The sequence below is a fragment of the Desulfopila sp. IMCC35006 genome, from assembly GCF_005116645.1.
GTDB lineage: Bacteria > Desulfobacterota > Desulfobulbia > Desulfobulbales > Desulfocapsaceae > Desulforhopalus_A.
In genome coordinates this window covers 115,343-173,013 of record NZ_SWCM01000010.1, presented here as the reverse complement: position 1 = coordinate 173,013, position 57,671 = coordinate 115,343, and the positions used below count along the sequence as shown (strand labels likewise).

Genomic DNA, 57,671 nt, shown 5'->3' with positions numbered 1-57,671 from the left:
GTAAGAAAAGCGCCTCACCTTGAGCGAATTCTCCAATAGTGCAAGATAGGTAAAAAGCTTGCGGGAGGTAATGCCGTCGACAACCAGAGCCCGAAGGAACAGCTTGATACAACGGACGATATTATAAAAAGTGGCTTGAGTAATGATGGACAGATTAACGGTTTCCGGCAGCTTCTCGAGATAAAGATTGGCCAGATTCTCAAGACGAAAGGTAAGACTGAGAGCGTCGAATTTACGCTCTTTATATCTGCCGTACACGGACGGAATATCGACGGCGATATGTCGCTTATAATAGATATCCTCTTGTGCTTCAAAGGTTTTTTCCGACAGGATAATCTCCTGCAACCCCTCGAGAGCAGTCAATAAAGCGTCCAGGCAATGCTCCGTATCAGAATGGTTAAGGCCCGCCAGCAGCCCCTCCATCTCCGGAAAACCATCGTTTACTGCCCTGGTGATTTCCGAATGGAGCTGGAGAAAACCAAGCTTGTATTTTTTATGGAGGAGCTTGTACATCCGAAGCAGCAGTTCAAAGCGGCGCACCTCATGGGAGTTCAGATCTATCTGGCGGCCGAGAAAGGCGGCAATCTGCTCATCGTCCTGCAACAGGATATCCTCGACCCGATCAATTCCCATCTCTTTCCAGAGCCTGTCGCTCAGAATGCACTGATCATCAATATATTCGCCTTTGGTCTTTACCTGGACATACACTTCCTCGGGAATAAATGGAAAAAGGAGGGTCTTATCCCGAGTCTTCCAGAAAAGCACAATGGCCTGAATGAAATCAACGATGAGGTTCGAGCTTTCGACATGCCCCTGTTTGCGTAAAAAGTGAATCAGGATATCTTTTCGTTTATGGATTTCGTCAAGTTCTGTGGAGACATCGCGCAATTCACCTTCTGATCCAATTTCATTGAAGAAAACCGGCATCAGTTTGGCAAATTGCTTCGACAGATTGTAAATCGGTTCAATGGGATGATTGAGCAGCTGGGTAATGTCGCGCTGGAACAGATCGGTGTCTTTTATGCAGGTTCCCGACAATTTCAGGTTAATGATAAGGGCGGAAAAGAGCGTTGAACACCACTTGGGTTCTCGCATAATCAGATAGAGCCACACCCTGATATTGGCCAGATGGGCTGGATTGGTCAAAGGCTGCCAGTTTTCATCAACGCCGACGACACTTGCATGTTGAAAACCAAAACGCACCACGCCCCATAAAAAGGCCTCCACCATCTGGCTGTTGCTGCGATCGAATACCTCGGCGCCAAGGACCTGAATGCATTGCAGGGAGGTATGCGGATATTTGCGGACATTGGCCTTGAGCAGTTTAAAGGTGGTCAGCAGAAACTCTTCAATTTCCTCAAACGTCTGCTCTCTGATGAGTTGAACCAGGCTGCGGTTGATTTCCCGCAGCGTTTCCTCATGAATCAGATACAAGCCCTGGGTATCCATGATCTTGAACAGGAAAAGCAGTTTCCTGTTCTCGTTAAAATAATGAACAAAAGCCCTGCCCTTCTGCTCCAACTCCCTGAAGACCTCTTCGGCCTCCACCAGCTTGTTGGGCATGTCGCGGTAATACTTGACAATATCGATATGGTCGGGCAACTCAAGCATTGCCTGCAGGCCGGATCTGGGATTTTTTTCCAGATTCAGCCCCTTGAGCACCGCCAAATGCTCTTGCATCATCTCATGTGAGATGACCTGAAATAACTGGGAGGAGTGGAAATCTGCGGCCGGAATGGAACAGCGATCGAGAAACCAGGCGAGGGGGTCATCCTCCTGCAACCAATATCCATAGCAGCGGTGCAGTATAGCCTGCACGAGTCTGGCGAGGGGAAGAAAATCAAAATGACTCTGGTTTTCATCGGTTATCTCCAGCAATTTCGCGGCTATCTTATTGAGCGGATGCTGGCCGTGAACAATCTGAACCATGATTGGTCGATCTGTCCTGTCGAGTGCGGCAATGTTGTCAAAAACAACATTTAATTCCAACTCGTATCGTTGCAGATCCGCCGCGGTCAAGTTGCTAACCACCTTATCAAGCCATATCGTCAGCGCCCCGACGGCCTGGGACAGGAGTGCGGCATCCCGTTGCGTTTCTTGCAGGGCTTCCATAAAAAGAGCGGCAAACAATCGAAAAGCAGCCGGCCCTTTTTCATGCATTCTATAGTGATTGATGTTTTTTAAAACGAAGCTGCGCAACTGCGGCAGGACGATTTTCCAATTACGGAACGGATGGCAGACCTCGTAGAGCAGTTTTTCAAGAGTGGAGTGCAATCCTTTGAAATTTTCGACGACCTCCAGCAGGACATGGAGCTCCGGGTCGATTATCACATGCCCCGCCGTCTCCAGCAGATTGGCTTTCAGTGCATCCGACTCAATTGCTGCATCGCTCTTTATGTTTGTCATATCCGTTTATTAACCCTTCACAAAGTTGATCGCCCCATGGAAATCGATACCTGACTATAATGAATACCCCCCTCCATTCGCAAGAGATAAAAAAAAGCGCCTTTGAAGTGACCCCCCAATGACGCTTTTTTCTGCATGCTTATTTGCTGCACGTTATCAGAGTGCCTTATTGGCCTCCATGTGCAGGATGAGATCAAGCATTCTGTTTGAGTATCCCCATTCGTTATCGTACCAGCTCATCACCTTGACCGAAGTTCCGATAACTTTGGTTGACTGGGCATCAATGATTGAAGAGCGGGGATCTCCCTGAAAATCAATGGAGACAAGCGGCAGATCGGTATAGCCGAGATATCTGTTCGCTGACGCTTTGAGGGCCTGGTTCACCTCGTCTACGGTTGTTTCCCTTTCAACTTCCATTACCGCATCGACAAGGGACACGGTTGGCGTCGGCACCCTGACGGCCAGACCATCGAATTTGTTTTTCAGCTCGGGGATAACAAGTGACACCGCTGCCGCGGCACCTGTTTTGGTTGGAATCATCGATAAAGCTGCGGCCCTTGCCCGGCGTGGATCGGAATGGGGAAAATCGAGCAGGCGCTGGTCACCCGTATAGGCATGAATGGTCGTCATCAGGCCCCGTTTTATACCAAACTTGTCGAGGATCACCTTGGCAAAAGGGGCCAGACAGTTGGTCGTGCACGACGCATTGGAAACCACATGATGGATGGTCGCATCATATTCATCCTCATTGACACCCATCACAAAGGTTTTGACATTGCCTTTGGCGGGTGCAGAAATGATAACTTTACTGGCACCGCCGTCTATGTGGCCATGGGCGGATTCCCCATCACGGAAAATTCCTGTACATTCTGCAACATATTCAACACCCAGATCCCCCCAGGGAATATCGGCAGGGTTCCGGTGGCTGGAGACGGCAATTTCCCGACCATCGACGATGATACCTTTTTCATTGCTCTGGACATCTTTTGGAAAAATACCCATAACCGAATCGTATTTCAGAAGGTGGGCCAGGGTTGCATTGTCGGTCAGATCGTTGATGGCTACGACTTCAATATCGGCAAAAGCCGGATCTTTATCGATCGCCCTGAACATATTTCTGCCGATCCGGCCAAAACCGTTAATAGCTATTCTTACTGTCATATCCTTCTCCTCTTAGCTGTCCTGTCGAACCGCCCACGCGGATCATTTGTTATCTCCGGCCAGAATACTGCACACTTACTGACCCAGTTCTCCATTTCTTTGGAGAAGCCACACAATCGCCACTTCACCTGCAGATCTGCCTCCTTCTCGCCTCTCGGTACAGTTCCAGATATTTTTGCATAACATTCGTCCAGGTGTATTTCTGTTCGATCTCCTGTATTGCCTGAAGCTGCATGGTACGCTTTGCCGCCAGGTCATCGTACAGGATCAGGGCCCTTTCAAGAGCCTCAAGCAGATCATCCGGGGCATCTCCCCGATAGGCGATGCCGGTGACCTTATCCCGCACCTTTACCAGTCCGCCGACATGGTGCACCACCGGAATATTGCCGAACAGCTGGGCAATAAAGTCCGTCAACCCGCAGGGTTCGTATTTTGAGGGAATAACAAAAAAATCACCGGCAGCGAATACTCTATTGGCCAGGTGCGGACTAAAACCTTGCAGAAAACACATTCTGCCCTGCAGTCGCCCACTTTCGGTCAGCGCAATCAGCCGGGATTCAAAGCTGCTGTCGCCATTGCCAAGAACCAGCAACTGGCAGTGTGCATTTTTTTCCAGAAAGACCTCCATCACCTCCAGCAGGACATCGATCCCTTTTTGCTCACTGAGACGGCCGATAAACGTAAAAAGAGGATACTCCACACTGTTCTGCAGGGTGCCGTAGCGGTGTATTCCGGGTATTGCGCCACCGCCGGCGATTTCAGCCAGCAGTGCAGCTTTGCAGCACAATTTACCAGAGAGTGTATCGTGCGGAGCACCGGGATCAAAGAGCATCTCCCTATTATCCCCGGCAATGACAGCAGAGGAAAAGGCGGCCGGGTCAATTCCATTGGTCACCCCCTCTAATATGATATTGCGTCTTTTTAATTCATGCCCCAACCAGCCCGTCAGCCTGTCATTGGCGGTTTCCTGCAGCTCCCTCGCATAGTTTTCACTGACCGTATTGAGAACCGCGTATCCTCCAGCCACCAGAAAAGGATCAAATTTACCATCAAGCAGGTTGGCATTAATGATCTGATTCGGCAAATCAGTAATGGAAGTGGCGTAGGGAATATCCGCCACTTCCTGATGATAGCCAATACCCGCATTGTGTATGGTTACCAGAAAACCCGTTGCTCTGAAATAACTGTGATAGCCTGATTTTTCACGGATAAGTGCCGGCAATATTGCGGTATGTCCATCATGGCAGTGGATGATATCCGGTTTTGCATCAAGACATACCATGAGCTCCAGTGCCGCCTTCTGGTGCAGAAGATTCATGGCAAAATAGTCATGGTGGCCCATGGCCTTTTGTTGCCAGGACGCAACCTTTTCATCATCTTCGGTATAGGTATAGACCGCTGATTTCTGGCGAAAACGCTCAGCATCGACCAGGTAGACATGCACTCGGTTGATCTTTTGATAATAATAGCCGACTTCCTCCAGGACGTAGGCATCAGGCAGATGCATGGCGATCTGCAGACGAAAAAGTCGGTCCGGGCATAAAGGATCTGTTACCGGCTGAAAGCCCAGGGCTGGAGGATCGAGAAAACCATAAGAGGGCAGCACGACATTGACGGATCGTCCAGTCCAGCGAGCAAGACTTTCCGCCAACTGACAGGCAACATCCTTGACACCGCCTGCCCCGGCAAGATTTCCATATTCCCTGCTGAGCATCCAGATATGTTTTATCTGTTGTTCCTGCTTCGCCATTGTAGTTCGAATCCCTCACTTTTCTTGCATTTTCCCATCTTTCAGAATGTCATTTTCACTACATACAAGTAAGTATAGTATTCGTAAAAAGACCGATGTCAAGCGTGCGAAATGACCAATCCCCCCCTTTCGTTTGCGGTTGTTGCCCGTGATTGACCGACCAGTAAATAGATCCTATAGTTGACTTGATATGTATTAGATGACTATTCAGTGGACTATTATCTTGGATTTTCAGGAAGTAATGGCGTATTCTAGTGCTGGCCGGATAGAGCTGAGGCTCAGTTCCGGTCTCTATTGTGCCTTGAGGAGAGAAATAAATGGTTACTGGCACCTTGAAAATCACGACATCAGCGCAAATGGAAATGATCAGTATCACTGCAGAAATTGATAATATTATCCGTAATCTTTCAGTTTTTTCAGGGATACTCTATCTTTTCAATCCGCATACCACCGCCGGTTTGACCATCAATGAAGGTGCGGACCCCGATGTCTGTCGTGATATTATTATGGGTCTTCAGCATATTGTCCCCAATAATCTGCCGTACAGACATGGAGAGGGCAATTCGCCGGCGCACCTGATGACCCTGCTCACCGGCAGTGCGCTGACCCTGCATATTGACAAAGGCAGGCTCCAGCTCGGCACCTGGCAGAAGATCTTTTTTTGTGAATACGACGGACCACGGACCCGTTCAGTACACTGGAAAATTATCCCGGACCCGGTACAACCCACATCCTGATCCCGTAATAAACGGGAGTAACGCCTATTTGAATACTCATGACAAAGCCCGATCCAGCAAAAATATGTTTTGGCCTGACCGAGGAAATTGATCGCCAATCGCTTGCCGATTTTCTCAGGCTTGGCGGACAGGAGGAATTTTCCAGGATATTTGCCGCACGACTCTCCCGCGAAGAGATCATCGGTTTTGTTGATCATTTTATGGACCTGTTAAGAAAACATCTGAACGAGAATGAGTATCATCGTTTGTTTCTTGGCGACGACCACCACCACGAGCACAAGGAGTAAGCCGTGCCAATGACCAAACTCTACGACCTTCGCAGTTACCTCGAAGTACTTAAAAAAGAGCGTCAGTTGCTCGTCATCGATGACGAAGTCGATCCTTACCTGGAAATCGCCGAAATCCATCGCCGCATTATCGCCATTGGTGGGCCGGCCCTGCTGTTCACCAACGTTAAAGGCTCAGATTTTCCGGTTACCACAAATCTCTTTGGTACTCACAAAAGATTAGAGCTGGCATTTGGCAGCAAGCCACAGCAATTTGTCCGTGACGTAGTCCGGCTCACTGAATCGATCATGCCACTTTCGCTCAGCAAAATCTGGGACAGCCGGAGCCTTTTTCTCGATGGGCTGAAAATAGGCATGAAGACTGATAAAAAAGGCCCTGTTCTAGAAAACTGCCAGATGCCTGCCAAACTGAGCGCTCTCCCCATGCTCACCTCCTGGCACAGCGACGGCGGGCCGTTTGTCACCCTGCCCCTCGTCTACACCGAGCATCCCGACGGCAAAGGCCATAATCTCGGCATGTACCGAATCCACAAATATGACGACGTGACAACCGGCATACACTGGCAGATCCATAAGGGAGGTGGCTACCACTACTTTGCCGCGGAAAAACAGAATCGCCCTCTGCCGCTGACTCTTTTTATCGGCGGGCCTCCAGCACTCATGCTTGCGGCCATTGCCCCGCTGCCCGAGGATTTGCCGGAGCTGATACTCACCTCTCTGCTGATCGGCGACAAACTGCGGATGACCGATGATCCTTTAGGCGGGCACCGACTGGTCGCCCATGCCGAATTTGCTATCAAAGGCCAGGTACCACCGCATGTACGTCATCCCGAGGGTCCATTCGGCGATCACTATGGCTACAATTCTCTCCAGCACGATTATCCGGTTTTCCAGGTGAGTCATCTTTATCACCGCAACAAGGCGATCTATCCCGCCACGGTGGTTGGCCGGCCCAGGCAGGAGGACTTCTTTATCGGTGATTTTCTCCAGGATCTGCTCTCGCCGCTCTTCCCTCTGGTGATGAAAGGAGTCAAACAGCTGAAGACCTTTGGCGAAACCGGTTTTCACTGTCTGGCCGCAGCCAGGGTTGCCAATCGATACCCCCGAGAAGCTTTTGCCTGCGGCTTACGGGTGCTTGGCGAAGGACAGCTGTCCCTGACGAAATTTCTCATTGTCACCGATGGTGACATAGACATCACCGATTTTGCCAAATTATGGGTCCACGTCCTCGAACGGATACAATGGCAGCAGGACCTGTTCGTTTTCGCCAACGTTTCCCAGGACACCCTTGACTATACGGGGCCTTCGGTCAACAAGGGATCCAAAGCCATGCTCCTTGGCCTGGGCAAAGAAAAAAAGCGGGATTTACCAAAAACATTTTCCGGCTCCCTTCCCGCCGGCTGTATAAAACCAACCGTGTTTTTGCCCGGCACACTGGTAGTCCAGGGATGTCCATACGGCGAAAATCCAAACCTGGCACAGCAACTCTCGGAAAGCAACGAATTACAGGAGTGGCCAGTGGTTATGCTGGTGGATAATTGTGACGAAACGACAGTTTCGATCCAGGAATTTCTCTGGTCTATTTTCACCCGCTTTGAGCCGGCAGCGGATATTTATGGCAAAACCACCTCGGTCAACCGATTTCATGTGGGCTTGCAGGCCCCAGTTACCATAGATTGCCGAATGAAACCATGGTACACGGAAATTCTCGAAGTAGACACAGCCACGAAAGAGCTGGTAGACAATAAATTTTCCAAAATAATACCTGCTGAATGGCGATGAACAATTCAATACGGCTCCAAAAGTATATCGCCCAGTGCGGCATTGCGTCCAGACGCAAGGCTGAAGAATTCATCAGTGCCGGCCGAGTTGCCATAGATGGTGTGATAACAAGAGAAATGGGCATCCGGGTCATTCCCGGCGAACACACCATAACTTTTGACGGCAAAAAGGTTGAGGCGGAGGAGGAGCTTGTTTATTACCTGCTGAATAAACCGAAGGGCTATGTCACAACCCTGGCCGACCCTCAGGGCCGGCCGATAGTCACCACCCTTATCAAAACGAGCAAAGCCCGCCTTTTTCCCGTCGGCAGATTAGATCTGGACACGGAAGGGGCCTTAATTCTCACCAACGATGGAGATTTTGCCCAGAAACTTCAGCATCCGAGCCATGAAATCAATAAAACCTATGAGGCACTGGTGAAAGGATGTCCGCCACGGGACAAAATCACAATGCTGGAACGCGGCATTTTCCTGGAAGGTAAAATGACCGCGCCGGCCTCAGTCTTGGTCAAGGCCAAAATCGGCGGGAACTGCCTTATGCAGATTACCATTCACGAAGGGAGAAAACGGCAGGTCAAAAAAATGTTCGCCTTCATCGGCAATCCTGTCCTTCAGCTTAAGCGAACAGCTTATGGCAAACTGACTCTTGGACGGATTGCTCTTGGTGACTACAGACAACTTAACCCTTCAGAATTAAATAAAATATTTTTATAGAATTTTCTTTACAAATCTCCAAATAGCTGATTAAATCTAAATAGTTAGCTTGGCGGGTCCGACTTAAAATAATTCTCCCTACACATAACATATTGATTTTTATGTTTTTTTAGCCACTGAGCCATCTGACAAAGACACAAGCTTCACGACTACTCACCAATATTATTGTACAAATGCAGATCAATGAAGTCCCTTAATTTGATTTCCGGAAACAGGAGCAATGTATGAATAAATCAGAACTCATCGAAGCATTGGCACAGGACATTAATGTACCGCATCGTGAAGCCGCTGCAATAACCAACACTGTCATCGAAACTATGACCGAGGCCCTCGCCAGAGGCGAGAGTATCGAGATCCGCGGCTTTGGCAGCTTTGTGATAAAGACATATGATTCATACGAGGGCAGGAATCCTAAAACAGGAAAGAAGATTCAAGTTAAACCCAAGAGACTGCCCTTCTTCAAGGTCGGCAAAGAACTGCGGGAGAAAGTTAACAGCGGGAAATAGCCTGCCCGCAAATACCGGATCCGTTCATCAAGCCCCGGTGACAAAAAGCCGTTACTTTTTTAATACCCTTCAAGGCTAAGAAATAATATAACAGGCTATACGTACTCACAATGCCCGGAATCTTGCCCTGCAAGCTGGGCGTTGTTTGTGCACAGGGGGGCGTCTTTTGTCGTTATATAGGTGGCCTGCTGTTTCAATACGCCGGGCGCCGCGCTTCCTTCCTTTTTTACCTTGCGACAATCCCGCCGACCAGATCATATATCTGCGTTTCGGTTATCCGTACCTGAACTATATCACCAGGATTGGCAACCCCATCGTTGATATAGACACAACCATCAACTTCGGGAGCCTGGTATCTTGTTCTTCCCTCCAGCAATAGATCGGTTTCCCTGCTCAACCCTTCGACCAGGACCGGCTCAATCCTGCCTATGTACTTCTTCTGGATTAATGCGGATAAGTCGGACTGAATATCAAGGAGATAGTCGCGCCGCTCCAGTTTCACTTCCTCCGGCAGCTGGCCGGCAAAGTTCTCCGAGGGACAGCCTTCTTCATTGGCATATGGAAATACACCGACATGATCAATGTTGGTATTTTTTAAAAACGTTTCAATCTCAAGAAAATCGGATTCGGTTTCCCCGGGAAACCCAACAAGAAAAGTGGTTCTCAGGGCTATATCGGGAAGAATATTCCTGATTGTACTGACTGTTGCGTACAGCTGCTCTGAAGTGTAGCGCCGGTTCATAGAACGGAGAACCCTGTCGCTGACATGTTGCATCGGGATATCAAGATATGGCACGATACGGGAATTGTTCGCCATCAGCTGCAGCAATTCCTCACTGATACCAGTTGGGTAGAGATAGAGAAGACGCAGCCATGGGATTGACGTTTGAGTTAGCAGCTGGTCCATAAGCCTGACAATATTCTGTCCCCTGCCTAAATCATTGCCGTAAGCGGTACTATCCTGGGCAATGATCGAGAGCTCCTTCACCCCATAGTGCTGAAGCTTCTGCGCTTCAATCACCAGATCATCAATGGTCCGACTGCGCAACGGGCCACGGATTGCCGGAATCATACAATAGGAACATCTATTGTCACAGCCTTCGGTTATTTTCATCCATGCGCGAAATACCGGGGTGGAGATGATACGGGGTGTGGTGCTGGACATAAGGATACGGTCTGGCAGCACAACCCTGCTCTGCAGATCACCGTGGTCCAGTAGCGCCACATACTCCGCAATATCGGCGGCCGCCTCCGTACCGAGAAACAGGTCAACTTCCGGGAGATCCTCTGTCAACTTCTCCTGGTACCGTTGCACCAGACAGCCGACGACCACGATTTTTTTTTCAGGAGCGTCTTCTTTAATCCTGACAAGTTCAAAGATTTCGGTTATGGCCTCTTCCACGGCGGGCTGAATAAAACCGCAGGTGTTAAGAAGCAGGAGGTCCGCGTCATGTGGGTCATCCACCAGATCCCAACCGCCGGCAGCCATTGAACCTAGCATAACCTCCGAATCAACCAGATTTTTGGCGCAACCAAGACTGATGAGATGAAAACGGGCCATTATTTGTCTCCAATATGTCCAAGATGAGCAAGCAGCAACTTGAGGGCGGCTTGTTTCTGTTCCATAAATAATTTTTTAGAAAAACCAGGCCGCCAGGAATCGCCCCAGAGTTCGTCTGAAACGGTAAGAATGGCGGTAAATTCAATCCCCCTGAATGCAGCCACGGTGCAGAGAGCTGAAAATTCCATATCCACTGCCCCCACCCCTTGATCCCGCCGCAGCCCATGCAACATCCTCCTGTCCTCGCGGTACACCGCATCCGTTGACCAGACACAGTCCCGATGAACGGCGATGCTATTATCAGACAAGATTTTAACTATCTGGCTGCTCAGGTGCAAATCAGGTCCTGGCGTTGCGTCCGTTATATAATATCGAGAGGTCCCCTCACCGGAGAGAGCCCTGGCAGGGACAATGATATCACCGACTTGTAAATTGGGGGCAATTGCCCCGCACCAACCAAAAAGAATAACCTTCTTTGCCCCGAGAGCAATCAATTTCTCCAGGGTGAGTACCGCCATGGGTGCCCCGATTGCAGGTCCTGCGGCAAAATATGGCGGATCGTTCGCAACAACTAAACCAGAATTAAACAGGAACCGACTCGCCCCACCGCTTTGCTTCATCCGGCCAAGACACTCAGACGCCTCCGATGGATTGACCAGCAAGAGGCCATTTTCCGGGAGTAACTGCTCTTTTTTATTTCTACGTGGATGAATGACGATATGCTGATCAGAATCGCTGGTCACAGGGAGTCTCCGTACTTTTTCATCACATTCAAAGGTCATGAAAATAGAAACGGGCGGCAGAATTTTCTGCAGCCCGTTTCTACGATCATCCAACAATCGTTATGTTCTCGTCAGTCTTATCCCAACAATGGATTGGCATACAGAAGAATCAGAGAAATAACCAGTCCGTAAATAGCTACAGACTCAGCAAGTGCCATACCGAGAATCATGAAAACCATCAGTTTGGGCTGTACTTCAGGATTTCTGGCAAGACCCTGACATGCGCCGTTACCAACAGAACCAATACCTATACCAGCGCCCAGTCCGGCAAGACCGATTGACAGTGCAGCTCCTACGCAAATCAAAGCTAATTGAAGATTTCCTTCCATTGTTTTCTCCTTAAAAAGTTGAGTTGTTTGGCCTTCTTCTTTATTTTTTACTTCTTAAATATTTGAAATATTTTTTTGGTTTGTTTTACAATCTAACTCAGTTGCTCAAGATTTCAGTTTTTAACCAGGCGTTTCGCACTAATCCCGCCCAAAAGCGCGGCACAAGTTCCTTCACCTCATTCCCTTCTTGTTGAAAGCCAGGAAAGGAATGCGTAAGTCACTAATCCCGCCCAAAAGCTCTGCGGGATAAGTTCCTTCACGAAATTCTTTCTCAAAAAGCCGAGAAAGAATTTCTAAGTCACTAATGAGCGTGCTCTTTGGCCTGCGCAAAATAGACCACGGTAAGAAGTACAAAAACCATCGCCTGCACCACAGAAACAAGAACACCGAGGATCATAATCGGCAGGGGTGCAAAAAAACCACCGGCCAGCATGAACAGAATCGCCAGCAGCGTTTCCTTGGCCATGATGTTTCCGAAAAGACGGATGGAGAGAGAGAGCAGTCGCGCCAGGTTACTGATAATCTCGATCGGCAGCAACAGGGGAACGAGCCACCAGACTGGCCCCATGAAATGCTTGTAATAGCTGAGTCCATGCTCCCGAAATCCGATCAGGTGATGACTGAACCAGACAATCAAGGTCAGGGCCAGAGTAGTATTGAGACTTGACGTTGGCGACATAAATCCGGGGATAAGTCCGATGAGATTGGCAACCGCAATATAAAGCGCGAAAGTTGCGATCATCGGGAAAAATTTATCGGCCATCTCTCTGCCCATGTTATCGGCGAAGAAGTCATCCATACCGCCGATTACCAGTTCCCAGAAGTTTTGGCCCTTTCCTGGAATCATTTCCAGATTGCCAAGGGTGAGTCGTGCGACCAGGAAAAGAAAGGCCATTACCAGCCAGGTGTAGGTCATATACGGTTCACACAACTTTTCCAGAAACGTGTGCCCTACAGGACCGTGGGGGACTGGCAGTCCCAGCTTTTCAAGGATGATTGAAATAAATAGTATCGGATGTTCCATAACTCCTCTTACCTCCTCCCTCTGAAGAAATAGTGCCCGGCCATATTCAACGAGATGAACGTGATGGCAACCACTACCGTTGACAACCCTAAAATCAAGCCAAAGACATTGACCACTTTGCCCTTAATCAGGAAAAGCAAGACAATACCTATAAGTACAATGCGTATCCAGAATTTCAGCAGGTATCCTTTTTGTCCCTGCTGAGCCTGAGCTTTCCGATCATCCAGGGATGACAGCGAAGAAATCGAGCCAATCATCCGCAGCACATCCTTACTCGATACCCAGAAGCTTACTATAGACAGAACCCCCCCGGCAAAAACCGACCAGGCAAACCACCAAGAAACCAGAATCGCGGAAGCGATTGTCATTACAGCCAGCAAAATCCAGCTTATTACCTGCATCTTCTGCAGGTCCTTCCCATTTTTGGTCACTCAATCCTCTAGTCTTCGTGGTCTTTTTCGGCATCAGCCTTTTGTTGGTCTGCGGCCTTCTTATCACGCCAGATAACCTCAAACAAGGTTTTGTAGCCGGCGGCAATACCAAGAGCCAGACCGATAAAAGTAAACCACGGCGAGGTTCGCCCGTCAAAAACTTTCTGATCAAGATAAATACCGCCACCCATACCGATGACAATGGCAGCAACAAAAGTGAATCCGATATGTCCGTAATTAGCCAGCAGCTGAACAAATTCCTTCTTTACATCTCCCATTTTGTTCACCTACTTTTTATGAACTGCTACGTACAATACAATATAAACGAGTTTGGTAGCATGACTCCATCTCAAAGTCAATAAATTTTCACTTTTCGAGCAATTTTTTGAATGACCATTCAGTCATTTTCAATGTCTTTTCGAGGTCCTTTTCACTCTGCGCGGCAGAGATAAAAGCCACTTCGAATTGTGAGGGTGCAAGGTAAATCCCCCGCCCCAGCATCTGTCGATAGTGTTGTCCATATCTGGCGGCATCCGCCTGCATGGCTGAGTCAAAATCGGTTACCGGTTTTTCAGTAAAAAATCCGGTCATCATACTGCCGACACGGTTGAGTTGAACTGCAATACCGGTTGCGGAGGCAATACGTTTGAGCGCATCTGCATAAGCCGCCGCTTTTTCTTCGAGCTGTTCATAGAAACGGGGCTGCTGCAACAGCTTCAGCGTGGCGATTCCTGCAGTCATAGCCAGAGGATTACCCGACAGCGTTCCTGCCTGATACACTGGACCATCGGGGGCGACGCAGTTCATGATTTCCGCCTTGCCGCCATAGGCACCTACTGGCAGGCCACCACCGATAATCTTACCGAGACAGGTGAGATCCGGCATTATGTTATAATATTGTTGCGCCCCACCGTAACTGAGCCTGAAACCGGTAATAACCTCGTCAAAAATCAGGACGATACCCATCTCGCGGGTGAGCTCTCTCAGCTTTTCAAGAAACCCGGGTTTTGGCGGTACACACCCCATATTGCCGGCCACCGGCTCCACGATAACACAGGCGATCTGCAGATCCTCATCACGCAGGGTCCGCTCCAGAGTATCTATATCATTATAGGGGATAGAAAGGGTATTCTTGACGATTTCTTCAGGCACCCCGGGGCTTCCCGGGATACCCAGGGTAATCAGCCCGGAGCCCGCTTTTACCAGGAATGAGTCGGCATGGCCATGATAGCAGCCATCAAATTTAACGACCACTTTTTTACCGGTGTAGCCCCTGGCAAGCCGCACCGCACTCATGGTTGCCTCGGTTCCGGAATTGACGAATCTGACTTTTTCCACAGAGGGCACCGCCTCAACCACCATACGGGCCAAGTCGATCTCCGTAGGTGTCGGTGCGCCAAAGCTGGTTCCTGAGGCCGCGGCTTGCTGTACCGCATCAACAATGTGGGGATGCGCGTGCCCGACTATCATTGGTCCCCAGGAACATACAAAGTCAACATACTCATTACCATCTGCATCGGTTAGCGTTGCGCCGGTTGCCTTGGTAATAAACACAGGGTCGCATCCTACCGAGCGACAAGCCCTTACCGGACTGTTTACTCCTCCTGGAATATATTCCTTTGCCTGTTTAAACAAATCTGCCGAAGCTGTATAGTTCATGCGTTATTCCTCTTTATATTATAATGGTTCAAATTATTTATGGTTCTTATGATAGCCGTATACCGGATCAGATCCTGCACTCAACCGAAAATATTCTTCAGCTGTACAATTCGATTTTTATGGGAACGCACTATAGCACGGCGGATATTTTTCTGCCAATTTTCCGCCCCTTGATTTTTTATTATTGATGCGCAAAGTAAAAACGCATGTTATCCACCTTCTTGCTCCAAAAAGAGAGAATTGGCAGGAACTTTTTTCTACTTGTCAGCCATTGAAGCAAAAGGTAAAGTAGATGGAGGTGTGTTCCTTACCCAGGGATCCTTCTTATCTATGCATTCAGACTTAATTTAATCTCATTAGTAAAGGAGAAAATAATGGCAAGTGATAAAGTCCAAGAACTAACCGATGCGGGGTTTGATGCGGTGGTTAAATCAGAGCAACCCACCCTGGTTGACTTCTGGGCCCCGTGGTGTGGACCCTGCAAAGCTATTGGGCCGGTCATCGAGGATCTCGCTGCTGAGTATGAGGGGAAAGTGACCATTGCGAAAATGAATGTGGACGACAACCCAGCCACGCCGGGCAAATTCGGCATTCGTGCCATACCAACACTTATCCTGTTCAAAGACGGTCAAGTTGTCGACCAGATCACCGGTTCTGTAGGAAAAACACAGCTCATAGCACTGATTGACAAAGCAAAGTAACCACAGGTTTTCTGGCTGTCTTCTCTGTCAGATAGGCTTATATCTGCTGATAAGACAGTTTTTTACTATCTAGGATACCTACGGAAAAAATGAAAGATCACTATGAACTGGTCATTTTAGGAGGCGGGCCGGCTGGCCTGTCAGCCGGGCTTTATGCAGCGCGGGCAAGACTTGACCATGTGCTCATCGAAAAAGGAGCACCGGGCGGGCAGGTCCTGCTCACTGACTGGGTCGACAACTATCCTGGATTTCCCGAAGGATTAACGGGTTTTGATCTCGTCGAAAAGATGACCCAGCATGCCAGGAGATTCGACCTGAACATCGAGCTGGGAAGTGTCACAAGAGTTGACCCAAACGATGGCATGCGCAAAATCCTTCATCTCGAAAGCGGCGAAAAAATTACCTGCGATACCTTAATCCTGTGCAATGGCGCAAGCGCCAACAGTCTTGGCATACCGGGCGAAATGGCTCTGCGGGGCAAAGGTGTGTCGTATTGCGGGACCTGCGATGCACCTTTTTATCGAAACATGCATGTCGCGGTTATCGGCGGTGGCAATACGGCTATTCAGGAGGCCGAATACCTGACTAAATTCGCCAGCAAAGTGACGGTCATTCATCGTCGGGAAGAACTCCGGGCGACCAAAATCATTCAGGAAATCGCCTTTGCCAATGACAAGATCGAATTTATCTGGAATACAAGGGTGAGCTCAATCGAGGGCGAAAACGAGGTAGAACACCTCAACCTCCTGCACAACGATGGAACCACGTCAACTCTTGACGTTCAAGGGGTTTTTATCCTTATCGGAGTCACCCCCAACAATGACGGCTTGCCTCTGCAACAGCTGAACGCTGACAAGTGGGGATTTATTCCCATTGACAAAGAATCGCAAACGACTATACCTGGAGTGATGGCTGCAGGTGACATCTGCAGCAAGGAAGTCCGGCAGATTATCAACGCTGCCGGCGAAGGAGCTGTGGCGGTACTCGCTGCGGAAAGATACCTACAAAATTTGAAAAAATCCAAATAGTAATACCTATAATGACACTGCGCATACAACATCTCACTCGCAATTTTCTGCCAATTCTGCTGGCTCTGCTCCTGCTCCTTTCTTTCAGTGGCTGTGCCGATTTAAAAAAGACATTTAATTATACGTCGATAGACGAAGAAGGAAATGAGGTACAAGGCGCAGACATCAATCTACCAGCCAAGGACCTGCTGGTAAAAGGCATGGATGACTACAACGTCGGCAAATATTTCACCGCCGTAGAGTTTTTCAACGATATACTCAACCGTTTTCCGTTCAGTCCTGAAGCAACTCTTGCTGAACTCAAAGCAGCCGATTGCAGCTATTACCTGGAACGTTACGTGGAAGCATTGGCTCTGTACGAGGAGTTTGAGAATCGTCACCCCACCAATGAAAGCATCCCGTACGTCATGTACCAGAAGGCAATGTGCAATTACAAGCAGATTGACCGGGTTGATCGGGACAGTGCTGGAGCGATCAAGTCAATTGAGCAGTTCAATCAGCTACTCAAGGCGTACCCGAACTCTCCCTACACCAGCGAAGCTAAAGCACGAATACAAACAGCCACCGAGTTTTTAGCCAATCATGAGTATTTTGTTGTCGAATATTATGTACGAACTGAAAAATTCGACCAGGCCAAAGTCCGCCTGAAGTATTTACTGGCAATGTATCCAGACAGCAATATTGCCGGAAAGGCAAAACAGCTGCTGACTCGCATTGAAGCAGGAGATCCTCCAAGGTCGCGTCTGACCTCCTGGTTTCCCAAACTGAATATGCCCAACTGGACAATAATGGGTGGGGGCGACAAAGAGGACACCACGGTGACTCCCCAGTATTAAAGCCGGCTTCAGTTAGCAAATACACGGAGCCGTTTCAGACCATATATTTTTCCGATAAAATCCAGTCATCGTCGAGGGAAACTTCCATAGCCCGCACGGGGCAAATAGGTACACAAAGGCTGCATCCGGTACATTTTTCAGCATCAAAAATGATCGACATCTCCGGACGGTGTATAAACAACGCACCAGGTGAACATACACTGGTGCATGCCCCGCACTGGAAACAGTTTTCCTCGTCCCGGCGAATTCTGGCAGCCATCCGCTCAACCTTCACCCCCAGGTTCCGTAAATAGTCGAGTCCCGCCTTTACATTCGTTTTGCTGCTCCCTTTAAGTTCAATAATCATCAGCCCTTCTCGCTGCAAAAGGATATCTGCCTTGAGAATGTTAAATTCAATATCATACTCTTTCACCAACCGGTATATAAACGGCTGGTCACTGGTATCCTTTGGAAATCGCAAAATATAAATCTGAGTGTACACCTTTTGCCCTCGCTCTTAAAATTAACCTCAGGTCGTTATCTGAAAAAAATGATCATAACGCAGACCTGCGCAAAAAACAATTTTTCACATGACAGCTATTGCAGATACGCTTGAGAATTTCTCCGGCGTAAAAAAAACTGCAACCAACCGAGCTGTCCCGGAATTTGTCCCTGAACCTTGCAAGATTGATTCATTTGGGTATAATCGACGAGTTTATGTCAATATATTACGCAGCCCACCCATGAATAAGCACAACTCTACACAATATTTCAAGGATATTCATGAATACCGCACTTAAGTTAAAACTTGCCTTTCTGATATCGATCATCCTCCTGTCATTTGTCACCGTTATTCCTTCCTTTTATCAGAATACCCCCAAATGGTGGAAAACATATATGGCGCCGGAAGGACTGCGCCTGGGCCTTGATCTGCAGGGCGGGATGCATCTTATCTTGAAAGTCAACCTGCAAAAAGCGGCAGAAAACTCACTGGAACTTGCGGCCAATGATCTAAAAGACACTCTCACAGATGAGTCGATCAGTGCGGTCAGGAGTCCCTCGTCGTCGGCGGATACGATTATCTTTACTTTGCCCAACGCCAGTACTGTCGACAAGGTAAAAAACCTTATCAACGAAGATTTCCCCGATATCGATGCCCGAATCGAAACGAAAGAAAGCAGTTTTCCCCGTCTGTTCCTGAACCTGAAAACTGCTAAAATTGCCTATATCAAGACCCATGCCGTTGACCAGTCGCTTGAGATACTTCGTAACCGGATTGATCAATTCGGTGTTGCCGAGCCAGTCATCATCCGCCAGGGCGACGATGAAATCGTCATCCAGTTACCCGGAATTAAAGATTCGAAACGTGCCCTGAAACTGCTTGGCGACACCGCCCAGCTGGAGTTCAGAATTGTTGCCGACTCTGCAGGGCTGAACCTCAATGAGCTGATTGCCCAGGCCATAAGAGCCAAAGAGTGGCGAGACGGGGAGAGCATTAGCAAGCTGAACCGTGCCCTGCAGGGAAGACTGCCGGAAAACACCTCGCTCTACTTTGAAAAAGAAGTCAATAAGCAGACCAAGCAAGAAACGCTGGTGCCCCTGCTTCTTGAGAACAAGATCCTCATGACCGGCGATATGGTCAAAGACGCCCAGGTGAGAATCGGCGGTAATTTTAATGAACCGTATGTGAGTATCGACCTGACCGGCCGGGGAGGCAGGGTTTTTGCCCATATAACCGAAAAAAATGTTGGCCGGCGCATGGCCATTGTGCTGGATGGTGTCGTTCGCTCAGCGCCGGTTATACGCGAACGTATCCTTGGCGGCTCCGCCCAGATCAGCGGGAGCTTTACCCATGAGGAAGCAGCTGACCTGGCAATTGTCCTGAGAGTCGGCGCCTTGCCCGCACCGGTGGATATCATCCAGAATATGACGGTCGGCTCAACCCTCGGCCAGGATTCCATCAACAAAGGTATCACCTCCGGCGCCTTCGGTGCCATTATGGTGGTGGCCTTTATGCTCATCTATTACCGGCTTTCCGGCGTTATTGCCAATTGTGCGCTGGTCCTCAATATCCTCCTGCTGTTTTCCGGCCTGGCCATACTCAACGCCACCCTGACCCTGCCGGGTATTGCCGGTATTATCCTGTCTATCGGTATGGCGGTTGATGCCAATGTTCTGATCTTCGAAAGGATGCGCGAAGAATATGCTCTTGGTAAATCAGTCAGATCCAGTATCGATGGAGGATACAGCAATGCCTTCTCCACTATCGTCGACTCCCAGGTAACCACGCTGATCACCGCAGTGGCGCTGTTCATGTTCGGGACCGGACCGATTAAAGGATTTGCGGTCACTCTCTCTTTAGGCATTATATTCAACCTCTTTGCCTCCCTGTTCTTTTCCCGGCTGATGTTCGACACAATCAATGCCGTCCGCCCCATGCAGCGGCTTAATTTTATGCTCATCGCTAAAAAGCCAAATCTTGATTATCTGCAAATAAAGAACATCACCTACGCTCTCTCCGCTGTCATGGTGATTATTGGCTTTGTTGCCTTTATCCAGATCGCCCGGGGCCATGCCAATTTGGGTGTCGATTTTTCCGGCGGCTCGCTGCTGCAATACAAAGCCGATCAGGATTTCACCATGGCGGAAGTACGTAATGCATTCAGCAAAAACGAGATGCAGGACATCAACCTGCAAGAGGTCGAGAATGAACATCGACTGATCATCAAGGTAAAAAAATCTGAGGCGGTGGTGGCAAACCTCGGCGATAAGGTAAGCAGCATTCTATCAAGCGAATCGCCCGACAAGCATTTCTATCTGGAAAGTCAGTCGGAGATTGGTTCTTCAGTCAGCTCGGTCCTCCGCAACAAGGCTATTCAGGCGATCTTCATCTCCCTGGCCGGCGTTATTGTTTACCTGGCCGTCCGTTTCGACATTCGCTTTGGCCTTGCCGGGGCTGCGGCCACCTTCCATGACGTTATGGTCGTGCTGGGGATATGCTGGTTGATGGATATCGAAATCACCCTGCTGCTGGTGACGGCACTGCTCACCCTGGCAGGTTATTCACTCAACGATTCTGTGATTGTCTTTGATCGAATCAGGGAGAACATGCACAAATCCGACAGCCATTCCCTGACCCGGGTTATCAACGACAGCATCAACCAGACACTCAGCCGGACGATCGTCACCTCAGGGACAACAGTCATTGTGCTGATTGCCCTGTTTCTCGGCGGCGGTGCAGTCATTCACGACTTTGCCTTTGCCCTGCTCATCGGCATAATTGTTGGCACCTACTCGTCTATTTTTATCGCCAGCCCGCTTCTTACTTTATGGCAGAAAAAAACGGTTTGAGACAAAAAGACGAAAAAAAAGGACAACATATGACTCAACCACCAATACTCCCACGACATATGACCAAACTTGGCCGGTCGGAAACGTTTACGTTTTCCTGTCATAAGAACGTCAAGTGCTTTACTGAATGCTGCCGCATGCTCGAGCTCGCCCTGACGCCGTATGATGTCCTGCGGTTGCGACGGGCAACCGGGCTCACCTCGAGACAATTGCTCGATGAATATATTATTATTGAACAAGATCCAGGCGAGCCGTTTCCACGCTTCTACCTGACGATGGTCGATGATGGCAGAGCGAGCTGTGTCTTCGTTTCGGAACAGGGCTGCACGGTGTATCCCCATCGGCCGTCAGCCTGCCGCGCCTATCCGCTTGGCCGCGCGGTCGTGCGGTGCGAAAACGGCACGAAGGAAGAGCATTTCGTCCTCCTGAAAGAAGCACACTGTCAAGGTTTTGCCGAACCGGCAGCACACAATGCGGTACAATACAGTGCAGAACAGGAGCTTGTGACGTATAACCGGTTCAACGATGCCATAACAACAATTGTTCAGCACGATTCGATACGTAAGGGGCGTAAGCCCTCGCCGGAAGATATCGATCTTTATATTCTTGCGCTTTATAATATTGACACCTTCAGGGAAAAGGTGGTCGCGGATCGCCTCGATACTATCAAACGCAATGAATCGGAGAAAAATTGTTTGATCCAGGATGATGAAAAGCTGTTATTGTTTGGCATTGACTGGCTGCATCAGCAGCTCTTTGACCGCTCTTAAGGCTGTCGCTCTGCCCTCAACTTTTTTTTGAACTATTTTTGCCATGCTGAAACTTTTAGTCTTTGACTGTGACGGAGTCATGTTCGATTCCAAAAAAGCCAATTGTATGTACTACAACCACCTGCTCAGTCACTTCGGTTTACCCCCGATGAACACGAGCGAAGAAGAATTTGCCCACATGAGCAGTGTCACCGACTCGGTGCAGCATATTTTCCGTCATTATGCATCGCCGACTCTGGACGAAGTACATGCATTCCGGAGATTGTGTGCATACACACCATTTCTGCAGTACATGGAGATTGAAGCTGACCTTGTTGATTTTCTCAAGATCACCAGCAAGTCGATCCATCTGGCGATCTCAACCAATCGCACGGACACAATGATTCCACTGCTCAAGAGTTATGCGCTGGAAGAGTATTTTGGCAAGGTAGTCACTGCAGCAACCGCCCGACGCCCAAAACCTGCACCGGATGGGCTTCTGGAAATCCTGGCCCATTACCAGTGCAGCCCTGAAGAAGCTCTTTTTATTGGCGATTCGATTCTGGATGAGAAACAGGCCGCGAGTTGCCGGGTACCGCTGATCGCTTTCAAAAATCCGGAGCTTCGGGCCGACTACCACGTCACCAGTTTTATGGAGATTCTTCGACTGCCGCCTGTTCAGGCAACGATAGCCTAACGTTCCTGCCCCTCGTCAACCCTCTTGACACCCTCCATAAGGAGCATCATAAAATCACCAATCTCTGCCGCCTTCATCTCCTTGGGGGTGAGGCCGGTGGTGAATCGGTAGAAACCTTTTTTTTCGGCGAGAATCTTAAATATCGCCTCTTCATTGACCATTTCGCCATAGCCGGCATTGATAATGCAGCCTTCACGGAAAGAAACCTTCGCCCGGCCATCCGGCAGATCCAAAACCAGCACCCCGGTTTTCTGGTGCATGTGAAAAATCTGAAAAAGTTCGGCAGGAACGATCTCATCAATTCTGCCACTCATACACGATTCAAAATCACGGGCTCGCGCCGCATTGGTCTGTCTCAACCTTCCGGCAAGCAACTGCGCCATAAAGGACTGAATCTCACCATTACTGCCAAGCAGACTGCCAAAGAGATCTCCGGCTATAGCCAAAACCCTGGCCTTTTTTTTGGCTTTCACAGTTGATACAGCAACATCGGCTCCCAGGTAACTCATTTCTCCGCAAATTTCTCCCTGGCCAAGTAGAGCTAACTGCACCCCGCCGCTTTCGACAAGGAGTTCACCTTCAACAACTATATAGAGATTATGATTCTTTTCTCCTTTGCGAATAAGCGTTGTCCCCTCACTCAATTCAATCTCTTGAAAAAGACCAAGCACACTCTCCAGCTGGTCTGGTGGAAGAACTTGCAGTAATGAGCGATTGACAACGTTTCCATACGCCTTGAGAAGAGAAGAATGAATCCGGGCAACAGCATCAGCCCCGCCGCAGTCGTCCCGGCCATCTGTCGTGGCCTCCGGTTGCAGCAGAGTAAATTTTATTAACCCGGTACAGCCACTGCAGTTAAAAACTTTTCCGGCATAACGCTTCACATCAAAGGGTTGCTCTTGTAAGAATTTGAACAACAACTCAGTCAGGTCACGAACGAGGATCAGACACATCTCCTTTCCCTTCGGACAGGAAAGCGTCTTATCCGAAAGGAACAACCTTTCGTCCACTCTATACAACGGGCAATTATTTTCTTTGCCGATTGTGAAAATTACGCTAATATTTCTCATTCACATTTGCGTAGTGGACAATACCTGCCAACTACCTTCCCTCATCCCGAAGCGCACTCTTTCGAGTACAAATTATAGCCCTGTCAAAGTTTCTTTTGGTGTTGCGTAAATAAGTTGCTATACTGAAAAAAATGGTAATCAATTTAACCACTATTACAATATATATTCATGTCTGCTTCTCCCAGCCAGTTAGATGAAATCTATAGACAGATAAGGGAACATTTCGTTTCTCATCCGGTGATTTCCGTTCAACCAACAAAGGGAGACCCTCCGGATCAGTATGAAATTACCTACACGATCACTGGCATGTCCAAGAAGAATGGGGGGCAAATTGTCGAGTCAATTGATCATGTGGTGGAACTCGCAATTCCATTTGGTTTTCCACATTTCCCGCCAAGTTGCAAGCCGAAAAGTGATATTTTCCACCCGGATTTCGATCCTGCCGCCATATGTCTCGGCGATTTCTGGGAACAGACTCGCGCCCTGCCCGATCTTATCGTCCATATAGGTAAAATGATCAATGGGGAAATATATTCAACGACCAACGCCTTTAATGAAGAAGCCGCTGAGTGGTATCTGGACAATGCAGTCAAATTCCCGCTTGCCCATATCAGTTGGGGCAATGGCAGTCGTTCCTCCTCAGCACCTCATCGTCGCCACGAAGTTGACACCCTGGACGATTCTGATTTAGCCCCCGAATTTGACTTTCTGGCCTTGGAAGAAGGAAAAGATGATGAGGACATTACTCTGAATACATCTTTTCCGGAGGTCGGCATTACCCCTAAAATTGATCTTCAACCCTTCACCCAGCTGCAAAGGCAGAAAAAATATTATACCCTGCTCAATACGGCTGCAGATATCAAGACGCCATCCCATGAACTGACCACCTTATGTGAAAGGGCCAGAGAAGAGATTGAGAGGGTGGAGAAACTGCACCGTGACGGGAAAAAGTTCGAAAACAAGGGTGAAGCTCAGATCGCTCTTGAAAAATATCAACAGATTACTTCGACTGTCGCCGACTTTCCAACCATTGATTCTGATATTCACCGGGTTAAACAGACTCTTGCTCTTCTCGACGATATCAGCCCGGGTAAAACTCTCGATTTTTCTGCCCCACAACCTGCTGACAAATCATCCCCCCCTGTTAAGAATGGTAATGGAGCAGCATCAGGCAAAAAGGGCGCTTCTAAAGCAGCCAATAAGGGTGCGACAGTCAAGCCACCAACGCCCCACGATCTCTTTTTACCCAAAGATCACAAAAAGAGCAGACTGCCCTTATTCCTGCTCCTTGGTTTAATGACTCTCGTCATAGCAGCCGGTGGCTATCTCTGGTATTCCTTTACCAACAAACTCAGTAGTGCCGAGATAGCCTATGCCGCATGTTCTACAGCCATTGCCAACAACCAGTTCAAAGAGGCCAAGAATTCGTGTGATAAAGCGCTAAGACTGGTTGGAGAGGTAAGATTCATCCATCAGGACTTTGCCCGCCAGCTTGAAAAATTTATCCAGGAGATCTTAACCTCCGAGAAGCTGACCAAGGGCCTGGCCGGATATATTCTTCTTGACGGCAAATACGTTCCCATAAACGAAACCAAAGCCCTCCTGTCAATCAAACAACAGCTCAGTGAAGCCGAGTCACTCTTCAAAGCGAGCAAATGGCAGCCGGCCTTGCAGCAGTACGATACGCTTTTGGCACAGATTGAAGGAAAAGGCTATGTTGAACCGTCGATTATTGAGGGCCTGCATCGCAAACGACAGATAGCCAAGTTCAGGATGTTCTATGATCCCGCCCAGATGGCAATACAGAAGAAAGAATGGGAAACCGCCATTGAAAAGCTGTTGCAGGCCCAGAAAGTGTTAGTAGATCTTCCCGAATCGGATCGTGAACAATATTCCGTCGAGCTCCAGAATGAACTGCAGAAAAGCCAGTTTGCCAACCTTAAAGAACAAGGTGACCTTTCTTTTACCGGGACGGACTGGCTCAGCGCGATAGAATCTTATAATCTCGCGCTGGCCAGCGGCCGGAAGACGGCTCTCCCTCCCGAGTCAATCGACGCAATCAAAAACAACATAAAACGGGCGGAACTCTACAACTCCATCAACAAGGGCAACAAATCTTTCGCTGCAGCCTCCTGGGATGAGGCTATTAAAGCCTACAGCACTGCAAGATCCTTACTCATCGGGACTAAAGCTATGGCGAAAGAAGTTGACACCGACGTTAATATCCAGAAGCTCGACAGAATTATCCTCCAGGCAAAAATAATTCGCGATCGTCAAATTCTCGAGACGCAATTGAAGGATAATGCTTTAGCCAAAGCACGACGAACGTATCAGCAGATTCTAACCAATATTGCCAAGAGTTCCTTGAAGGGAGAAGAAGAGTTCAGCAACACTTCAGCCGAGACCAGCAAAGCTATGCAGGCACTCGATAAAAAGATATTTCTGCAGAGCAAGGAAGCATATCTGCAAAACAATTATCAGACACTCTTTGTCGCTAATTATCCAAATGCTACCGCTGAAAATCTTTCCAACCCGGTCATTACCTTCACCAAGGAAACAGCCTTCAAACTCGTGTTTAAGATGCAGTGTACAGAAAACGACGGGGGTCGCCCGCTTAACATGGTCATGTTTTACAGCTACGATAAAAACACGGGCCGGTGGAGTTTTTACTCGGAAAAATAAAAGTATCCCTGCCGGCGTTATTTTTTGTCCATAGCCATTACTGAGCAATCAAACCAGAAAGCGGAACTCGCCTTTGCCGAGCAGATTGTGGAGATGCAGCAAGCCAACGAGCTTTCCGGCACCATCAACAATCGGCAGAGCAGTGATCTCGTATTTTTGCATGATACTGAGAGCATCAGCCGCAAGTTGATCGCCGTTGATGCTGATTGGATTCCTGGTCATCAACTGCGCGGCGGTAAGCGTCTTGAACCCCTGTAAATTGACAACTGCCCGGCGCACATCACCATCGGTAATAATACCAAGAATTTCGTTATCCGGGCCGACGACCAGAACTGCACCGTTGTTTTTTTCGTTCAGCACCCGAATTGCATCGGTCGCGGAATCGGCCGGAAAGACAACCGGGATGTTTTCCCCCGCGATCATAACCTCTGTCACTTTCACCTTCAATCGCTGCCCCAGGCTGCCTCCTGGGTGATTTAACCGAAAATCTTCGGCCTGAAATTTTTTACGGTTCAACAGAACAACGGAGAGGGCGTCTCCCATAGCCAGGGTAGCCGTTGTGCTGGCGGTTGGCGCAAGACCCAGCGGACAGGCTTCTTTCGGTACCCTGATATCCAGCACAATATCGGCAGCAGCAGCCAGCGAGGAGTACTTCCCACCGGTCATGGCGATAACCTTATTGCCTCTTTCCTTGAGACTGACCAGCAAACCATTCAGTTCGGCGGTCTCTCCCGAATACGAAATGGCCAGAATCACATCTCCGGGCATGACCATACCGAGATCTCCGTGCATGGCTTCAACGGGGTGCAGGAAGAACGATGGTGTCCCGGTACTGTTCAATGTAGCCGATATCTTTTGCCCGACAATACCGGATTTGCCGATGCCGGTTATCACCAAACGGCCCGGACAAGACAATACTGTTTCAACGGCCCGGACAAACTCTTCACCAATACGCTCGCGCACTGCGGCCAACCCTTGTTCTTCAATTCGTAAAACTTCTTTTGCTGCTTCGATAGACATCCGTCTTTATCCCCTTTAAAAAAAACCATTCATATTTCTGATAACCCCTAATGTTCGTCTACTTAACCAGGGTGTGGGCTGTTCGTTTCCCGGGACGCCGTAAACCCATCCCTGGGAGCTTCGCTGCAGCCATCCTTGGCTGCAGAAACCCGTAAAACAAACAGCCCACACCCTTCCATTTCGACAAGCTGAGCTTGAGGGGTAATCAGATTCATCTTTATATCTAAAACCAAGAGGGCACCAACTATCTGGGCGCCAGACGAAGCATCGTAATCATTATTTGACTACCGGGCAAGAACCATCGGTCAGCCCAACCGCGTTCACTTTGAGTCTGGTAGCAGCTGCCCATCCTTTCGACGAAGCGAAGACGCAATTTTATTTGCAATTTTCCTCGATATCATGCGACTTTTTACCGCATTTTACGTCAAGACTGTGTATAGTGTCCTTTTTTTGAGCAGTGGAGTTTTTTTTTAGAAGTTGATTCAATAATAATTGGAGTTGCTATGTCAGATTATCTCTTTACCTCCGAATCTGTGTCCGAAGGTCACCCGGATAAAGTGGCCGACCAAATATCAGATGCCATTCTAGATTCAATTCTCGAGCAGGATCCCCATGCCCGAGTCGCCTGCGAAACACTGGTTACTACCGGTATGGCCGTAATTGCCGGGGAAATAACAACCACTGCCTGGGTGGATATGCCGGAAGTCGTCCGCCAAACCATCAAGGAAATAGGGTATAATTCTTCAGATATGGGGTTTGACTGGCAGTCATGTGCCGTGCTGACCTCCATTGATAAACAATCTCCGGACATAGCCCAGGGCGTCAACGAGGGTTCCGGCCTGGATCTCGACCAGGGTGCAGGGGACCAGGGGTTAATGTTTGGTTATGCCTGCCATGAAACCGATGTGCTGATGCCGATGCCTATTTATTACGCGCATCTTCTTACCAAGAAACAAGCGCAAATCCGTAAAGCCGGCATCCTGCCCTGGCTCAGGCCGGACGCTAAAAGTCAGGTAACTATACAGTACATCGATCATAAGCCGAGCAGAATCGAGGCAGTGGTCCTCTCCACGCAGCACGATACGACGATTTCTTACAATGATCTGAAAGAAGGCGTTATGGAAGAAATCATCAAACCGGTGCTTCCAGTGCATATGATCGATAAGGATACCAAGTTCTTTATCAACCCCACCGGTCGTTTTGTCATTGGTGGCCCCGTTGGTGACTGCGGGGTCACCGGACGGAAAATAATTGTCGATACCTACGGCGGCAAGGGGTCGCACGGCGGCGGTGCGTTTTCCGGCAAAGATCCATCCAAAGTAGACCGTTCAAGCTCCTATTATGGACGCTATGTTGCAAAAAATCTCGTTGCAGCGGGGATTGCCAGTGAAATGGAAGTGCAGGTAGCCTATGCCATCGGCATCTCTCAGCCGGTATCTATTAATGTTAACAGTTTTGGGACCGGGAAGATCTCCGATACCGCGATAAAAAAACTTATTAGCGAGCACTTTGATCTCCGGCCAAAGGCTATTGTTCAGCAACTCGATTTGTTGCGACCTATCTATTTAAAGACCGCGTCATATGGCCATTTTGGTCGGGAACTCCCTAATTTTACCTGGGAAAAAACCGATAAAGCCGACATCCTCCGTGAGGCCGCCGGGCTTCGCTGATTGAGACGCCGTCTAAACAGCAGCACCCGTTTTAGGAAAAATAAATCAAAACCATAATTGGAATATAGATATGACTGAAAATTTTAAAGATTACAAAGTAGCAGATATGAGCCTTGCCGACTGGGGGCGTAAAGAGGTCGCCATTGCCGAAACGGAAATGCCTGGCCTTATGGCCCTGCGCGAAGAATACCGGGACAAAGCGCCCTTGAAAGGTGCCCGAATTGCCGGTTGCCTGCATATGACCATCCAGACCGCTGTACTGATGGAGACTCTCGTGGCTCTGGGTGCGGAAGTGCGCTGGTCCAGCTGCAATATTTTCTCAACCCAGGACCATGCTGCGGCGGCTATGGCAGCCGCAGGAATACCCACCTTTGCCTGGAAAGGTGAATCAGAAAAGGACTTCTGGTGGTGCATTGATCAGACAATTTTCGGCCCGAACAACTGGCATCCGAACATGGTTCTTGACGACGGTGGAGACCTGACCCTTGTGCTCCATGAAAAATACCATAAAGAACTGGCCAACATTCGTGGCATCAGCGAAGAAACCACGACTGGAGTGCACAGACTCAGTGAAATGGCCAAAGCCGGCACCCTTGCCTGTCCCGCCTTCAACGTCAACGACTCGGTTACCAAATCCAAGTTCGACAACCTGTACGGCTGTCGGGAATCCCTGATCGACGGCATAAAAAGGGCCACCGATGTGATGATCGCCGGCAAAAATGCAGTAGTCGTCGGTTTTGGCGATGTAGGCAAAGGCTGTGCGCAGGCCCTGAAAGGTATGGGAGCCATTGTCCATATTACCGAAATTGACCCGATCTGTGCCCTCCAGGCAGCAATGGAAGGCTATCGTGTTGTGACTATGGATCAAGTGGCCTCGATCGGCAATATCTTTGTTACCTGTACCGGCAACCTGAAGGTCATTACCCGCAAACACATGGAACAAATGCCGGATGAGGCGATTGTCTGCAACATTGGTCACTTTGACTCGGAAATCGACATCGCCGGTATCAGAGACCTCCAATGGGATACGATTAAGCCACAGGTCGACCATGTCATTTTCCCTGATGGAAAGAAGATAATAATCCTGGCGGAAGGTCGGCTGGTAAACCTTGGCTGCGCTACAGGTCACCCAAGTTTTGTCATGAGTAATTCATTCACCAATCAGGTCCTGGCTCAGATAGAACTCTGGCAGAACCCTGACAAATACGACAAAAAAGTGTATTTCCTGCCAAAAGCTCTCGACGAAATGGTAGCCCGTCTGCATTTAAAGAAGATTGGCGTGCAACTGACTGAGCTGACCAAGGAGCAGGCCGACTATATTGGGGTATCAATCAACGGGCCCTATAAACCCGAGTATTATCGATACTAACAGCAACGGCCTGATATGCTGCAAGCCGGTAGGGACGAAAAGCTCTATCGGCTTTTGTTTATTTGAGCAAGTCTAACATCTCCAGACAGAACCGTATGAATTCTTCCATCCGGTGCCTTCACATGCAGCTGCCCCGCAGCATCCGGCCCTAAAGACACCCCGGTAATGATCTCGCCCTCAGAAGATACGCATTCCATCTCCTTACCCAAAACGAAATCCCGAGTTTTCCAGGATGCAAGAATAGGCTCGAATCCATTATTGTAAAAGACATCGAGCTGCCGCAGAACTTCATCACGAATATCCGTAAAAACGCGCTGGCTATCGTAGCTTTTTCCTGTCTCAATAAAAAGAGACGTTGCCAGCTCACGCAGATCCACGGGAAAATCCTCTAAAGCCGATCCGAGGTTTAAGCCGATGCCAATTACCGCATAACGTCGCTCAACCGGCTCGTTCAGGGCCGAGGATTCTGTCAATATTCCTCCACACTTTTTTCCGCCAATAAAAATATCATTAGGCCATTTCAACTGTGACCGGACACCACCCAGGCGATCTATCGCTAAGGCCACGCCAAGTCCTGCAGCTAAAGTGATTTTAGGGTAATCCTCAACAGCAAGTCTCGTTCTTACAATTATCGAACAATAGAGGCCTTTACCAGCGGCTGAGAACCAGCTTTTGCCGAGCCGGCCACGGCCCTCGGTCTGGTTGGCGGCGATAACAGCGGTGCCGTGAATGGCACCATCTTCGGCCAACTTCTTGGCAAGGATATTGGTGGATGGAGTGGAGTTAAAGAAATGGATTGGATACATGGCAAAAAAAGAAAAAGCATAAAGAAACGAATTCTTTATGCTTTTTATAAACAACCAACTACATTATTACTCGTTGCCGATGCCTTCTGAGCTTTCTTCATTCTTTATACGGCTGGGAACAGCATACATGGTAGTAGATCCGGAAGACCAGAACATCAGTTTTCCTTCCCGTACCATCTCGTTGGCAATATTCTTGATAACCCGCGGCTTGGAATCAGGATCACATGCATAGAAATCCTTAATATAGAGCTGCGGTTTAGGAGACTTGAGAGCCTTTTCTTCAATCGCTTTCTTAAGCTCTTCTGTACTGAGTGCCATAATATTACTCCTGATATAGTTTTTGTGGAAGAAAGTATCTAATGATCAGGCGGCTCTACACCACCTGATCTTTAAATGCCACTCTTGCCTTACTATTTGATATGGCTGGTGTACTTGAACTGTGTGGTAGTGCGCCAGGTGTCATAAGCAAGACGATAATCGTCGATGCTCTTCATAGTAAATGGAATATCACATTTTTCAAAGAACTTCTCCCAACCAATTCTCTCTGCCCACTCACCAACGCGCTCATATTTCTTCGCATCGGCAGCATACGCTTCAAGGATTTGCTTGACGGCCTGAACAGTTTCAGGCCAACGAGGAGTAGTGTTTGGTAAGAATGGGATAACCAGCTTGGAAAACTTCGGTGCGCTGATCCTGTTGGAAACCTTTCCACCAACCAGAATAGCGATACCGTCACCTTCCGGGTCCGCCAACGGCATTGCAGGACACATGGTGTAGCAGTTACCACAGAACATACAACGTTCAACGTTTACCTTGACAGTCTTGATCTCTTTTCCGTCAACCTCTGCTTTCGCAGGCTTAACAGCACCAAGAGGACAAGAGGCAATCGCCAGCGGCAGCTCACAGACACCGGTGATACGACTATGGTCGATCATCGGCGGCTTGCGGTGAATACCGAGGATCGCGATATCGGATGCATGCACCGCGCCACACATATTCAGACAGCATGCCAGAGCAATACGCACCTGTGCCGGCAGTTTCATGGAGGTAAAGTACTCGAACAACTCATCCATAACCGCCTTGACAACACCTGAGGCGTCGGTTGCCGGGGTATGACAATGAACCCAGCCCTGAGTATGGACGATATTGGTCAGACCAGCTCCGGTTCCACCAACTGGGAATCTGTTCCCCAGACCGGCAAGAGTATCGAGCAGAGGCTGAACTTTCTCTTTAGAGTCAACCATGAACTCAACGTTGTTACGGGTCGTGAAACGCAGGAATCCGTCACAATGCTTATCAGCGATGTCGCACACTTCGCGAATATACTCTACAGAGACAAGACGGCAGGTACCGCAGCGAACGGTATATACCTCATCGCCGGTCTCGGATTTGTGTACCAGAACGCCCGGCTGAAGAATTTCGTGCCACAACCATTTGCCTTTGTTCGCCTTGATGACCGGTGGAAAAAACTGTTCGTAATTTGGTGGACCAAGATCTGAAATACGGCCTTCCATTGGTTTAGTCGGATCATAACCCATGGTGTAAATCTCCTTAAATTTAATATGAATTTTTAGCTCAAATTAAAAAAACATTAATTAGGCAGCGTGTTTAGCGCGGAACTCAACGATATCACGCTCAAAACCACCCTCAACTTCTTCTTCTTTCCAGAAGACATAAGGGTTAGACCGAGGCTCTTTTACATGCTGCGGGATCGGGTCGATACCCATAACCTGCAGGAAGGTAGGAAGACCTACACGTTGCATGGTCTCACCAACACGCTCACGGTTCTTGCCAACTTCCATCCACCAGTCCCAGATTCCTTCGATAAACTCAATAAGTTCTTCGAATTCGTTGTCCTTGGATACTTTCATGAAGGGCACGATAAGGGTTGAGAACTGAGCACCATCCAGGATCGGGGCTTTTGCACCGACACAGACTGAAGCACCTTGATCAGCGCCAGGACGAAGTGCGCGTGGCATAACATTAATGCAATGCATGCAGCGGGTACATTCTTTATCGTCAATTTTCAGTTCATCGCCTTCCATCCACATACATTCGGTAGGACAGAGATCGATAACTTCTTTCTGAAGATCAAACTTACCCCAGTCCCGACCGGAATGAGCACCACCATTTGGCGGATAGTTACCGGCAACATACTCTTTTACGGCAGCCTGATCGATACGGATATTATCTCTCCAGGTGCCGATAACGCTGACATCTGAGCGGGCAATAGCGGCAACACAGTCGTTGGGACATCCGGAGAACTTGAACTTGAATTTATAAGGGAAAGCCGGACGATGAATCTCGTCCTGATAATGCATGGTCAAATGGTAACAGACTTCTTCCGTATCGTAGCAGGACCATTCACAACGGGATTGACCGACACAGTTGGCAGGAGTACGCAGATTGGAACCGGAACCACCCAGATCCTGGCCCATATCATGGGTCAGATCCCAGAAAAAAGGTTCGAGGTTTTCGGTACGGGTACCAAGGAGAATGATATCACCGGTCGAACCGTGAAAGTTGGTCATACCGGAACCATGTTTTTCCCAAAGATCCATCAACTGACGAAGATTTGCAGTAGAATAGTACTTTGATGACGGCTGAGCAACACGAATAGTATGAAAATGCTCAACGCCAGGGAACAACTTCGGTACGTCGGCATATCGGCCGACAATACCACCACCGTAACCAAAAACACCTACGATTCCGCCGTGTTTCCAGTGGGTGATCCTGTCTTTATAGGACAACTCCAGGATGCCAAGAATATCCCAACACTCAGGCTTTTTTTCGGCCTGGCGCTTAAGGTCGGACACGAAGCTTGGCCACGGGCCACTCTCCAATTGATCCAACAAGGGCGTCTCATGCTTTGCCATGATTTCCTCCTTTGAATTACTGTTTATACTGCAACCTTAACCAAACTCATTGTATCCAAACTCTTACTCTAAACAAAAAACTGAGAACAAGCTTTCCTGTTTATTATTTTGAGTGTACGGACTGCAACAACCTTTCTGACATTTTTAATGCGTGCGAAGAACAGCATACCGCGATTATGAATTTTCATTCAGCGTGTGAGAATATCTTTGCTGCGCACTTTTGTCAACAAAAATCCAATAGAATCGAGCTATCAACTGAACCGTCATTCAGGCCCAAAATCCCTATACTTTGCTTTATCTACCAATTGTTTCAGCATTACCCTTACGCCGGTCTCACCGGTCAAAAACCTAAGCCCCCCTGCTCCAGCACCAGACAGTACCGCAGACACGATCACTTTCCATTATCGATACCGTGCGGCGGCAACCTCGGCCTTTTTTCTCAGCGAAGCAATGGTCTGTTTATAGTCCTTACTGCCATATATCGCCGAGCCGGCGACAAAGATATTGGCGCCGGCTTCAGCGACATCGGCGATAGTCGTTTCGCTTATTCCGCCATCCACCTCAATTTCGACCTCAAGCCCCATCGCGTCAATCCGCTGCCTGAGCTGCCATATTTTGCCAAGGGTTGAAGGAATAAACGACTGCCCGCCAAATCCCGGATTCACCGACATCAGCATAACCAGATCCACATCTTCGAGAATATAATCGAGGGTGGCAAGCGATGTCGCAGGATTGACAACCACACCGGCTTTTTTGCCCAGTTCCTTGATTCTGGAAACGGTTCGATGCAGATGCGGGCAGGCCTCCACATGCACGGTTATCCAGTCAGCGCCGGCTGAGGCAAACGCATCGACATACTTGTCAGCATCTGCGATCATCAGATGGACATCCAGCTCCTTACCGGTAACAGCTCTGGCGGCTTTAACAACCAGAGGACCAATGGTGATGTTCGGCACAAAGTGACCATCCATCACATCAATATGAATAATATCGCAACCTGCACTGGCAACAGCTCGTATCTCATCGCCTAATCGACTAAAATCAGCAGACAATATTGAAGGTGCAATCTGTATCCTTTTGCTCATACTGCTCCTTTACAGCAATCTGTTTATCTGGGGAAAAACTCTTCGGACAGGGAAAAAATCCAGGGATTATGAGTCGATTTTTCTCAGTTTATCCCCGGGAAGCATTTCGATGAGCCCATCCAGCTCGAGCAACAACAAAAGCTCACTCAGACGCGCCGGAGTAAAACCCGACTTTTCCAGTAAGACATCCCGCACCAGGGGATAGGGTTCAATATAACTCAACAAAATCAATGCATCAGGTTCAATGTCCTTCATGCTCCCCTGTGGCAAAGCCTTCGTTGTGGTTTGAGTCGTTGTGTCTGGCACATCTAATTCGACAACTATATCCTCAACCCTTTGCACCAGCTTTGCTCCCTGCTGCAACAGCCAGTGGGTCCCCTCACTCTTGCAGGAATCAACCTGACCGGGAACTGCAAATACCTCACGGCCATAGTCGAGAGCCATCTGAGCGGTGATGAGAGATCCTGATCTCCGGGCCGCCTCGACCACAATGACGCCCTGACTGAGACCGGCTATAATACGGTTTCTTGCCGGAAAACGAAAGCCTTCCGGCCTCGTTCCGAGAGGATATTCGGTTACCAGGGCACCACGTTCGGCAATTTGCGCATAAAGAGATTTATTCTGCTGCGGATAGACCACATCCAGACCGCAGCCAAGTACCGCAACAGTATTCCCCCCGCACGCCAGGGCACCTGAATGGGATTCGGCATCGATTCCCAGAGCAAGTCCGGAGACAACCGTCACCGACATAGCTGCCAGGCTCCGGCTTAAGTTAAAAGCCGTCCTCCGACCATAACTGGTGGCCGCGCGCGAACCAACCACAGCGACACAGGGAGTGCGCAAAAGTTCACTCTGACCGAGAAGATAGAGCACCGGTGGCGGGTCTACAAGTTGTTGCAGCAACGGCGGATACGCCTCGTCTGCGAAAGAAACGGCAACCCCGCCAAGAACGGACAACCGTTCAAGCTCCTGCTCGGCTCGACTTCGGATGTCTATTGCCGAAAAAAGACCAGCTATCTGGCGATCCTTGATCCCCTTGACGTGCAGCACCTCTTTTTCTGAGGCACGAAGTACTTCTGCCGGGGAATGGAAATGTTTGACAAGGCGCCAAAATCCACCCAGCCCCAGGCCGGGGACAAGACTCAAGTTTATCCAGTCGAGGATGGAGGTCACGACCTCTTCCTCACCGTGTATCCATTGGGAAGAGTTAACTTGCGGACTATGTTCAAGCGGAAAAGCATTAACAAACTCGTAAAGACATAAGATTGGCGCCGGCATAGCAAAAAGCTCCCATGCGAGGCACACTGTTTCAATTAATTCTCCATCCGGCAAGACGGCTCTGCAAAATCAAGCTGGAAGCCTTGCCCATACTATCGTGGCACTTTAATCGGTCATGAACACTCGCAACTCCTCAATGCGTGACGGATGCTTCAGTTTCATGATGGCCTGAGCTTCAATCTGTCGGATCCGTTCTCTGGTCACCGCAAAACATTGCCCCACCTCTTCCAGAGTATGATCGCAATCCACATCGATACCATAACGCATCTTCAGGACCTTGGCCTCGCGCGGGGACAGCGATGACAGTACCTGGTTAAGGCATTGCCTGAGACTTGCTACCATGGAAATTTCATCCGGACCAAGTTTATCCTGATCTTCAATAAAATCACCTAAAAAAGTCTCTCCATCGTCACCGACCGGCGTATCGAGCGACACAGCATCCTTGGCAATTTTGAGCGCTGACTTGACCTTGGCAACATCCGTACCCAACAGCTCAGACATCTCTTCGGGGCTCGGCTCACGATGTTCTTCCAGCATGAAATCCTTTGACACCCGAAGCAGACGGTTAATCGTTTCAATCATGTGCACTGGCAGACGGATAGTCCGGCCCTGATCGGCAATACCTCGGGTAATCGCCTGCCTGATCCACCATGTGGCATAGGTACTGAATTTATAGCCCCGGTGGTAGTCGAATTTTTCAACAGCCTTCATTAACCCGATATTTCCTTCCTGAATGAGGTCGGAAAACTGCAGACCGCGATTGACAAATTTCTTTGATACCGAAATCACCAGGCGAAGATTCGCCCGCACCAGGCCTTCTTTTCCCTGTTTGTACTGCTCCCACCCAATATCAACTTCCTGCAGAATGTGCCGCAGCTGTCTCTCATCGATACCAGATTCTTCAAGCATCTGACGATTCACCTGCAGTTCAATAAGCTCCGGAACAACTTCAGTGGAAGAGTCGGTTGCCCGCCCCACATGCTCACCCATCACTTCCACAAAAACCTTGCGAAACCGCTTCGAAAGTTCCTCAAGGCCGGCAGCTATAGCTTTGATACAGTCAGCGCAGATATCCTTATCAGCAAACAGCTGGGCGATCGCTGCACCTTTTTGTTCTATTTCCGCCAATTGGCTTTCGGCCTCGGCGGTTTTGGCATTTAATTGTAAATAACGAGCCAACAGTCCTTGCCGTTCTTTATCCAACCCGACGGCCTTGTCGATGCGAAGAAGAAAATCCTTACTTTCCTTCTTCATAATATCAGTAGTATTATCGGCTATTCCGGAAATGATCTGACATATTTTTTCGGCATTAGCGTCCAGGCCTCTGACAACTTCAAGGAGAGCGGGAATAGCCAGAGGGGTTTTCAAGACGACATCCTGCACCCGACGTTTCCCTTCCTCCATCATCTTCGCCAGCTTTAATTCTTCTTCATGACTCAGAAGAGTGAGCGTCCCCATCTCCCGGAGATAAATGTTCATTGGATCGACGAACGCATCCGACTTGGAAGCTCTTCCAGAATCATCAGTATGCCGGGAAGCCCTCCGCCTGTCTGCCTTTCTCCTGTCGCCAAAAGGACTGTTTCGGCGCTCTTGCCGGCCACTTCGTCGGTCAAAGTTCAAATCGGAAAAATCCACGGGGGACGGTATATCGTCATCAGAAGTCTCAGACAGGTCGCTAAACGATGCGTCTTCTTCCATATCATAATTTGTCATTGACTCGTCAAAATCTCTTCCCATTTCGTCTCTACTCCCTGCCGAAGTCATACATTCGCCTCACTGCAGCAAAATAGGTGTACACGCTGCACGACAACCATCAATAATACGCCTTATCCGTTCATCGTATCGGCCAATTATTCTGCTATTACAATCACTAACCATCCGGGACACTCTCTCCAATCAAACGAAACGGAAGCAAATGTCAAGTAAATTCATACAACAACGGCCAAAAACATGGATTCACAGCACAGGGCAATTGTTTGCAAACAAGAACGTTTACTCCTCGTGCAGCTTCCGGGTAATTTCCATTTTCTGCATCATCAGCTCCTGCAATAATCCTGCATTCCCATCCTGTTGCGCGCGTTGCATTCGTGCCATGAGCTCTTCCGAATTTTTTTTAAGACGATATCTGCGAAGATATAAAAGAAGATCGGCAAATTCCTCCCGGCTGTCATCTTCACTTGTTCCCTGGGCATGAATGGGGGCCCGCTGCAGCAGTTCCGCGACCAGATTTCGTTCAGCACCTTCAGGAAGTACGGTCAACAGTTCCTCAGGCTCTGCATCGTTTTTTCTGGCCAGCAAACTTTTGAGCTGTAAAAAAAGAATCTCCCCGACGCCATCCGCCAGACACTCCCGGAGCCCCCCCTCTTCCAGCTGGGGAAAAAATTGTGGTTGGAGAATCATGAACTCAACCAACTGCCGTTGCGATATCGACAGGGGCACGATCCGTTCAACGCTACGCTTTTTACCAGGAACAGCCGGAGCAGCAGCGGGAGCGACTGGAGCTGCGGCAGATGGCCCGGCAAGCTGTTCCGGCGGTATGCCCAGTTTTTCCGCGAAATGGGCAGCGAAAACCGAACGCTGCAACGGTGAAACCGCAGCTTTCAATAATGGCTGTAATTCCTCTACAATCTGACGTTTCCCGTCCAGAGTAAGACCAAACTCGGCAATAAAACGGTGCAGCACAAACTCGGGCAGAGATTCCGCCCGCTCGAGCAGCTGGAGCAGCGGCGCCAGACCCTTTTTTCGGATAAAGGTGTCTGGATCATCTCCCTCCGGGAGAACTGCGACCCGACCGGCAATCTGTTCGGCAAGAAATAATGGCACCCCTCTGACGGCAGCCTTTATACCCGCCGCGTCACCATCAAAAAGAAGGGTCACCCGTTCGGCGAACCGCTTGATCAGTCTCAGCTGCTCCCGGGTTAAAGCCGTTCCCAGAGGCGCCACCACGTTGGTACAGCCGGCGGCAACAAGAGAAATGAGATCAAAGTTGCCCTCGACCAGAACCGCTTCATTGTTCCGGCGAATATCTTCTTTTTGCTGATACAGACCGAGAAGCAGATTACTCTTATTAAACACCGGGCTTTCCGGCGAGTTGAGATACTTCGGCTGCCCTTCGCCGACAATCCTGCCGCCAAAGCCGCAAATTCGCCCGCTTAAATCGGCAATAGGAAAAACAATGCGATCCCGAAAACGATCATAGGTTCCCCCATTTTCACGCTCCACCAGCAAACCGGCCTCAACAGCCGCTTTCGACTCAGCTCCGGGGATACGACCACCAAGAAAATTCCAGCCTTCAACCTCGACCGCCGGCGCATATCCGAGACGAAACCTGGTGAGGATGTCTTCCTTCACTCCTCGGTTTTGCAGATATGCCCTGGCAGCTCTCGCACCTGGCGATTCCAGCAGATAGCGACTGTATATCGATGCAGCTTTTTCATTGACTGCAAAAAGCTGATCTTTCTTTTGGGCCCGCATTTGTTCTTCTTGAGAACGACGGCGCTCAGGCAGCTCGATGTTATATTTGCCGGCCAGTAGTTTTATGGCATCCGGAAAATCGAGGCTGTAGTATTTCATCACAAAAGTGAAGACATCGCCGGATTCCCCGCAGCCAAAGCAATGGAAGAACTGCTGTCCGCTGTGTACTGAAAAAGAAGGCGTCTTCTCCCCATGAAAGGGACACAGGCCAAGAAAACGCGTGCCGCTCTTTTTCAAATCAACACATTCGCCAATAATCTGCACGATATCTGATTCTTCCTTGATCCGTGCTACAATATCATCTCGAAATTCACCAGAAACCATATGCCTTCCTCACCCCGTCGGAGACTCGCCTACCCCCTCTCTGAGTTTATCAAATAAATGACCTTGCAACCCACTCAGCTCCCATACGGGAATGAAAATACAGAAAGTTATTTCTGAAGTACTAAAAAAAAGAGAGGTGATTCTTACCAGGTTTCATACTATACTACCGATTAACAGGAGATGCCATCGGTTTGCCATCCACTGAACGGCCCTTTCAGCCCGTCTTCATTTTTCCAGGTTGAGCCAGCATGGAAGATATCAGTAAAGCGCTTGTTTATGAGATAAAACAGGAAATCGCCAACAGGTACTTTGGGTTTCGCAAGCAGATTGAGACCGAATCCGGCCAGTATCTCGCCAACCTGCAGAGTGTAGATGAAAAATACGCCGTCAATATTGCCATGGACATGCAGCGGATGCACTGTCTTCTGCAAAGCGATCGGCTCTTTTCCTCTTTCCTAGAGTTTACCGGGATACCGGAATCAATTGGCCCCCTGCGTACCGATCCGCGATCCCCGGCCAAGTGGCAGCAGCTTTTTGCCGGAATGCGGGGTAAAGGTTTCACCAGAGCAAGACGATTTAGAAATCTGGTGTACAACATCTACAGCCTGCTTGCCGCCGATGTGAATATATACCGGGATATCTTTATCAAACTTGAAGAGGAACATGGAGATATCTGCAAGGAGATACATCGGTTCTACCGCATGAACGATCTCTCGGGTATTCTCAATTTTCTGCGCGAAATTGATAACACCGACGCTATGCACTCCGGCCTCCTTTATACTGACAACCCCAACATGGCAGGACAGAAGCTGGAGGAGGAACTGCGCATAAAACCTCCCCCGGCTGTTACCACCAGGATGCCTTCATTGCCCCAGCTGCCGGTCCTCACAACAGCAAGGCCAACACTGGACACGTTGATTCCCCAGGCGTTTGCACTTTTCGACCAATGCAAAATTGACAAGCTTCCTTTTTAGATGTGCGAACTATTTTCTTATGTGATTACCACTAAAGTTCAGCTGAGAAGATCCAGAGGGATATGAGATGCCCTTTGCACGGGACGCCATAAACCCATCCCTGGGGGCTTGACCGCAGCCGTCCAGGCTGCGGAACACCCGTGCAAAGGGCATCTCATATCCCCATATAACTGAGGGTTAGTGGTAATCACATTTTCTTATGATTTAAAAGCGCTGGGTAAGGAAGAACTTCAGTAAAACAACTTTTGGCCAGGCTGGTCACATGAAAATATTGTCAATTGCGTTGCAATTCAGTATTTTTCTCTTATATACTTTGACAGTATAATGTTTCTCAAAGTGCAGGCTAAACTTGTTGGTACGCCATAATTGTCATAGCCGCAACCGGGTCAGAGACCACCAAGATCTATAACCAGGACCTATCTGTCTCGGCGGGCAGGACCGATTAATATCCTGACGGTCACAACTGGTACGACTTCCTAAAACCACCTCTTATACTGAAATCATGACTCATCCAGACCTTGCCGCAATAGATAGTCAGATAAACTCCTTACCGGCCCTGCCGACAATTGTCACTCAGGTTATTGAAGTCACTGCAGATCCGGAAAGCAGTGCCAGCGACCTGATGCAGGTCATCCTGCCGGATCAGACGATGTGCAGTACCATATTAAAAGTTGCCAATTCGGCATTCTTCGGCATCCCCCGAGGAGTAAGTACCATAGACCGGGCAGTGGTTGTCCTCGGCCATGAAGAAATTAAAAATATTGTGATCGGCAAAGCCATATTTTCTTCATTTCCAACGCTGAGTAGCGACAACAAAAATACGATCAGTCTGTTCTGGGAGCACGCCTTCACCTGTGGCCTTGCTGCCAAAATAATTGGCGAGCAGCTGCGGCTGCCCGCAAGCGAATTGTTCATCGCCGGACTCATTCATGATATCGGCAAACTGGCCATGCTCATGGCCTTTCCCAACAAGTATCCGATTCTGCGTGAAATCTGCAATCCTTCGAATACCAACGATTCCCTGGAAGAACAGGCGCAATTTGCCATCAGTCACGACAAGGTCGGCCTGCAACTCGCCAGGAAATGGCTGCTCCCCGAACAGCTGGTCATGGCCATCGGCTATCATCACCGCCCTCAGGATGCGCCCAGCTACAAAAAACACCCGCTCATCGTCCAGATGGCCGATATCCTCTCCCTCATGTACTGTCATTCGGATGAGATGGAAAGAGGCGACGTGGAAAAAATCATTGCCGACTTCCTGCCCGAGACTTCGATGATGTGGACAGCGAATGCACTGACATGGAATACAGAGAATTTCGGACTCTGGTATGAAATGCTCCAGCAACAGCGGGAAAAGAATCAGGAGGTACTCGGTGCTTTTTCTTCCTGAGGAAAATCACCTCGATCACATATGTTCTCTGAAAAACCAGGTGATTTGCGAGAATGCCATGGCCCCGTCCGCAGCTGACGTCGACCAGCCGCCCCTCGACACACACCCGCACTGACTCGTCAACGCCGAAGAAGCAAAGAATGTAATTCGGTCAGGAGTGATCAACTGCCTTGTCTACCGCCTCGCGGATGGCAGAGGCATCGTAACCGTGCACAACTACCATTTTTTTTCTGGACTGAGCACCGGAGACAACCACCACATCGCGGACCGGAACCCCAAAGAAGTCAGCCAGAAACCGAACGACTGCTTTATTGGCTTTGCCTTCAACAGGGGGAGCCGCTACAGCAATTTTCAGACAACCGTCATGAAAGCCGACAATTCGGCTTTTTGACGCCTTCGGCTGGACGTGCAGGCGTATTGAAACTTTACCGTCCGGTAAGGTCGAGACGTATCCCATCTCAGACCACACCCAGGGCTCTACTCATTTAGCACCTTACTCACAAACGTCACTCCAAGAAAAAGCGACAGGATCCTGTAACAGGAATACCCGGCGCCCCCGGGGGTTTGCAGCACTCTTTGGGAAAGGCCAAGCTGAGTCATCCCCAGCGGCATTGGCAGCATCTCAGACTTCTTCGTGTGTCCCGGGTTTCACTTCTTCAGGTGCGACCAGTCTTTATTTTTTCAATATCGCCTGGATCGACCTCGGCTTCATCCGGCAGCTGGATCGACTGAAACAGGTCGGTAAGATCGTCATCCTTGGCAGCAGAGTCACCCTCCAGATTGTCTTCCAATGCCTCCAGATAGGCATACAGAGTTTTTTCCAAATCCTTTCGAACCTTTATTTTTCTCTGTTTTAATTCTTCAATTTCTTTGGGCAACCGCGCCAGCTCGGCCTCGGCCTCTTTACGGAATTTTTCGATTTCGGCATGGGCTTCGCTAATAATTTTCCGGGCATCCTCCTGACTGCTCTGGCGCAGACTATCGGCAAATTTCTGGGCGGCAAGAATGGTGGTCTTAAAATCCAGACCTTCCTGTTTCAGCTCTTTGTTTTTTTCTTCCAGCAACTCAATTTTTCCCCGAAGTTTCTCCAACTCTGCCTGTTCCTGCATGCTCGACCCCTCGCCACTGGCAAGAGTCTGTTCCAATGTCGCTATTTCTTCCAGATACGACGCATTCTCTTCTTCCAGGGCAGCGGCCGCTTTGGTCATGTTCTCAAGCTGTGCCTTAAGATCGGCTATTTCCTGGTCTTTTCGCTTGCTGTTTTCCTGAATTTCCGCATGAATCCCTTCAACATTTTCCTGACTGATCTTGACTTCATTGGCAAGCGCTTCCTTACCTTTTTGCAAGGCCTCTTTTTCAGCAAGAAGAGACTCAATTTCTTCCGCCTGATTACGATTCTGCTCGGTCAATTCAAAAAAATCTTCCGCGAGCAACTCAAGATATGCCTTCACTTCGATCGGCTCATATCCTCTGAATTTAGTCTGAAATTCCTGATCCTTAATTGACTGTGGTGTCAACATACCTGGCTCCCTTGGAAAGAATAATAGTGACAATAACTGAAAGGCGTCGCGGCTTCACTCTGGTCATCCCATGCCCATGGCAATTTGCTTGAGCGTCTGGACGACAAAACTCTGCAGAAACATTATAGCAAGAATGAGTATCATCGGCGAAAAATCTATGCCGCCGAAACTTACAGGTATGAGTCGACGGATACGACTCAACACCGGCTCTGTAGCCTCGTATAAAAATTTTACTATCGGGTTATACGGATCGGCACTCACCCAGGAAATTACGGCCCGGCCGATAATGATCCACATATAGGCCGTCAGTACAAAATCGAGGAGCTGGGCGATGGCCATCATAAAATTATTTACCACGAACATAGGTTTCTCCTTCTCTCATTTCACATTCTCTCATTGCTCATTTCAGTACCTTACCCCCCCTTTAGGGGGGACTGAACTGAGTCCCGGTTTCCTTTGCGTTTACCGGGACTAGATCAGGCGACTTTGCTGCCCGGTACGACCATGTCACTCACCGCAGAAAGGACCAGCCTCTCTTTACCGTCAATTTCCGTCCGCGCAGCTAAGACCATACCGTGGGAACTGACTCCCATAATCTTGACCGGCTTGAGATTTGCGACAATAAGTACTTGTCGGCCAATAAGATCCTCTGCATTATAATATTCTGCAATACCGGCGACAATTGTTCTCTCGGCTGGTACTCTCACGGTCAGTTTAAGCAATTTTTTTGACTTTTTAATCGGTTCCGCAGCGACAATTTCCGCAACCCGCAGGTCAAGTTTCTGAAAATATGCAAAATCAACGAGATCTCTGTCGATCTCCGGAAGCGGCTCGTTTTTCGCCCCTTCCGTTTTTTCAGGTGCTGATTTTTTTACCGCACTTTTATCATCCTCAAGACGGGGAAAAAGAGTTTCGGTAGCAGGCAGCAAGCACCCCGGGGCGAGCAACTTCCATGTGCCGCCATGATCAAGAGAGCAGACCCTCTCGTCACCCGCGGCAAGCCCAAGGCCTTTGGCCATCTTCATTGCCGCACCGGGCATCACCGGCTGCAGCACCAGGGTCAAGAGTCGCAGACATTCCAGGGTATTATAAAGTACCGTATCAAGTCGTGCACTTTGCGCTGGATCTTTGGCAAGGGTCCAGGGGGCATTGGTGACGATATACCTGTTGGCCATACCCACAAAATCCCAGACAGTCTGCAACGCACGATGAAAGAGAAAATCTGCCATCAGCTGCCGATAGTCTCGCAGCATCGTCTGTGCCGCCTCCTCGAGTTCTTTGTCCGCCGCATTGTCCTCTGCCGGCTCCGGCACCTTTCCCTGCCGATACTTATGAACCATGGCCGTCGCCCTGCTGAACAGATTGCCCAGGTCATTGGCCAGATCGGCATTCTGCCGGGCAACAATTGCCTCGGAGCTAAACGACGAATCAAGACCAAAAGACATTTCCCGCAGTGTAAAATAGCGAATGGTATCGACACCGTAGTTGTCAACCAGCTCTTTTGGCCTGACAACATTGCCGATACTTTTGGACATTTTTGTGTCGTCGATATTCCAGTAGCCGTGGACATGGAGTTTTTTGTATAAAGGCACCCCCATTGCCAGCAGCATGGTTGGCCAGTATATGGCATGGGGTTTGAGGATATCTTTGGCAATCAGATGCTCAGCCACCGACCAATACTCATTGAAACTGGCGCCATCGGGAAAGCCAATGCCGGTGAGATAGTTGATCAGGGCATCAAACCAGACATAGGTGACGAAAGCATCGTCAAAGGGCAGCTCAATGCCCCAGGTAAGGCGCGACTTGGGCCGGGAAATACAAAGATCTTCCAGTGGTTCGCTCAAAAACGACAAAACTTCATTGCGATATCGTTCCGGGCTTATAAATTCTGGATTATTATGAATATGATCGATGAGCTGCTGCTGATAGCGGGACATACGAAAAAAATAATTCTGTTCGGCAATTTCTTCCGGCGGCTTCTGATGATCAGGACAGTTGCCGTCGACCAGCTCTTTTTCGGTAAGATATCTCTCGCAACCCTGACAGTATAGACCGGTATACTCATCAAAATAGATATCGCCGCTGTCATACACCTTCTGCAGAATCTTCTGCACGACAGCCACATGCGCAGCATCGGTGGTACGGATGAAATGGTCAGGTTCGATCTGCAACAGCGGCCAGGTCTCTCTGAACATTGCGCTGATCCTGTCGACATATTCCTTTGGCTGAACATGCTGCTCCTCCGCTGCCTTGACGATTTTATCGCCATGCTCGTCGGTACCTGTCTGAAAGCGCACCTTTTCGCCGCACAAACGTTTGAAACGGCTATAGGTATCGGCAACTATCGTGGTATAGGCATGACCGAGATGAGGCTGGGCATTGACATAGTATATGGGGGTTGTAATGTAAGTAGTCATCAAATTTCTGTGTTTTTTTACGGGATTAAGTTGGTCACTATTCATGTAGCAAAAATGCCCATGGAATCTTCTTTTTCGCTCAGCTGTTCATAGCCCCGGTTACTTTCCTCGTTTTTTTCTTTTTTCTTTTTCCTCGGGATTTTCTTTTTTCAGTGGCTGCGCCTGGTGCCACTGTTCTTTTGTCAATATGATATCCTCTCCGTCACTGTTTTCCGCAACGATTGCATCCTGAAGCGGCATCTGACGTTTAACCAGATACTGCGCACCATCGACCTTAATTCGTTTCCCCGCCTTGGGCATATTTTTTCGCTGTTTTTTATATGTCTCGTATTCATAGGTCAAACAGCAGAGCAGACGATTACAGACTCCGGATATTTTGGTCGGATTGAGAGGAAGATCCTGTTCCTTCGCCATTTTTATGGATACGGAATCGAAGTTTTTAATAAACGAAGAGCAGCACAGCTCACGACCGCAGGTACCGATACCGCCGAGCATTTTCGTTTCATGCCGTACCCCGACCTGACGCATCTCAACTCTGGTCCGAAACTCCTGGACGAGATCTTTCACCAGCGCCCGGAAATCGACCCGGCTGTCGGCGGTAAAATAAAAAATCATTTTACTGCCGCTGAAATAACGTTCCACCCGAACCAGATGCATGTCTAATTTATGCTTTTCTATTAATTTCGCACAGGCCTTAAACGCAATCTTTTCGCTTTCCGCCAGGTCGACGATTTTTTCCTGCTCGGCGCCCTGGCCAAGCCGTTCAATCTGATAGCTTACCTGACTTTTCAACTCCCGGCAGCCGCACAGGGGTGAATAACCGGCGATACGCGCGGGCTCAGGACCGTGATCGGTCTGAACCATCACGACGGTGCCCGGAATAAGCCCTGCGAACGGGCCGGCTCCGGTAAACTGCTGGCCGCCGTCGCGAAACTGCAATCGATAATATACCAATTCCTCGGCAGGTGCCTGGTCGGTAGAAATTTCGTTTTCACTCACTGTCATATACCATATTTCCTTTAACGGGCTCCGTCTATCGACAGCGCACAACCCCATTATGCCATGGAATCACTGTAATTTGAATAAAAGAACCTCACAAATGAGATTTCTGTTACAATTTCGGGCAAGTTCCCTTCCCGCCCGATCAAGAGCCTGCAGCCTGGCCAGGAGTTCCGATGCATTCCATTTCTTCAAAAGAGGCACAACAGCATTCTGCCGCTCCTCTCCCATAAGCAGATCCCGCACCCAGATTTTAAGCAGGCCAAGCAGTGCCGGCAACTCGTCTTTCAGGGCGGCCATATTCTCTGCATGACTGAGCAGCAGACCAACATCGCGGTCGGCATCTATCGCCGGATCAGATAAAAAAGCCACGATCTTTCGCCACAAAACGATCATGTCGGTTTTCTGAAAAAGCAAAGCCCTGCCAGGGCTCCCTTCAGCAAGCCTGGCCAGAAGCACTGCCGTCTCCCGATCCATACCGCGGGAGACCAGAATCGTCGTCGTATCGTCAATACTCAGTTGGCTAAATGGTATAACCTGGCATCTTGAAGTCAGGGTCGGAAGAATCTCCTGGGACGCCTCGGCGGTCAGGATCAGCAGATTGTTCTCCGGCGGTTCCTCCAGGGTTTTCAAGAGACTGTTCGCGGCTTCCCGGCGCATGGCCTGGACATCTTCTATGACCACAACCCGCAGTGCCGACTCATAGGGCGGGTAACTGAGTTCTCTGGTCAGCCGTCGGATCTGGTCGATTTTTATCACACCCTTTTCCGGCCTGACCACCATGAAGTCAGGATGGTTCAAGGTACGGAATTTCTTACAGGATGAACACAGGCCACAGGCTCCGACCACGTTTACGTCTCGACAATTGAGAGCAGCAGCCACGCCCCTGGCAAACATTTTTTTGCCCACCCCTTCAGGACCCTTGAAAATATAGGCGTGGGGAATTCGCCCAGCCGCCAGAGAACGACGCAGCAGTCGCTTGGCTTTTTCCTGCCCTAAAAGCTGGGTGAAACAGAGAGAAGAGGTATCCATCATGCTTTTGATCCTGATACAATCATCAGAAAAGCGAAGGCTGTCGACTGTTGATCGGCGGCGTTTTTTCGCTTTCCACCTCTTTGCTTTGCTTCTCTGTATTTTCGGCAAAGCCTCCAAGATAAAGATATCTTTCAAGACTGCGCTGATAATCGGTCCAACTCATTGCCATGTTGCCCATTTTTCGTCTCAGTTGCTCGGTGATGTTCATTTTTGCATCCAGGTCATCAAGAAAACTGAGCATAAACGCCTCTACCGTCATCGGCACGGTGGGCGAACCAAACTCCTGCCGGCCATGATGACTGAGAATCAAATGCTGCAGCTGTTCCAGCAGTTCTTCGGGAAAATCGCGGATTTTCCCGGCTGCCTCGGCCACCATTTCGCTGCCGATAACGAGATGTCCCTTCAGCCTGCCGCAAACGGTGTATTCCACCACACCGCTCTCCATCTTCAGTTCCTGCAGCTTGCCGATATCATGGAGCAGGGCTCCGGCCATGAGCAGCGACCGATCGACACCGGCATAGTGGTCGGCCAGAAAATCGGCAACCTTCGCCACCGACAGGGAATGTTCAAGCAGGCCGCCGATATACGCGTGGTGAATCCCTTTTGCAGCGGGGGCCTCCTGAAAAGGCAGCCAGCAGTCACTTTTTTTAAAAAAATAGGTGAGAAGCTTTTTTAAAAAGGGATTGCTGACACCCTGCACAAGCTGCTGGAGTTCGCCCGCCATCTGTTCGATGTTTTTCGGCGAAACGGGGTAAAAATGAACCAGATCTATTTCCTGCTGAGAAATCGGGGACACGCCCTCAATACGCAGCTGCAGGGTGTCACGATACGATTGCACCAGGCCGGCAAGCTGCACTACTTCTCCCGCCACACAGATCTTCTGCAGCGCCGCTACATTATCCCAGACCGGCCCGGACACTTCCCCGCTTTTATCCATAACGGTCAGCACCAGATACGGCTTGCCCGCCCGCGTCTCTCCCTGTTTGACGTTTTTAATGAGGAAGAGATCATCGAAACGGTCACCCTCCTTCAGTCCTTCAACAAATACATTCTTCTCCATCATTCTCTTCCCGTAGAGTATACTCATCAGAGAACAAGCAATTTGCGTCTGCCTCGCTGACACAAACAGTACCTGATCCACTGGGCAGTTAAACATTCATAAAAAGGGTGAAAGTATACAAGGAATAGCCCAAAAACACTCATAAATTCACTCTACGAACACCAACACCCGCCTTTGTTCCTCATATTATAAGCATTTTGCTACTTGCTGATTTTACCAATCAATGCAATAATGGCAGATTTCGCTGTCGGCCAGAACGTCGTATTTCACGGTATTCCTCCCTGCAGCGTCTCCTTTAAAAACTAACCCCATTGTCCGCAGGAGTAAAGTAAATGAGAAAAGAGATGATCATCTCGGTCATGTCCAAAGACAGACCGGGAATAATTTCCGATATTACCGGCGCCATCTACCGACTGGGTGGAGATGTCGCCGATTTGAACCAGACAGTCCTCCGCGGTTATCTGACGATGATTCTGAGTGCCTCTTTTGAGCCGGAAGTAACCAAAGAAGACCTCCTCGCCGCAATTTCCCATATCAAAACCAGCTGCAAATTTGAGGTGTCAATCAAAGAACTGAGCCCCAGCCAGCTGGAAGAGGAGGCGGGACCACCGGAAGAGACATACATTCTGACCGTCCAGGGTCCCAATAAAAGCGGCATCGTCCACGGCATCAGTCTGTTCTGTTTTACTCACAATATCAACATCTTCGATCTGGCAACCACGCTGCGGGACGGCCAGTATACCATGGCCCTGCAGCTGGATTTGAAACACTGCATCTCCTCGCTCGCAAAGCTCCAGCAGGAACTTGAAGAATACTCCCAGCAAAGCGGACTCACCATCATGATGCAGCATAACGACATATTTCAGGTAACCAACGAGATAGCCCTGCACTGAAAAAACCATCAATTTAGTTCTGCACCATTGAACTGGTGCCGGACAGGAGAAACTATAGCCATGCTACGTTCCGATCAGATCCTTGCCACCGTCGAGATGATTCAAAAAGAAAATCTCGATGTCCGCACGGTAACAATGGGCATCAGCCTGCTCGACTGCCGGGGGGGCGATGTCGAACAAACATGTAAAAAAATACACAGCAGGATAATCGACTATGCCGGGAATTTTGTGGCCACCTGCGATACAATAAGCAAAAAATACGGCATCCCGGTGGTCAATAAGCGCATCGCGGTGACCCCCATCGCCTTTGTCGGGGCCGGTTTTTTTCGCGAAGATTTTGTCAGAATAGCCCAAACCCTGGACCAGGCGGCAAAAGATGTTGGGGTTGACATCCTCGGCGGCTTTTCTGCCCAGGTAGAAAAAGGGATGACCAATACCGACCTCGAATTTATTGCTTCCATCCCGGAAGCCCTTGCCCGAACGGAACGAGTCTGTTCCTCGATAAATATTGGCTCCACCCAGAAAGGCATCAATATGGACGCGCTGGCAATGATGGGCAAAACCATCAAAGATCTGGCCGAAATAACCGCCGACCAGGGTGGTTTCGCGGCGGCAAAGTTCGTCGTTTTCTGTAACCAGCCCGGCGACAACCCGTTCATGGCCGGTGCCATTCATGGCCTTGAAGAAGCCGATGCGGTGCTCAATGTCGGCGTCAGTGGACCGGGAGTCATCGCCCGGGCCCTGGAGCGGCTCATTGAAAAACATCCGGAACCCGGCACCCTGCGCCTGGACGAGCTGGCGGAAGAGATTAAACAGACCACCTTCCGGGTCACCCGCTGCGGCGAGCTTATCGGTCGCGCCGTCTCCAAATCACTGGGCATTGAATTCGGGGTGGTTGATCTCTCCCTGGCTCCCACGCCGACAGTTGGCGACAGTGTTGGGGAAATTTTCAAAATTCTCGGCGTCGATGCCATCGGCGCCCCCGGCACCACCGCAATTCTGGCCATGTTAAACGACGCGGTGAAAAAGGGCGGCATCTTTGCCAGTAAGACAGTGGGTGGACTGAGCGGTGCCTTTATCCCGGTAATGGAGGACGCCATGCTGGCAGAAGCTGTGGGTGACGGTTCGCTCTGCCTGGAAAAACTTGAAGCGATGACCTGCGTCTGCTCGGTGGGGCTGGACATGATTGCCATTCCTGGCTCCGTCGATGCCGACACCATCTCAGCAATCATTGCCGATGAAATGGCCCTTGGCTTAATCAACGCCAAAACCACCGCTGCCCGCCTCATCCCGGTGCCGGGCAAAGAGGTGGGTGACTCTGTCAGCTTTGGCGGCCTTTTTGGGGCCAGCCCCATCATGCCGATCCGAAACATCGGCAAGTCCAGCAGGTTTATTGCCTGGGGCGGCAGAATGCCGGCACCGATTCACAGCTTCAAAAACTGATGGTGTTGCCGGAGCGATTTTAAGCTTTTGCTGCTGTCATGCGAAAACAATTGCGACCATTCTTCTTGGCCTCATACAGGGCCTTATCGGCACGGCCGAGCAGGGAGGTCGCGGACAGTTTGCCATCGGAAAAACTTGAAGCGGCGCCAATACTGACGGTGACCGTGTCGGCCACCGGGGACGCCTGGTGCTCGATTGCCAGCTGAGCCACGCTCTCCATCATGCGCCGGGCAACCCTTGCCGCTCCCCCGCTGCCGGTATTGGGCAGAATCGCCGTAAATTCCTCTCCGCCATACCGGGCAATGATGTCAGACGGCCGCATTAACGCCTCATACAGCGACTGGGCCACCTTCCGCAGACAGTCGTCTCCTGCAAGGTGGCCATAATAATCGTTATAATTCTTGAAATAATCGATATCGACGATGAGTAAAGAGAGTTCAGTGTTATTGCGCACGGCCTGCTTCCACTCCTTGACAAGATTATCATCAAAATATCGCCGGTTAAACAATCCGGTCAGGCCATCGAGAGAAGACAGGCGCTCCAGCTCGGCATTTCTTTCTTCAAACTCTTTATACAAAACTTCCAGCTCAAGAATTTTGGCATCCAGCTCCCGGGTCTTTTCGCTGAGCTGCTGCCGCTGACGGTGCAGCTCCAGAAACAAGGTCACTTTTCTAGTCAGGATCTGCGGTTCCAGGGGCTTGAAAATATAATCCACTACGCCAAGCTCATACCCTTTGAACATATGCTCCCGGTCCAACCGGGCGGCAGTGATAAAGAGCAGCGGAACCGAACTCGACTGAGAACGGCTGCGCAGCTGCTCGGCGATCTCATACTTTTCCATTCCCGGCATCTGCACATCGATCAGAATAAGGGCAAAAGGATATTCCAGTATTCTGCTCAGGGCTTCGTCACCGGACTCGGCCCGGACGATGTGCAGATCAGGGTTAGCCAGCAGGGATTCGAGGGTCAATACATTCTCTTTCTGATCATCGATTAACAAAATCGGTGTTTTCTGCATGGATTACCCCCCATCGTCTTTTAGTGACTTAGAAATAACAGCCTTGTGTTTTGTACAAGGCTATTATTTCGTGAAGGAACTTATCCCGCAAAGCTTTTGGGCGGGATTATTTCGTGAAGGAACGTATCCCCGCACAGCACGGGAACTGAACAAAGCACCCGTCAAGCGAGTACTGAACAGTCCCGCAAAGCTTTTGGGCGGGATGAGGGACCTTACCGATTCTTTTCGTTCTTTTTCAAGAAAACAATCTGTCTCACGATACTGTCACCCTGCAAGGACTTCAAATTGAACCGGCTTGCTTCCCACTTCCCTGCGCCTGGGAAAGAGCCGGATCAAGAACAAGCTGTCAGCCAGCCGCTGCCGCGGTTGCCGCCTCCTGCAGTCGGGCAAGGAGATAGTGGCCGAGCTCTTCATCGTTATTATACATATCAAAACAATAGCCATCACTGCCGGACAAGCCGCCCGGGATAATCTCCCCCCGCCCGTCCGGATCAGTTATCATATCCTCATAGAAGCAAACCGACAACCACCGCTCATTCGGATCGTCATCGATGACATCGACTATGGCAAACTTATCTCTGACTGCCTGGTTGACATGCACCGGTCGTATCGAATAGCTGACGCCCGGCCTGGCAACAAATGTCAAGCCTACTCCCTCCATTTGGGATACTTGCTGATAAAACTGCCGGAACCATTCACGCATGGGTTGCTTGTCTCCCTGCCAGCTCTGCAGGAAAGATTCGATTTCCTGTACAGCAGCCTTCTCGTCGGTCATTTTTCTGCCTCCTTTTTGCCTTAAATAAACCCGTCTTCCAATCCACTACAAGCCGAAAATTGTCAAGATCATCCAAATAGTATAAGGTACAGCAACAATAATTTTTTTTCCGTAACTTTGGCTGCCTCTCCCAGGAAAATTCATGCTGATTATCGCTTCCCCGTCAAAGACCCAGCAATTTAATGGACGAACCGACGATACATACACCCTTCCCCTGCTGCAACAAAAGACCAAATTACTTATAAACCAGCTTAAATTGCTGGATAGAAAAAAACTCTCCCACCTCATGCAGACCAGTGCCCGGCTCACCGAGTCAACCTACCGGATGATCAGTAATTTTAGTCAGCCGTTTTCTACGAAAAATTCCACCCAGGCCCTGTTTACTTTTCAGGGTGACGCCTACAGGATGATCGATGCGAAGAACTACACAAAAGAGCAGTTACTTTATGCGCAGCAGCATCTTTTCATCCTCTCCGGCCTCTATGGGCTGCTGCGGCCGCTGGATCTCATGCAGCCGTATAGACTGGAAATGGGCTGTCGATTGGTGACAGGGAACGCCGAGAATTTATATCAGTTCTGGCGCGAAACGCTGACCGACATCGTCAATCAGGACCTGGCGCAAAAAAGTGACAGGGTGCTGGTCAATCTGGCTTCAAAAGAATATTCTGCGGCGATAGACCAAAAAAAGCTTCTGGGAGAGATGGTTACTATCATCTTCAAGCAAATGCACCAAGGTCAGCTGCGGATTATCCCCATTCATGCCAAAAGAGCCCGGGGCCTTATGATCCATTTCGCCATCAGTGAGCAAATCGACACCGCCGCCGGCCTCAAAGAATTTACCGGCGACAACTACTGTTTTGCTGACAGGGATTCTACCGCGAAGGAATGGCTGTTTGTCAAAGAAGAGGTATGCTGAGGACGAGAACTGCCCGCTAGAGAAAAACCTTGATCAGGATAAAACCTGCAGCCAGGAGGGCAACAAAGGCAATGGACAGAATATTAAAATAACGGTTAATAAAATTTCTGATCTGCGGGCCGAATTTCCAGATGAGTCCGGCAACCAGAAAAAACCTGGCCGAGCGGGCTACAAGCGACACCAGCATAAAGGTCAAAAAATTAGACTGGACAAAGCCGGCGGTGATGGTGAAAAGTTTATACGGAATAGGGGTAAAACCAGCCGTTCCGACTATCCAGACATCATATTGCTTGAAATACTGCTGGACCACATCATACCTGGCCGTCAGTCCGTACCAGTCAATGATCGACATGCCAATGCCGTCCATAAACCAGTAGCCGAGACCATAACCAAAGGCCCCGCCGAGAACGGAACCAATTGAGCAAATTGCCGCATACCGAAAAGACCTGGCAGGTATCGCCACGCACATGGCAATAAGAAAAACATCGGGAGGGATTGGAAAAAAAGAAGATTCAACAAAGGCGATCAGAAACAATATCCACTCACCGTACCGCCCGCCGATCCATGCCATGCATTGGTCATAGAGCCTGCGCACCATACCAGCTGATCGTATCACCTCATTTGCTCCAGCCATGTTCTCCCACCAGATCAACAAAACGGACACTGGCAAGAGTTTCCACCGCCACCTGTCCTTCTCTTTTTTCAACTAACTGCAGATCTTGTACATGCTGATTGCCAACCGGCATAATCAATCGACCAGGATCGGCCAGCTGCTCCAGCAAGGGTTCCGGAATCGAAGGCCCGCCGGCTGTGACAATAATGGCGTCATAAGGGCCGTTTTCCGGCCAGCCAATGGTGCCGTCATCGAGTTTCGATCTGATATTATAATACCGCAGCTGATCAAAGGTTTTTCTGGCTCCGGCCAGCAGGGAGTTGATTCGCTCCACCGTGTAAACCTGGCCACACAAACGGGAGAGGATTGCCGCCTGATACCCACTGCCGGTACCTATTTCGAGAACCTTTTCCATCCCGGTCAACTGGAGGGCCTGGGTCATGTAGGCGACGATGTAAGGCTGTGAAATGGTCTGTCCTGCGCCAATCGGCAGGGGGTGATCGCCGTAGGCCCGGCCGCGCAGGGCGTCATCGACAAAGAGATGCCGGGGCACTTCAAGCATTGCCGCCAGGATTCGTTCATCTGTTATATCACGGTTCCGGAGCTGTTCCTGAACCATCCGCTCTCGCCCGGTACCGTACTGAGCCATCACTTTTTCTTCTCTTGCCAGGAAAAGTCATCAGCCCAGTTAAGATCGTCCTTGTCGGAGGCGCTATAGGTCACATCGGAGACAATATTTTTGGTGATTGTCACGACAACCTTTCGATACAGCGGTGAGCCCATATGTTTGCCTAAAAGCGGGGTCTTCTGTAAAAAAGACATTTCTTTGTCCCGGTAGAGCCACTTTTCCACGCCCCCGCCCATATCCTGTTGTTCATCAGGGGGCCCCAGAAAGATCAGCACATCTTCCGCAGTGGACTCGCCCGTCTTAAGCAGAGACACATCCGAGGCGAGATGACGGACCGGCGTACTATAGCAGCCACTCATTGTGCCAAGCATAACAGCGACAGCCATAATGATCAGCAGCCGAAAATTTATCTTTAAAACCATATAATTCTCCGAAGAATCACTTGTTGTTAAATCCTCGTAACCTTATAGCCTGTGAGGCTCTATTTTTCAACGATTAAGTCGGGGAGGCGTGCCGGGAGAGGCCATAAAGCTCCACACCAACATCAAAATGAAGGCATGGAGCTCGTGAGAGTGGGGGTGAGCGGGACTAATCCCGGTAAACGCTACAAAAGCCGGAATTGGTTTCTATGCTCGTAGAAGCAATCAATTCAGCACCACCCGATTAAGGATCTTATAATTTCTCTCCACCATCTCCAGAGGATCGACGACAAGACCGGCCTGAATCATGGCATTATCATGAATTTGTTTCGCCACTTCTGCGGCAAAGGTGGCATCTTTGGTATGCAGATCTGCCAGTTTCTGGATAAGTGGATTTTTGGCATTGATCTCCAGCTTCTTTTTCGAGCTTTCCATGCCGGGGATTCCATGCTCTTTTCTGCCGGCGGCGAGGATGCGTTCCATCGTCGAGCTCATGTGACCATCGGGATTCACAATCATGGCCGGGGCATCGACCAGCCGCTTGGAGACCACGACTTCGGAGACGGTCTTTTCAAGGACCTGCTGCATCCATTTGGTCAATTCAGCCAGGGCGTCTTTATCCAGCGGGGTATTTTCTTCCGCGCTGCCCTCTTCTTTCGCTTCCTCTTCATCTTTTGCTATGGAGAGATCGGCGCGATCGGCGGAAACCAGTTTTTTGCCGTCAAACTCACCCAGATGGCTCAGCACAAAATCATCGATCGGCTCCATAGTGTAGACGATTTCGATATCTTTTTTGGTAAACATCTCCACATAGGGACCGGCCTCGATTGCTGCCCTGTTGGGACCATTGATATAGTAGATTTCTTCCTGGTCCGGATGCATCCGCAGGACGTAGTCAGCCAGGGAAACGGGGGTGCCGTCGGCAGATTTAGACGATTCGAAGCGAAGCAGTTTGCCGATTTCTTTTTGATATTCATAGTCGGAAGTGGCCCCTTCTTTCAGGTAAATGCCAAACGTCGACCAGAATTTCAAATATTGCTCCGGCTCTCTCGTCGCTTCCTCATCAAGATACTTGAGAAACCTTTTGGTAATGACCCTGCGTAATTTGGCGACCAGAGAATTATCCTGCAGAGCCTGCCTGGAGATATTGAGCGGCAGATCCTCACTGTCGACCACTCCTTTTAAAAAGCGCAGCCACTCGGGCAGGATATTTTTCGAGTGTTGATCGATGAGAATGCGTTGGCAATAGAGATTGACGCCCGGATCGACCTTACCAAAGCCAAAAACCTCAAAATTTTCCGCGGGAACAAAGAGCAGCGCATTGATGGCCAGAGGTGCATCTGCTGAAAAATGCAGTCGATACATCGGATCGGTTGCCGCGTTACCGATGAACTTATAAAAATCATTATACTCTTCGTCTTTGACATCATTCTTGTTTTTCGTCCACA

The 57,671-nt window shown here is 49.4% G+C and carries 53 protein-coding genes (2 of these 53 running past the window's edge); 19 read left to right on the top strand and 34 right to left on the bottom strand.

Annotated features, from left to right (window positions below; translation table 11 throughout):
* The 3 genes from FCL47_RS16845 to FCL47_RS16835 all read right to left on the bottom strand — a co-directional run.
* A protein-coding gene (locus FCL47_RS16845) for a PEP/pyruvate-binding domain-containing protein (RefSeq protein ID WP_136814699.1) crosses the window boundary here: on the bottom strand, positions 1-2,406 show its 5' portion. 1,872 nt of this gene lie to the left of the window's left edge; the window shows 2,406 of its 4,278 coding nt (coding positions 1-2,406); the start codon lies at positions 2,404-2,406; its stop codon lies off the left edge, out of view.
* Positions 2,407-2,562: 156 nt separating this feature from the next.
* Entirely contained in the window at positions 2,563-3,567 is a 1,005-nt protein-coding gene (gene gap, locus FCL47_RS16840) for a type I glyceraldehyde-3-phosphate dehydrogenase (RefSeq protein ID WP_136814698.1), read from the bottom strand.
* 124 nt (positions 3,568-3,691) lie between these two features.
* Positions 3,692-5,317 carry a glycogen synthase gene (locus FCL47_RS16835; RefSeq protein WP_136814697.1) on the bottom strand — a complete coding sequence of 542 codons (1,626 nt, stop codon included), beginning with the start codon at positions 5,315-5,317 and terminating at the stop codon, positions 3,692-3,694.
* Between the two features lie 317 nt (positions 5,318-5,634).
* Here FCL47_RS16835 and FCL47_RS16830 point away from each other — a divergent pair, with 317 nt between their 5' ends.
* From FCL47_RS16830 to FCL47_RS16810, 5 genes are all read left to right on the top strand, one after another.
* Complete coding sequence (locus FCL47_RS16830) at positions 5,635-6,054, top strand: secondary thiamine-phosphate synthase enzyme YjbQ (protein WP_136814696.1); 420 nt, start codon at positions 5,635-5,637, stop codon at positions 6,052-6,054.
* A 38-nt stretch (positions 6,055-6,092) separates the two neighbouring features.
* On the top strand, positions 6,093-6,341 hold the full coding sequence (locus FCL47_RS16825; RefSeq protein ID WP_136814695.1) for a hypothetical protein: 249 nt from the start codon (positions 6,093-6,095) through the stop codon (positions 6,339-6,341).
* A 9-nt stretch (positions 6,342-6,350) separates the two neighbouring features.
* Positions 6,351-8,123 carry a UbiD family decarboxylase gene (locus FCL47_RS16820; RefSeq protein ID WP_136814748.1) on the top strand — a complete coding sequence of 591 codons (1,773 nt, stop codon included), beginning with the start codon at positions 6,351-6,353 and terminating at the stop codon, positions 8,121-8,123.
* Entirely contained in the window at positions 8,120-8,836 is a 717-nt protein-coding gene (locus tag FCL47_RS16815) for a pseudouridine synthase (protein WP_136814694.1), read from the top strand. The genes FCL47_RS16820 and FCL47_RS16815 overlap by 4 nt, the downstream gene beginning before the upstream one ends.
* A gap of 224 nt (positions 8,837-9,060) precedes the next feature.
* Positions 9,061-9,342 carry an HU family DNA-binding protein gene (locus FCL47_RS16810; RefSeq protein WP_136814693.1) on the top strand — a complete coding sequence of 94 codons (282 nt, stop codon included), beginning with the start codon at positions 9,061-9,063 and terminating at the stop codon, positions 9,340-9,342.
* Positions 9,343-9,568: 226 nt separating this feature from the next.
* On the opposite strand, the gene rimO is transcribed toward FCL47_RS16810, so the two are convergent.
* From rimO to hemL, 7 genes are all read right to left on the bottom strand, one after another.
* A complete protein-coding gene (rimO, locus tag FCL47_RS16805; protein WP_136814692.1) occupies positions 9,569-10,903 on the bottom strand; it encodes a 30S ribosomal protein S12 methylthiotransferase RimO in 1,335 nt (444 codons plus the stop codon).
* A complete protein-coding gene (locus tag FCL47_RS16800) occupies positions 10,903-11,646 on the bottom strand; it encodes a nucleoside phosphorylase (protein WP_167496539.1) in 744 nt (247 codons plus the stop codon). The genes rimO and FCL47_RS16800 overlap by 1 nt, the downstream gene beginning before the upstream one ends.
* 116 nt (positions 11,647-11,762) lie before the next feature.
* A complete protein-coding gene (atpE, locus tag FCL47_RS16795; protein ID WP_136814690.1) occupies positions 11,763-12,014 on the bottom strand; it encodes an ATP synthase F0 subunit C in 252 nt (83 codons plus the stop codon).
* A 301-nt stretch (positions 12,015-12,315) separates the two neighbouring features.
* The gene (gene atpB, locus FCL47_RS16790) at positions 12,316-13,038 is read right to left on the bottom strand and encodes a F0F1 ATP synthase subunit A (RefSeq protein ID WP_136814689.1); all 723 of its coding nucleotides are present in this window, start codon (positions 13,036-13,038) and stop codon (positions 12,316-12,318) included.
* An 8-nt stretch (positions 13,039-13,046) separates the two neighbouring features.
* Entirely contained in the window at positions 13,047-13,469 is a 423-nt protein-coding gene (locus tag FCL47_RS16785) for an ATP synthase subunit I (RefSeq protein WP_136814688.1), read from the bottom strand.
* 8 nt (positions 13,470-13,477) lie between these two features.
* Positions 13,478-13,747, bottom strand: coding sequence for an AtpZ/AtpI family protein (locus FCL47_RS16780; RefSeq protein WP_136814687.1), 270 nt, complete (start codon positions 13,745-13,747; stop codon positions 13,478-13,480).
* 88 nt (positions 13,748-13,835) lie between these two features.
* A complete protein-coding gene (gene hemL, locus FCL47_RS16775) occupies positions 13,836-15,128 on the bottom strand; it encodes a glutamate-1-semialdehyde 2,1-aminomutase (protein ID WP_136814686.1) in 1,293 nt (430 codons plus the stop codon).
* A 374-nt stretch (positions 15,129-15,502) separates the two neighbouring features.
* On the opposite strand from hemL, the gene trxA reads away from it, so the two are divergent.
* The 3 genes from trxA (at position 15,503) to bamD (ending at position 17,693) form a co-directional block, all read left to right on the top strand.
* Positions 15,503-15,829: a thioredoxin gene (gene trxA / locus FCL47_RS16770; RefSeq protein WP_136814685.1), complete on the top strand. Its 327-nt coding sequence runs from the start codon at positions 15,503-15,505 to the stop codon at positions 15,827-15,829.
* Between the two features lie 89 nt (positions 15,830-15,918).
* The gene (trxB, locus tag FCL47_RS16765; protein ID WP_136814684.1) at positions 15,919-16,857 is read left to right on the top strand and encodes a thioredoxin-disulfide reductase; all 939 of its coding nucleotides are present in this window, start codon (positions 15,919-15,921) and stop codon (positions 16,855-16,857) included.
* An 11-nt stretch (positions 16,858-16,868) separates the two neighbouring features.
* Positions 16,869-17,693, top strand: coding sequence for an outer membrane protein assembly factor BamD (gene bamD, locus FCL47_RS16760; RefSeq protein WP_136814683.1), 825 nt, complete (start codon positions 16,869-16,871; stop codon positions 17,691-17,693).
* Between the two features lie 34 nt (positions 17,694-17,727).
* On the opposite strand, the gene FCL47_RS16755 is transcribed toward bamD, so the two are convergent.
* The gene (locus tag FCL47_RS16755) at positions 17,728-18,153 is read right to left on the bottom strand and encodes an NIL domain-containing protein (protein ID WP_240744274.1); all 426 of its coding nucleotides are present in this window, start codon (positions 18,151-18,153) and stop codon (positions 17,728-17,730) included.
* Positions 18,154-18,455: 302 nt separating this feature from the next.
* On the opposite strand from FCL47_RS16755, the gene secD reads away from it, so the two are divergent.
* The 3 genes from secD to FCL47_RS16740 are packed head-to-tail and all read left to right on the top strand — an operon-like array spanning position 18,456 to position 22,469.
* Positions 18,456-21,023, top strand: a complete 2,568-nt coding sequence (secD, locus tag FCL47_RS16750) for a protein translocase subunit SecD (RefSeq protein ID WP_136814681.1) — start codon at positions 18,456-18,458, stop codon at positions 21,021-21,023.
* A gap of 29 nt (positions 21,024-21,052) precedes the next feature.
* Entirely contained in the window at positions 21,053-21,793 is a 741-nt protein-coding gene (locus FCL47_RS16745) for a YkgJ family cysteine cluster protein (RefSeq protein ID WP_167496538.1), read from the top strand.
* Between the two features lie 43 nt (positions 21,794-21,836).
* Positions 21,837-22,469 carry an HAD family hydrolase gene (locus FCL47_RS16740; protein ID WP_136814679.1) on the top strand — a complete coding sequence of 211 codons (633 nt, stop codon included), beginning with the start codon at positions 21,837-21,839 and terminating at the stop codon, positions 22,467-22,469.
* Here FCL47_RS16740 and FCL47_RS16735 read toward each other — a convergent pair.
* The gene (locus FCL47_RS16735) at positions 22,466-23,539 is read right to left on the bottom strand and encodes a DUF4388 domain-containing protein (protein ID WP_136814678.1); all 1,074 of its coding nucleotides are present in this window, start codon (positions 23,537-23,539) and stop codon (positions 22,466-22,468) included. The two genes, FCL47_RS16740 and FCL47_RS16735, sit on opposite strands and share 4 nt — an antisense overlap.
* Positions 23,540-23,845: 306 nt before the next feature.
* On the opposite strand from FCL47_RS16735, the gene FCL47_RS16730 reads away from it, so the two are divergent.
* Positions 23,846-26,221, top strand: a complete 2,376-nt coding sequence (locus FCL47_RS16730; RefSeq protein WP_136814677.1) for a hypothetical protein — start codon at positions 23,846-23,848, stop codon at positions 26,219-26,221.
* 48 nt (positions 26,222-26,269) lie between these two features.
* Here the strand turns inward: FCL47_RS16730 and FCL47_RS16725 are convergent, their stop codons facing one another.
* The gene (locus FCL47_RS16725; RefSeq protein WP_136814676.1) at positions 26,270-27,241 is read right to left on the bottom strand and encodes an SIS domain-containing protein; all 972 of its coding nucleotides are present in this window, start codon (positions 27,239-27,241) and stop codon (positions 26,270-26,272) included.
* A 503-nt stretch (positions 27,242-27,744) separates the two neighbouring features.
* Between FCL47_RS16725 and metK the strand changes: the two genes are divergently transcribed.
* Together metK and ahcY are read left to right on the top strand one after the other, a co-directional pair.
* The gene (gene metK / locus FCL47_RS16720) at positions 27,745-28,911 is read left to right on the top strand and encodes a methionine adenosyltransferase (RefSeq protein ID WP_136814675.1); all 1,167 of its coding nucleotides are present in this window, start codon (positions 27,745-27,747) and stop codon (positions 28,909-28,911) included.
* A 70-nt stretch (positions 28,912-28,981) separates the two neighbouring features.
* Positions 28,982-30,280 carry an adenosylhomocysteinase gene (gene ahcY, locus FCL47_RS16715; RefSeq protein WP_136814674.1) on the top strand — a complete coding sequence of 433 codons (1,299 nt, stop codon included), beginning with the start codon at positions 28,982-28,984 and terminating at the stop codon, positions 30,278-30,280.
* A 44-nt stretch (positions 30,281-30,324) separates the two neighbouring features.
* Here the strand turns inward: ahcY and FCL47_RS16710 are convergent, their stop codons facing one another.
* The 8 genes from FCL47_RS16710 to dnaG all read right to left on the bottom strand — a co-directional run bounded on the left by FCL47_RS16710 (position 30,325) and on the right by dnaG (position 40,123).
* Entirely contained in the window at positions 30,325-31,140 is an 816-nt protein-coding gene (locus FCL47_RS16710; RefSeq protein ID WP_136814673.1) for a biotin--[acetyl-CoA-carboxylase] ligase, read from the bottom strand.
* A gap of 12 nt (positions 31,141-31,152) precedes the next feature.
* Positions 31,153-31,404, bottom strand: coding sequence for a dissimilatory sulfite reductase D family protein (locus FCL47_RS16705; RefSeq protein WP_136814672.1), 252 nt, complete (start codon positions 31,402-31,404; stop codon positions 31,153-31,155).
* Positions 31,405-31,496: 92 nt separating this feature from the next.
* A complete protein-coding gene (gene dsrB, locus FCL47_RS16700) occupies positions 31,497-32,624 on the bottom strand; it encodes a dissimilatory-type sulfite reductase subunit beta (RefSeq protein ID WP_136814671.1) in 1,128 nt (375 codons plus the stop codon).
* A 57-nt stretch (positions 32,625-32,681) separates the two neighbouring features.
* Positions 32,682-33,962, bottom strand: a complete 1,281-nt coding sequence (gene dsrA / locus FCL47_RS16695; RefSeq protein WP_136814670.1) for a dissimilatory-type sulfite reductase subunit alpha — start codon at positions 33,960-33,962, stop codon at positions 32,682-32,684.
* Between the two features lie 401 nt (positions 33,963-34,363).
* A complete protein-coding gene (gene rpe / locus FCL47_RS16690; RefSeq protein ID WP_136814669.1) occupies positions 34,364-35,047 on the bottom strand; it encodes a ribulose-phosphate 3-epimerase in 684 nt (227 codons plus the stop codon).
* Positions 35,048-35,113: 66 nt separating this feature from the next.
* Positions 35,114-36,220: a DNA-processing protein DprA gene (gene dprA, locus FCL47_RS16685; RefSeq protein ID WP_167496537.1), complete on the bottom strand. Its 1,107-nt coding sequence runs from the start codon at positions 36,218-36,220 to the stop codon at positions 35,114-35,116.
* A 210-nt stretch (positions 36,221-36,430) separates the two neighbouring features.
* A complete protein-coding gene (locus FCL47_RS16680; protein ID WP_205747345.1) occupies positions 36,431-38,038 on the bottom strand; it encodes a sigma-70 family RNA polymerase sigma factor in 1,608 nt (535 codons plus the stop codon).
* A 279-nt stretch (positions 38,039-38,317) separates the two neighbouring features.
* A complete protein-coding gene (gene dnaG, locus FCL47_RS16675) occupies positions 38,318-40,123 on the bottom strand; it encodes a DNA primase (RefSeq protein WP_136814666.1) in 1,806 nt (601 codons plus the stop codon).
* Between the two features lie 248 nt (positions 40,124-40,371).
* On the opposite strand from dnaG, the gene FCL47_RS16670 reads away from it, so the two are divergent.
* Positions 40,372-41,097 (top strand): hypothetical protein, encoded by a 726-nt coding sequence (locus tag FCL47_RS16670; RefSeq protein WP_136814665.1) that lies wholly within the window; start codon positions 40,372-40,374, stop codon positions 41,095-41,097.
* A 502-nt stretch (positions 41,098-41,599) separates the two neighbouring features.
* Positions 41,600-42,487 carry an HDOD domain-containing protein gene (locus tag FCL47_RS16665; RefSeq protein WP_136814664.1) on the top strand — a complete coding sequence of 296 codons (888 nt, stop codon included), beginning with the start codon at positions 41,600-41,602 and terminating at the stop codon, positions 42,485-42,487.
* 151 nt (positions 42,488-42,638) lie between these two features.
* On the opposite strand, the gene FCL47_RS16660 is transcribed toward FCL47_RS16665, so the two are convergent.
* From FCL47_RS16660 to FCL47_RS16630, 7 genes are all read right to left on the bottom strand, one after another.
* A complete protein-coding gene (locus FCL47_RS16660) occupies positions 42,639-42,944 on the bottom strand; it encodes a DUF167 domain-containing protein (RefSeq protein ID WP_136814663.1) in 306 nt (101 codons plus the stop codon).
* A gap of 199 nt (positions 42,945-43,143) precedes the next feature.
* Positions 43,144-44,007, bottom strand: coding sequence for a DivIVA domain-containing protein (locus FCL47_RS16655; protein WP_136814662.1), 864 nt, complete (start codon positions 44,005-44,007; stop codon positions 43,144-43,146).
* A 63-nt stretch (positions 44,008-44,070) separates the two neighbouring features.
* Complete coding sequence (locus tag FCL47_RS16650) at positions 44,071-44,370, bottom strand: YggT family protein (RefSeq protein ID WP_136814661.1); 300 nt, start codon at positions 44,368-44,370, stop codon at positions 44,071-44,073.
* Between the two features lie 113 nt (positions 44,371-44,483).
* A complete protein-coding gene (gene metG / locus FCL47_RS16645) occupies positions 44,484-46,424 on the bottom strand; it encodes a methionine--tRNA ligase (protein WP_136814660.1) in 1,941 nt (646 codons plus the stop codon).
* A 99-nt stretch (positions 46,425-46,523) separates the two neighbouring features.
* Positions 46,524-47,429, bottom strand: coding sequence for a regulatory iron-sulfur-containing complex subunit RicT (locus FCL47_RS16640; RefSeq protein ID WP_136814659.1), 906 nt, complete (start codon positions 47,427-47,429; stop codon positions 46,524-46,526).
* Positions 47,430-47,492: 63 nt separating this feature from the next.
* On the bottom strand, positions 47,493-48,458 hold the full coding sequence (gene holB, locus FCL47_RS16635) for a DNA polymerase III subunit delta' (RefSeq protein WP_136814658.1): 966 nt from the start codon (positions 48,456-48,458) through the stop codon (positions 47,493-47,495).
* A gap of 22 nt (positions 48,459-48,480) precedes the next feature.
* On the bottom strand, positions 48,481-49,521 hold the full coding sequence (locus FCL47_RS16630; RefSeq protein WP_167496536.1) for a 3'-5' exoribonuclease YhaM family protein: 1,041 nt from the start codon (positions 49,519-49,521) through the stop codon (positions 48,481-48,483).
* 329 nt (positions 49,522-49,850) lie between these two features.
* On the opposite strand from FCL47_RS16630, the gene FCL47_RS16625 reads away from it, so the two are divergent.
* Together FCL47_RS16625 and FCL47_RS16620 are read left to right on the top strand one after the other, a co-directional pair.
* Positions 49,851-50,411: a glycine cleavage system protein R gene (locus FCL47_RS16625; RefSeq protein ID WP_136814656.1), complete on the top strand. Its 561-nt coding sequence runs from the start codon at positions 49,851-49,853 to the stop codon at positions 50,409-50,411.
* Between the two features lie 60 nt (positions 50,412-50,471).
* Positions 50,472-51,854, top strand: coding sequence for a PFL family protein (locus FCL47_RS16620; RefSeq protein ID WP_136814655.1), 1,383 nt, complete (start codon positions 50,472-50,474; stop codon positions 51,852-51,854).
* 19 nt (positions 51,855-51,873) lie between these two features.
* Here the strand turns inward: FCL47_RS16620 and FCL47_RS16615 are convergent, their stop codons facing one another.
* Both FCL47_RS16615 and FCL47_RS16610 read right to left on the bottom strand, forming a co-directional pair.
* Complete coding sequence (locus FCL47_RS16615; RefSeq protein ID WP_136814654.1) at positions 51,874-52,872, bottom strand: diguanylate cyclase domain-containing protein; 999 nt, start codon at positions 52,870-52,872, stop codon at positions 51,874-51,876.
* 346 nt (positions 52,873-53,218) lie between these two features.
* Entirely contained in the window at positions 53,219-53,647 is a 429-nt protein-coding gene (locus FCL47_RS16610) for a hypothetical protein (protein WP_136814653.1), read from the bottom strand.
* A 142-nt stretch (positions 53,648-53,789) separates the two neighbouring features.
* On the opposite strand from FCL47_RS16610, the gene yaaA reads away from it, so the two are divergent.
* Positions 53,790-54,563: a peroxide stress protein YaaA gene (gene yaaA / locus FCL47_RS16605; RefSeq protein WP_136814652.1), complete on the top strand. Its 774-nt coding sequence runs from the start codon at positions 53,790-53,792 to the stop codon at positions 54,561-54,563.
* A 16-nt stretch (positions 54,564-54,579) separates the two neighbouring features.
* On the opposite strand, the gene FCL47_RS16600 is transcribed toward yaaA, so the two are convergent.
* From FCL47_RS16600 to htpG, 4 genes are all read right to left on the bottom strand, one after another.
* On the bottom strand, positions 54,580-55,197 hold the full coding sequence (locus FCL47_RS16600; protein WP_240744273.1) for a YqaA family protein: 618 nt from the start codon (positions 55,195-55,197) through the stop codon (positions 54,580-54,582).
* Positions 55,181-55,825 carry a protein-L-isoaspartate(D-aspartate) O-methyltransferase gene (locus tag FCL47_RS16595; protein WP_240744272.1) on the bottom strand — a complete coding sequence of 215 codons (645 nt, stop codon included), beginning with the start codon at positions 55,823-55,825 and terminating at the stop codon, positions 55,181-55,183. Before FCL47_RS16595 ends, FCL47_RS16600 begins: the two co-directional genes overlap by 17 nt.
* A complete protein-coding gene (locus FCL47_RS16590) occupies positions 55,825-56,226 on the bottom strand; it encodes a hypothetical protein (protein WP_136814651.1) in 402 nt (133 codons plus the stop codon). The genes FCL47_RS16595 and FCL47_RS16590 overlap by 1 nt, the downstream gene beginning before the upstream one ends.
* Before the next feature lie 222 nt (positions 56,227-56,448).
* Positions 56,449-57,671, bottom strand: the 3' portion of a protein-coding gene (gene htpG / locus FCL47_RS16585; protein WP_136814650.1) for a molecular chaperone HtpG. 658 nt of this gene lie beyond the right edge of the window; only the last 1,223 of its 1,881 coding nucleotides appear in the window; the start codon falls outside the window, past its right edge; the stop codon is at positions 56,449-56,451.

Bases quoted from the DNA above. Each gene is read 5' to 3' on its own strand.
- gap (WP_136814698.1), bottom strand. From the start codon at position 3,567: ATGACAGTAAGAATAGCTATTAACGGTTTTGGCCGGATCGGCAGAAAT.
- FCL47_RS16835 (WP_136814697.1), bottom strand. From the start codon at position 5,317: ATGGCGAAGCAGGAACAACAGATAAAACATATCTGGATGCTCAGCAGG.
- FCL47_RS16830 (WP_136814696.1), top strand. From the start codon at position 5,635: ATGGTTACTGGCACCTTGAAAATCACGACATCAGCGCAAATGGAAATG.
- FCL47_RS16825 (WP_136814695.1), top strand. From the start codon at position 6,093: ATGACAAAGCCCGATCCAGCAAAAATATGTTTTGGCCTGACCGAGGAA.
- FCL47_RS16820 (WP_136814748.1), top strand. From the start codon at position 6,351: ATGACCAAACTCTACGACCTTCGCAGTTACCTCGAAGTACTTAAAAAA.
- FCL47_RS16815 (WP_136814694.1), top strand. From the start codon at position 8,120: ATGAACAATTCAATACGGCTCCAAAAGTATATCGCCCAGTGCGGCATT.
- FCL47_RS16810 (WP_136814693.1), top strand. From the start codon at position 9,061: ATGAATAAATCAGAACTCATCGAAGCATTGGCACAGGACATTAATGTA.
- rimO (WP_136814692.1), bottom strand. From the start codon at position 10,903: ATGGCCCGTTTTCATCTCATCAGTCTTGGTTGCGCCAAAAATCTGGTT.
- atpE (WP_136814690.1), bottom strand. From the start codon at position 12,014: ATGGAAGGAAATCTTCAATTAGCTTTGATTTGCGTAGGAGCTGCACTG.
- atpB (WP_136814689.1), bottom strand. From the start codon at position 13,038: ATGGAACATCCGATACTATTTATTTCAATCATCCTTGAAAAGCTGGGA.
- FCL47_RS16780 (WP_136814687.1), bottom strand. From the start codon at position 13,747: ATGGGAGATGTAAAGAAGGAATTTGTTCAGCTGCTGGCTAATTACGGA.
- hemL (WP_136814686.1), bottom strand. From the start codon at position 15,128: ATGAACTATACAGCTTCGGCAGATTTGTTTAAACAGGCAAAGGAATAT.
- trxA (WP_136814685.1), top strand. From the start codon at position 15,503: ATGGCAAGTGATAAAGTCCAAGAACTAACCGATGCGGGGTTTGATGCG.
- trxB (WP_136814684.1), top strand. From the start codon at position 15,919: ATGAAAGATCACTATGAACTGGTCATTTTAGGAGGCGGGCCGGCTGGC.
- bamD (WP_136814683.1), top strand. From the start codon at position 16,869: ATGACACTGCGCATACAACATCTCACTCGCAATTTTCTGCCAATTCTG.
- secD (WP_136814681.1), top strand. From the start codon at position 18,456: ATGAATACCGCACTTAAGTTAAAACTTGCCTTTCTGATATCGATCATC.
- FCL47_RS16745 (WP_167496538.1), top strand. From the start codon at position 21,053: ATGACTCAACCACCAATACTCCCACGACATATGACCAAACTTGGCCGG.
- FCL47_RS16740 (WP_136814679.1), top strand. From the start codon at position 21,837: ATGCTGAAACTTTTAGTCTTTGACTGTGACGGAGTCATGTTCGATTCC.
- FCL47_RS16735 (WP_136814678.1), bottom strand. From the start codon at position 23,539: ATGAGAAATATTAGCGTAATTTTCACAATCGGCAAAGAAAATAATTGC.
- FCL47_RS16730 (WP_136814677.1), top strand. From the start codon at position 23,846: ATGTCCAAGAAGAATGGGGGGCAAATTGTCGAGTCAATTGATCATGTG.
- FCL47_RS16725 (WP_136814676.1), bottom strand. From the start codon at position 27,241: ATGTCTATCGAAGCAGCAAAAGAAGTTTTACGAATTGAAGAACAAGGG.
- metK (WP_136814675.1), top strand. From the start codon at position 27,745: ATGTCAGATTATCTCTTTACCTCCGAATCTGTGTCCGAAGGTCACCCG.
- ahcY (WP_136814674.1), top strand. From the start codon at position 28,982: ATGACTGAAAATTTTAAAGATTACAAAGTAGCAGATATGAGCCTTGCC.
- FCL47_RS16705 (WP_136814672.1), bottom strand. From the start codon at position 31,404: ATGGCACTCAGTACAGAAGAGCTTAAGAAAGCGATTGAAGAAAAGGCT.
- dsrB (WP_136814671.1), bottom strand. From the start codon at position 32,624: ATGGGTTATGATCCGACTAAACCAATGGAAGGCCGTATTTCAGATCTT.
- dsrA (WP_136814670.1), bottom strand. From the start codon at position 33,962: ATGGCAAAGCATGAGACGCCCTTGTTGGATCAATTGGAGAGTGGCCCG.
- rpe (WP_136814669.1), bottom strand. From the start codon at position 35,047: ATGAGCAAAAGGATACAGATTGCACCTTCAATATTGTCTGCTGATTTT.
- FCL47_RS16680 (WP_205747345.1), bottom strand. From the start codon at position 38,038: ATGACAAATTATGATATGGAAGAAGACGCATCGTTTAGCGACCTGTCT.
- dnaG (WP_136814666.1), bottom strand. From the start codon at position 40,123: ATGGTTTCTGGTGAATTTCGAGATGATATTGTAGCACGGATCAAGGAA.
- FCL47_RS16670 (WP_136814665.1), top strand. From the start codon at position 40,372: ATGGAAGATATCAGTAAAGCGCTTGTTTATGAGATAAAACAGGAAATC.
- FCL47_RS16665 (WP_136814664.1), top strand. From the start codon at position 41,600: ATGACTCATCCAGACCTTGCCGCAATAGATAGTCAGATAAACTCCTTA.
- FCL47_RS16660 (WP_136814663.1), bottom strand. From the start codon at position 42,944: ATGGGATACGTCTCGACCTTACCGGACGGTAAAGTTTCAATACGCCTG.
- FCL47_RS16655 (WP_136814662.1), bottom strand. From the start codon at position 44,007: ATGTTGACACCACAGTCAATTAAGGATCAGGAATTTCAGACTAAATTC.
- FCL47_RS16650 (WP_136814661.1), bottom strand. From the start codon at position 44,370: ATGTTCGTGGTAAATAATTTTATGATGGCCATCGCCCAGCTCCTCGAT.
- metG (WP_136814660.1), bottom strand. From the start codon at position 46,424: ATGACTACTTACATTACAACCCCCATATACTATGTCAATGCCCAGCCT.
- FCL47_RS16640 (WP_136814659.1), bottom strand. From the start codon at position 47,429: ATGACAGTGAGTGAAAACGAAATTTCTACCGACCAGGCACCTGCCGAG.
- holB (WP_136814658.1), bottom strand. From the start codon at position 48,458: ATGATGGATACCTCTTCTCTCTGTTTCACCCAGCTTTTAGGGCAGGAA.
- FCL47_RS16630 (WP_167496536.1), bottom strand. From the start codon at position 49,521: ATGATGGAGAAGAATGTATTTGTTGAAGGACTGAAGGAGGGTGACCGT.
- FCL47_RS16625 (WP_136814656.1), top strand. From the start codon at position 49,851: ATGAGAAAAGAGATGATCATCTCGGTCATGTCCAAAGACAGACCGGGA.
- FCL47_RS16620 (WP_136814655.1), top strand. From the start codon at position 50,472: ATGCTACGTTCCGATCAGATCCTTGCCACCGTCGAGATGATTCAAAAA.
- FCL47_RS16615 (WP_136814654.1), bottom strand. From the start codon at position 52,872: ATGCAGAAAACACCGATTTTGTTAATCGATGATCAGAAAGAGAATGTA.
- FCL47_RS16610 (WP_136814653.1), bottom strand. From the start codon at position 53,647: ATGACCGACGAGAAGGCTGCTGTACAGGAAATCGAATCTTTCCTGCAG.
- yaaA (WP_136814652.1), top strand. From the start codon at position 53,790: ATGCTGATTATCGCTTCCCCGTCAAAGACCCAGCAATTTAATGGACGA.
- FCL47_RS16600 (WP_240744273.1), bottom strand. From the start codon at position 55,197: ATGGCTGGAGCAAATGAGGTGATACGATCAGCTGGTATGGTGCGCAGG.
- FCL47_RS16595 (WP_240744272.1), bottom strand. From the start codon at position 55,825: ATGGCTCAGTACGGTACCGGGCGAGAGCGGATGGTTCAGGAACAGCTC.
- FCL47_RS16590 (WP_136814651.1), bottom strand. From the start codon at position 56,226: ATGGTTTTAAAGATAAATTTTCGGCTGCTGATCATTATGGCTGTCGCT.